Origin of the sequence: Nonomuraea sp. NPDC047529, assembly GCF_040642995.1 — a bacterium.
GTDB lineage: Bacteria > Actinomycetota > Actinomycetes > Streptosporangiales > Streptosporangiaceae > Nonomuraea.
The window spans coordinates 609,172-663,170 of sequence record NZ_JBEYTJ010000001.1 but is presented as its reverse complement, the minus strand read 5'-3'; the positions used below and the strand labels follow the sequence as shown (position 1 = coordinate 663,170).

The following is a 53,999-nucleotide window of genomic DNA, read 5'->3' as shown; positions in this document are numbered from 1 at the left end:
GACATCGGTTACACCTGGCTGGGCGCCTGCGCCCAGGGCACGGGCGTCAACCGGGAGAGCAAGTTCCTCATGCTCTCGCTCGCCTTCGAGACCTGGAACGTCCACCGCATCACACTCAAGGCAGATGTCAGGAACGTCCGATCCCGGGCCGCCATCGAGGCCCTCGGCGCACACTTCGACGGGGTGCGGCGAGCGGATAGCCGAGGCGCCGACAACACGGTCCGAGATACGGCCTTCTACTCGATCCTGAACTCCGAATGGCCGCTCGTCCGAGAACGGCTGGCCATGCGGCTCGGACTGGTAGAGGCAGCGTAGGAACATCGGCAACGGCCCCGCCCATACTTTTCCGGGCGGGGCCTGTATTTTTCTGCGTCCCCATCGGCTCTACATGACACGCCCCCGTGTCGGTGTGTCATGTCCGGCCCACCATCAGCATGCGGAGGCGCGGTCAACACCGGATCAAAGGCGGATCAACGGGTCTTTCGGTGATCAGCCCAGCTCTAGGTGGTTAGTAGTGCTGGATCTATCATTTGGACACAAATCGTTCCATTGCCCAGGAGACAGACGGCATGGCTGGTCAGAGCGTTGAGGGCGGGCTGCGGTTCGCCGTGCTCGGTCCCGTCCGCGCGTGGCGCGAGGGACAGGAACTCGACCTGGGCACCCCGCTGCAACGCTCCATCCTCGGCATGCTCCTCCTGCGGGAGGGCCGGGCGGTCACGCCCGCCGAGATGATCGACGCCGTCTGGGGCGAGGACGCGCCGCCCCGCGCCCTGGGCGCGCTGCGCACCTACGTCTCCCGCCTGCGCACGGTCCTCGAACCCGACAGGCCCGCCCGTTCCCGCCCCGAGCTGCTGACCTCCATCGGCCGCGGCTACGCGCTCCGCCTGCCCAACGACGCCCTCGACCTGACCCGCTTCGAACGCGGCATCGCCGAGGCCGAGTCCGCGCGCAAGTCCGGCCGCCTCTCCGCCGCCGCCGAGGGCATGCGGGCCGCGCTGACCCTGTTCGAGGGCGAGCCGCTGGCCGGAGCCGTCGGCCCGTACGCCGAGCACCAGCGCGACCGCCTGGCCGAACGCCGCGTCAGCGTCATCGAGACCCTCATGGACCTCGACCTGGAGCTGGGCGACCACGCCGCGGTCGTGTCCGAGCTGATCGCGCTCACCGCCGAGCACCCGCTGCGCGAACGGCTGCGCGCCCAGCTCATGCTGGCCTACTACCGGTGCGGACGGCAGGGCGACGCGCTCAACGTGTTCACCGAGACGCGCGAGGCGCTGATCGACGAGCTGGGCATCGAGCCCGGCACCGAGCTGACCACGCTCCACCAGCGCATCCTGGCCGCCGACCCGGCGCTCGCCCTCACCCCTCGCCCGTCCGCCGACGAGCAGGCCGCCGACGAGCACGAGGCCGAGGAGGAGCCGCCCGCGCTCGAACTGCCGCGTCCCGCGCAGCTCCCCGCCGCGGTCAACGACTTCACCGGGCGCAAAGAGGTGGCCGTCCGCGTCCACACCCTGCTGTCCTCGCAGTCGTCGGCGGAGGGCGTGCCGGTGGTGGCGCTGTGCGGCATCGGCGGCGTCGGCAAGACCACGCTGGCCGTCCACGTGGCGCACACGGCCGACGATCTGTTCCCCGACGGCCAGCTCTACGCCGACCTGCGCGGTCACAGCGACGAGGTGACCGCGCCGGAGTCGGCGCTCGGCGGCTTCCTGCGCGCGCTCGGCGTCCCCCCTGACGTCATCCCCGACGGCCTGGCCGAACGTTCGGCGCTCTACCGCTCGCTGCTGTCCGACCGGCGCATCCTCGTGCTGCTGGACAACGCCCGCGACGCCGACCAGGTCAGCCCGCTGCTGCCGGGCTCGCCGGGCTGCGCCACGATCGTCACCAGCCGGGCCAAGCTGGCCGACCTGCCCGCGGCCAGGCTGATCGACCTCGACGTCATGGAGCCGGACGAGGCGCTGTCGCTGTTCTCCACCGTGGCCGGTCCCGAGCGGGTGGCGGCCGAGCACGGCGCCGCCATGGACGTGGTCGCCGCCTGCGGATTCCTGCCGCTGGCCGTCCGGATCGTGGCCGCGCGGCTGGCCGCCCGCCCCTCCTGGACGGTCGCCTCGCTGGTGCCCAGGCTGGCCGACGAGCAGCGCCGCCTCGACGAGCTGCGCGTGGGCAACCTGGCCGTCGAGGCCACGTTCGCGCTCGGTTACGGCCAGCTCGAACCCGCCCAGGCCCGCGCGTTCCGCCTGCTGTCCCTGCCGAAGGGCCCCGACATCTCGATCGGCGCCGCCGCGGCCGTGCTGGCGATGACCATGTACGAGGCCGAGGAGCTGCTGGAGTCACTGGTCGACATGAGCCTCCTGGAGGCCACCGCGCCCGGCCGCTACCGCTTCCACGACCTGCTCAGGCTGTTCGCCAGGCGCGTCCTGGACAAGACCGAGCGTCCCGAGGACAAGTCGCTGGCGTTGCGCCGGCTGCTCGGCTTCTACCTGGCCTCGTCCCGGTCCGCCCATCAGCTGGCCTACGAGGGCAGCATGATCCCCGACAACCTGGCCGTGGTCGGCAGCGGGCTCACCTTCACCTCCGTCGACGAGGCCGTGGCCTGGCTGATCTCCGAGGGCGACTCGCTGTTCGCGGCCATCAACCAGGCCGCGACCGCGTCCCCCACCGGTGAGCAGCTGCTGCCGGCCGCCGACATGCTGGTGGCCATGGAACCGCTGCTGGAGGCCGGCACCCACACCCGCGAGTTCGACCAGGGCACCCGCGCGGTGCTCGCCGCCGCGCTGAGCCTGGACGACGAGGCGAGCGAGCTGCGCTCGCGTTACGTGCTGGGCCGCGTGCTGTTCGCGAGCAACCGGCTCTCGGAGTCCGAGACGCACTTCCGCCGCGTGTACGACCTCTCCGACGCCCGCCACGAGAAGATCGTCACCGGCGAGGTGCTCAACGCGCTGGCCGTCGTCGTCGGCCGGCAGCGCCGCCACACCGAGGCCCTGTCCCTGTTCGACGCCGCCTCCCGCTACTACCGCGAGAACGGCGTGCCCGCCGGCGAGGCCCTGGTGCTCAGCTACTCGGCCCGCGACCACCTCGGCCTCGGCCACGCCGACGACGCCATCGCCGCGGCGGAGAAGGGCCTGGCCATCTTCACCGAGATCGGCAGCGGCGCCGGCACCGCCCGCGCCCGCTACCACCTGGGCATCGTGCTCAGCCGGGTCGGCCGGCTCACCGAGGCGGTGCACCACCACGCCGAGTGCCTGGCCTTCTTCCGTTCCAGCAAGCAGCGCGTCTGGGAGCAGCGCGTGTGCTCCCGGCTGGCCGAGACGTTCATCGCCGCCGGGCGCTACCCCGACGCCGTACGCCACGCCGAGCAGGCCCTCGTGGTCTCGCGCGAGATCGGCCACCCGTACGGCGAGGCGCTCTCGCTCACCGTGCTCGGCCGGGCGCTACGCGGACTTGGCAGCACCGGGCGGAGCCTGGACTGCCTCCGGCAGGCCTACGACGTCTTCACCAGGCTCGGCGCCCCCGAAGCCGGCGACCTGAAACTCCTGCTGGACGGCTTCGCCGTCGAACGGTCCGTCGTCGAGTCCTGAGTACAGCTCGTCGTCCAGACGTGTCATCCACACATGGTTGATCACAGCTGTCCTTCGTCAATGCCGATGGCAGCCCGGCCGGTCATCCTGACCGCCACGCGTCGCCAGGGGGCCCGGTCATCCGGATGCTTCGCGTGACGGCTAGCCGCCTCACATCAGACGACCGGCCGGACTCGACACGGGACCTTTGAACCCCCCAGGCCCGCGTCTCGGTCAAGAGCTTCCACCCGGGGGGTCAACGTCGGATCAACGGTGAATCAAAGCAGGAAATAACCCTCGGCGATGAGCGGCCGGATCGCGTCGGCGTTGGGGATCTCGCCGTCGCCGACCAGCTCGGCGATCACGTTGAGCAGCGGCCCGAGCGCCAGGTCGCCGTCGCACACGCCGGCCAGCGCGGCCTCGACGGTGCCGACCTCCCTGCTGCGCCGCAGCCCCTGCGTCTGGCGCAGCACGATCCGGATCGGGTCCTCGGCGCCGGGCAGGCCGACGCGCTCGTCGAGCACCCCTTCGGCCGTGCGCAGCAGCGCCGCGTCGAGGTCGGCGGCCCGGTGGGCGGCGGCGATCGCGTCGAGCACGTCGTCGACGTAGTCGCCGACCGGGAGGGCCACCTGGTGGGGAAGGTGCTCCACGCGCACGACCGGGTCGAGCGTGCCCGAGTTTCGCATGGTGATCCAGCCGAAGCCGATGCCCTCGACCTTGCGCTCGTCGAACCAGGCCAGCCACCGGTCGTAGTGGTCGGTGTAGCCCTTGGTGCCCTGCTCGGCGGCGTCCTTGAGCCACAGCTCGACGTATTCGGCCGGGTCCTGGACGTCGCGCTGGACGACCCAGGCGTCGCAGCCGGTCTCGCGCAGCCAGCCGCCCACCCGGTCGTGCCAGTCCTCGCCCTCGACGTGCAGCCAGTTGGCCAGGAAGTGGGCCTGCCCGCCGGGCGCCAGGTGGCGCGGGGTGCGGCGGACGAGGTCGCGGCAGAAGTCGTCGGCCTCACCGCCGGACTCGCGGTAGGTCAGCGTGCGCTCGGCCCCGGGGGCGATGACGAACGGCGGGTTGCTGACAACCAGGTCGAACAGCTCGTCCTCGACCGGCTCGAACATCGACCCCACCCGGGCGTCGACGCCCGGCACGCCGGACAGCTCCCAGCTCAGCCGGGCCAGCTCGACGGCGCGCGGGTTGAGGTCGGTCGCCACCACCTGCTCGGCGCGGCCGGCCAGGTGCAGCACCTGGACACCGCAGCCGGTGCCGAGGTCGAGCGCGCGCGGGACGGCACGCCTGGTGACGAGCTGGGCCAGGTTGGCCGAGGCGCCGCCCGCCCCCACGACGTGGTCGGCCCGCAGCGCCGGGTCGCCGGGCCGGACCTTGCGGTCGGAGACCACGTAGCCGCCGGTCTCCCAGGGCTGGAGGTGCACGGTCGCCCTGATCAGGTCGCCGTCGGCCGACACCAGGCCCGACTCCAGGACGGCGGCCGGCACGGCCCTGGCCGGGACCGGCACGCCGAGCCACCAGAGCCTGATCAGGGTGGCCAGGGGGTCGCCGTCGGCGGTCGCCCGCAGAGCCGGGACGAGCTCCTCCCGCGCCAGGGCCGAGGCCGCCATGGCGCCGAGCCGGTCGCGGACGCCGTCGATCGTGTAGCCGGTTTCGAGGAGGTGATGGCGCAGTCGTTCCACGGACACCATCCTTTCACCAGCCACCGACAGTGCTCATACTGTTACTTACACCCCCAAGCGTTCTGCAAGCCATGGACAAGTGGGTGGCGGTATCTCTAAGGGTGCAAGACGCCGCACCGAGGAGCGCGCCACCATGCTGATCCCCTGCCTGGCCTGCGAATCGCGATTCGGGCCCGACGAGTACTTCAACGCCTGCTCCGACTACAACCGTGGCCTGGACCTCGTCTCGTGGACCTGCCCGCGCTGCGGCAACCGCGACGACCTGCGGGTGCTGCCCGGCGAGCTGGGGTTCGGCTATCCCTCGCGCGGCAGGTTCGACGTCCACGACCGGGTGCGCGTGCCCGGCCTGCGCAGGCAGCGCGGCGACCTGCGGCTGGACATCTCCCTCGACCGCTCCCGCTGGCAGGTCAGGACGCGGATCCGGCAACCGGCCTGACCGGCGCGCACGCGTAGGCGGGCGGCTCGCCCCGCAGCAGCCGCGCGATGTCCTCCACCAGCGCCTCCGCCAGCTCCTCCAGGCTCTCCCCGGTGGCCTCGCCCAGTCTCGGCGTGAGCACGACGTTCGGCAGCCTGGTCAGCGGGTGGGCCGGATCGAGCCATTCGCCCTCGAAGTGGTCGAGCCCGGCGCCGCCGACCTGGCCCTGCCGCAAGGCGTCCACCAGGGCGGTCAGGTCGTGCAGGGCTCCGCGCGAGGTGTTGAGGTAGATCGCGCCGTGGCGCATCGCGCCGAACTCGCTGTAGCCGAAGAAGCCCCTCGTGTCCGGGGTCAGCGGCACGTGCAGCGACACCACGTCGGCCTCCGCCAGCAGCGCGGGCAGGGTGTGCGTGGCCTCGGGGACGAACGGGTCGCAGGTGACCACCCGCATGCCCAGCCCCTGGCAGCGCCAGCGCATGGCCCGGCCGATCCGTCCGAGGCCCACGATGCCCAGCGTGCGGCCGGTGAGCCGTCTGCCGCGGTGGCGTTGGGCCGGGGGCACCCTGCCGCGGTGCGCCCGGCCCCTGCGCACCTCACGGTCGGCGGTGACGATGTTCCTGCTGACCGCGAACAGCAGCGCGAGCGTCAGCTCGGCCACCGCCTCCGGGTCGCGGTCGGGGGCGTGCAGGACGGTGACCCCGCGTTCGGCGGCCAGGCGCAGGTCTACGCCCGTGGGAGCGCCCAGGCTGGCCACGATGTCGATGTGAAGTCCGAGTACCGAGGTGCGAACCTGGTCGCCGTCGGTGATGAGCACGTTCGCGCCGGTCTCGATGACCAGGTCGGCGAGCTGCTCGTCGGTGAAGCCGACGCTGGGCCGCGGAGGAGCCTCGGCCACGTCGGCGACCTCGCCCAGGCGGGCGAGCGCGCTCTCCGGCAGGTCGGGCAGTACCAGAGCCCGAGGTCTTCTCACATTTGGACAATAACACCACAGACGGTACTCAGATCATTGCTCCCCGCGCTGGCGGAGACTCTGCCAGGCCGCCTCGCCCAGGCCCTTGATCTCTTCCTCGGTCGGGGTGTGCGCCCCGGCGAACCACAGACGGCACATCTCCTGCGCGGGACCGAGCCACAGGACGTAGCACATGGTGGCGTGGACGGGCTGGAGCCGGCCGTTCTTCATGTGCGGCTTCCACCAGTCGGAGACCTGGCGGAAGAACGCCCGCCTGGCATCGGCGACCTCCGCGCCGCCCGGCTCGTGCTTGCGCGGCGGGCGCTCGCTGACCAGGATCCTGGCCCGCTCGGGGTGCTCGCCGGCCCAGCGCATGTGGAAGGCGACCACGGCCTCGATGCCGGCGCGGGCGTCGTCGTGGCCGACCAGCTCGGCGAGGAACGCCTGCTGGTAGGCGTCGAGGATCTCGGCGTACAGGACGCCGTAGACATGTTCCTTGCTGGCGAAGTGGTGGTAGAAGCTGCCGACGCTTACACCGCTCTCCTCGCGCAGACTGGCCAGCGTGGTGGCCGAGACACCGTCCTGGCTGAAGCGGCGGAGGGCACCCTCGATGATGCGGGTGCGGCCGTCGCGTCCGTTCTTGACACTCTTCACACTGTCAATGGTGTGCTACCAGAACCTTGTTCCGCAAATACTCCGGCCAGATCGATCATAGCGGTCACCTCGACCGTCCCGGACGCGACCTTCATCCTGGCGTCCGGCCACAGCCTGCGGACGAGCCCGAGCACCCGCCGGTTCTCGCCCAGCACGTCCATCCCCACGGTACGCGCGCCCCGCCCGGCGGCCCTGAGCAGCAAGGCGTCGACGAGCCACGGGCCGAGCCCGCACCCCTGCCAGCGGTCGGCCACGACGACGGCGATCTCGACGTCGGCGCAGCCGCCCCGGTAGCTCATGGCGTGCCCGACGATCTCGTCCCCGGCGGTGACGACGAGCGCGTCGCGGCGTTCGTCCAGGGTCAGCAGGGTGCGTACGAGGTGGGCGGCCGGGACGGCCAGGCCGGTGAAGAACCGCAACGTCTGCGTGTGCAGAGACAACCCGGCCAGGAAGCGTCTGATCCGTTCCTCGTCGTCCGGGCGGACCGGGCGGATCTGAGTTCCGTGCATAGACTCAGCCTGCCTTTCAGAGCTGGGTCTGTCAATTGAACTCAGATATGATGGGGAGATGAACGTGCCGTTCCGATTGGGCTTCCGGGTGGACAACTGCTCGATCGAGCGCACCCTGGACATCGTCGGCGAGAAGTGGACATTCCTGGTGCTGCGCGAGGCGTTCCGCGGCGTACGGCGGTTCGCCGACATGCAGGCGATCACCGGCGCCCCCCGCCAGGTGCTCAGCGCCCGCCTGGCCCGGCTGGTCGACGAGGGCCTGCTGCGCAAGGAGCCCTACCGCGAGCCCGGCCAGCGCCAGCGCGACGAATACCGGCTCACCGACAAGGGCCGCGACCTCTATCCGCTGCTGGTCGCGCTCATGCACTGGGGTGACAAGTACCTGGCCGACGACGAGGGCCCGCCGGTGCGGCTCACCCACCGCGACTGCGGCGCCCCCGTCGAGCTGCGCTTCCGCTGCGCAGAGGGCCACGAGGTGGCCGGTCCGCGCGAGGTGACGCCGGTGCCCGGCCCGGGCCCCGGGCTGCGGAGCGTCTAGCCGGACGGCCGCGTGAGGGAGCACCCGCCCCGGTGCCTAACCTTGAAGCGTGTACCGGTTCCTGCTGACGCCCCGGTGGCTGGCGCTCCACGTCGTGGTGCTGCTGGTCATCCCCTCGTTCGTGTTCCTGGGCAGGTGGCAGTTCGGGCGGTTCGAGGAGCGGTCCGACAACAAGGACAGGGTGACCTCCAACATCGAGGCCGCCCCCACCCCGCTCGACCGGCTCACGGCTCCCGGCCGGCAGGTCGGCGAGGCCGACCGCTACCGCACGGTCGTCGCCTCCGGCACGTACGACGCCGCCAACGGCCTGCTCGTACGCCGCCGCCCGCAGGAGGGCCAGAACGGCTTCTACGTCCTGACCCCCCTCGTCACCGGCGACGGCGCCGCGGTGATCGTCAACCGTGGCTGGATCCCGGCCGCCGCCAGCGCCGACGCGGCTCCCCCGGTCCCCGCCCCGCCCACCGGACAGGTAACTGTCACCGGACGGCTACGTCTGAACGAGACCGAAGACTCCACCGGCATCCGCGAACGGTCCGGCCTGCCGGACGGCCAGGTGCTGCTGATCGACGCGGACAAGATCGGGAAGCGGTGGCCGTACCGGCTGGTGGGCGGCTATGTCGAGCTCACCGGGCAGCAGCCGGCGTCCGGCTCGGCACCCGCGCCGGTGCCCGCGCCCGACGTCGGCTCCGGCGGCGGGCTCAACCTGGCCTACGGGGTCCAGTGGTGGTTGTTCATCGGCATCGCCATCGGCGGCTGGATCATGCTGATCCGGCGCGAGGTGGCCGAGCGGAAGGCCGGAAAGGCCTCCGGCGAGCCCGTGGCGTCCCCAGAGGCGGAAACCGCCGCCAACTAAGGTTGAAGGGTGATCCGCCACATTGAGTTCACCAATCTCCGCAACTTTCGTGACGTAGGTGGATATGCCACCGAGGACGGGCGTACCGTCCGGTGGCAGCGGCTCTACCGGGCCGACTCCCTGGGCTGGCTGTCCGGCGACGACCTGGCCGCCTTCCACGCGCTGCGCGTGCGCACTGTCATCGACCTGCGGCATTCCTCCGAGGTCGAGAGGTCCGGCCGGGTGCCGGAGACCGAAGGGCTGACCTACCGGAACCTGCCGATCGAGGGCCGCGCCTGGAACATCGCCGAGTTCAGCGAGGAGCTCGGCGTCGAGCGCTACCTCGCCGACCGGTACCTGGAGATGACCGAGGACGGCGTGGCGAACCTGCGCACCGCCGTGGAGACGATCGCCGTCGACGACAACGCGCCGGTCGTCGTCCACTGCGCGGTGGGCAAGGACCGTACCGGCCTGCTCACCGCGCTGATCCTCTCCCTGGCCGGCGTGGCCGAGGACGACATCGTCGCCGACTACGCCCTGACCGGCCTGGCCACCGAGCGCTTCATCGCCGACCGGCACACCAGGCATCCGGACGCCCTGATGTGGCCGGGGTTCGGCCAGGCCCCCGCCCAGGCCATGCGCCTGTTCCTGGACGACCTGATCGAGCGGCACGGCTCCGTCGAGCGCTACGTCACCGGCGTCCTCCAGGTCGAGCGGTCCACCCTCGCCGAACTTCGCCGAAATCTCCTGACTGATTCGATCTCCCGCGGGTAGAAGCCGCCGGGGTCCGCAAGGGGCAGCATCCTCAAGGACCCCACGGCCCGGGACCGCCGCCATCCCCCTCCAGGCGGTCCCGGGTACGAATGTATGGATACCCAACGGATACGTCGCAGCTTGTTCGACGTTATGCCGTCGTCGTACGGTTACCTGCGTGACTACGCCGCTGCTCCCCGACCCTGATCCCCGGCGGCGCGACTATGTGATCATCTCTGCCGACGATCACCTGATCGAGCCTCCTGACCTCTTCGAGGACAGGCTCCCGGAGAAATACGCCGACGTCGCGCCCAAGGTCGTGGAGACGGACGCCGGTCACCAGGTCTGGCGCTACGGCGGGGCCACGTACCCGTGCGCGGGCATCGACGTGGGCGCCGGGCTGCCGCGCGAGCAGTGGACCCTGGATCCGGTCAGGTTCGAGCAGATGCGTCCCGGCTGCCACGACATCGAGGCCCGCGTCCAGGACATGGACGTCGCCGGCATCTGGGCGGCGCTCTGCTTCCCCGGCATGCTGGCCGGCCAGGCGGGCATGCCGTTCGCCAGGACCCGCGACCAGGAGCTCGGCCTGGCCCTGGTCAAGGCGTGGAACGACTGGCACATCGACGTCTGGGCCGGCACCTACCCCGAGCGGATCATCGGCCTGCAACTGCCCTGGCTGCCCGATCCGGACATCGCCGCCAAGGAGATCAGGGCCAACGCCGCCCGCGGCTTCAAGGCCGTGGTCTTCCCCGAGTTCCCGACCAGGCTCAGGCTGCCGTCGATCCACACCGGCCACTGGGACCCGTTCTTCGCCGCCTGCGAGGAGACCGGCACGGTCGTGGCCCTGCACACCGGCGACTCCTCCTGGTCGCCCGTGCCCTCGCCCGACACGCCCATCGAGGCGATCACCACGCTGATGCCCACCAGCGCCATGTTCGCCTGCGCCGACTGGCTCTGGTCGGGCCTGCCGTTGCGCTTTCCCGGGCTGCGCATCCTCATCGTCGAGGGCGGGGTCGGCTGGCTGCCGATGCTGGCCGAGCGCGCCGACTACGCGCTCGACCACCCGGTCGCCGGCGAGGCCGCCTGGGACGGCGGCCTGAAGCCCAGCGAGGTGCTGCGCCGCAACTTCTTCTTCGGCACGCTCGACGACCACGCGCTGTCCGGCGTGCGCCTCGCGGTCGGGCTCGACCACGTGCTGCAGGAGAGCGGCTATCCGCACTCCGACTCGACGTGGCCCGACACCCAGAAGGCCGTGGCCGGCAACCTCGGCGCGCTCCCGCCCGCCGACATCGCCAGGGTCGCCTACGGCAACGCCGCCCGCCTGTTCGGGCATCCGCTGCCCTCGCGCGCCTGGTTGCGGATGGAGGAGATCTAACCCTCGTCCCCGACCAGCCTGGCCTGGATGACCTTGCGCTCGTGCTCGACGTAGCGACCGCTCTCGCCGAGCAGCGAGGCGATCAGCCACAGGAACACGCCGAAGTCGTCGGCCACCCCGATGAGCACCAGGAAGTCGGGGATGACGTCGATCGGCGACAGGATGTAGACCACGCCGAGCGCCATCAGGGCGAGCCTGCCCTTGCCCATGCCGTCGTAGCGGCCGCGCGTGACCGCGCCGATCATGCGCGGGATCGCCCGCACCCTGGTCATCATTCCCGGCGTGCCAGGCTTGGTCACCTCGCGGTACGTCCGCCACGCCGCCGCTGCCCGTGCTGCCTTCGCCATCATGAGGAACCTCCTACCCCCGGCTTCTCACGACATAACGCGTCAGCCGGGTGAGGGGTTCCTGACGGTCACCGCATGGCGGCATGCACGAACGGGCTGACCTGCTCGATCCGCGCGGCCACCCGGATCAGCAGATCCTCCCGGCCCGCCGCCGCCACGAGCTGCACGCCGACCGGCAGCCCCGCCGCGTTCCTGTGCAGCGGCAGTGAGATCGCCGGCTGGCCGGTCGCGTTGATCGGCGAGGTGTAGGCCACCACCTGCGCGGTCCTGCCGAACGCGGTGCTCAGGTCGGCGGGCGGGATCCAGCCGAGCGGGAACGGCGCCGCCCCCGACGACGGCATCAGCAGCAGGTCGTTGCCCTCGGCCCACCAGGAGGCCATGCGGCGGCGGAAGCCGTCCACCCATTGCGTGGCCAGGATGTGGTCGGCCGCGCTGTTGGCGCGGGCCGCGGCGACCATGGCCGCGTTGCGCGGTTCGAGCTCGTCCGGCTCCACCGGCCTGCCGCGGGCCGCGCCCAGGCTCAGCACGTGCGCGGCGAGGTTGTTGGCGACGATGGCGCCGAAGTGCCGGGCGAACTCCGGTTCGGCGAGCGCCCGCGGGCCGCCGGGGGCCACGTCGTGCCCGAGGCTCTCCAGCAGCGCCGCCGCCCTGGTGACGGCCTCGGCCAGGTCGGGATCGGCGGGCACGTCCTGCCGCGGGTGGGTGGTCAGGAAGCCGATGCGCAGCCGTCCGGGGTCGGCGTCCAGCTCGGCGGTCAGCGGGCCGGGCAGCGCGGGGGCGTCGTAGGGGTCGCCCGGCTCGTAGCCGGAGACCGCGTCGAGCGCGGCCGCCGTGTCGCGGACGGACCTGCTCACGAACCCCGGGCAGGAGAAGCCGCTCCAGCCCTCGCCCGCGGACGGGCCCATGCTCAGCCGGCCGCGCGTCGGCTTGAGCCCGACCAGGCCGCACAGCGAGGCGGGGACGCGGATCGAACCGCCGCCGTCGCTCGCCGTGGCCAGCGCGACCATGCCGGCGGCCACCGCCGCCGCCGAGCCGCCGCTCGACCCGCCCGCCGAGTACGCCGGGTCGTAGGGGTTGCGGGTGGGGCCGAACGCCGCCGGCTCGGTCGTGACCGTGCTGCCGAACTCGGGGGTGTTCGTCCGGCCCAGCAGCACGAATCCCGCCCGGCGCAGGCGGACGACGCCGTGGCCGTCCTGGGCGTCGTCCAGGCCGTCGAGCACCCGCGAGCCCGCGCCGTACGGCTCGCCCGCCTGCCGCCAGCCCAGGTCTTTGAGCAGGATCGGCACGCCGCGGAAGGGCGCGTCCGCCGGAAGGGCGTCGATCTCGGCCAGCGCCCGCTCGAACCGCCGGTGGACGACGGCGTTGAGCTCGCCGTCGTGGGCCTCGATGGCGGCGATGGCGGCCTCTGCCAGCTCGCGGGCCGACACCTGCCCGTCCCTGACCGCCTGGGCCTGGCCGACGGCGTCGAGCCGCAGCACGTCGTCCATCAGCCCTCCCGGATGGGGGCCAGGTCGCGTACGGCCTGCTCGATCGGCACCTCGCCGCCGGGGATGGGTGCGAGCACCGGCGTGTCGAGCCCGTTGTCGACGTACCGGCGGATCCTGGCCCGGCAGGTGGCGGCGTCGCCGTGGACGACGAGGGCGTCGACCACCTCGTCCGGGATGGCCTTGAGCGCGGCCTGGCGGTCGCCCGCCGCCCACGCCTCGTGCATGGGACGCAGCACCTCGCCCCGGCCCAGCCAGTCGTGGAAGGCGGCGTACGCGGGGACGGTCAGGTAGCCGGCCAGCATCCGCCGGGCCATCTCGCGCACCTTGTCGGCGTCCTCGCTCACGCAGACGAACAGGCGGGCGATCAGCTCGGTGTCCGGGCCGATCTCGGCGCGTACCTTGGGCACGTCCTCGGGGGCGAGCCAGTTGGTGATCGCGCCGTCGGCCTCCTCGGCGGCCAGGCGCAACATCCGGGGCCGCAGCGCGGCCAGCACGATCCTGGGGGCGGTCTTCGGTGCCCGTTCCAGCTTGAAGCCCTTGATCTCGAACGTCTCGTACCGCTCGGAGACCTTCTCCCCCGCCAGCGCCCTTCTCAGGAAGCGCAGTGTGTCGCGGGTGCGCGCGTACGGCTTGGCGAACTCCCCGGCGTTCCACCGCTCGACGATCGCCGGCGAGGAGGAGCCGATGCCGAGCACGAACCGGCCGGGCGCCAGGTCGGCCAGGGTGGCCGCGGACATGGCCAGCAATCCCGGCCCCCGCGTGGAGACCGGGACGATCGCGCTCCCGAGCCGCATCCCCGGAGCCCACTGCGTGGCCAGCGCCAGCGGGACGAACCCGTCGTTCCCGTTGACCTCGGCCGACCAGGCGTCGGTGTAGCCGAGGCCCGGCAGCTCCGCGATCAGCTCTTGCGACTTCGCCAGGGAACGGTCGTAGAAGGGGATGGTCATGCCCCAGTTCGGCGTCATTCAGGGCCTCCGGTTCGATGACGGTGAGCCGACCATACCAAGCGGTATGTCGCTACCAGGAGCCCCTCAGGCCCGCAATTCGTGCACCGCCGCGATGAAGTCCTTCGTGATCCCCTGCAACCCGGGCAGATGCGACAACCCCACCAGCCGATCCACCAGCGGCACCGTCACCTCGATCAGCCGGTACGTGCGCACGCACCCCGGCGAGGTGTCGTGCACCCAGAACAGCACCATGCCCATCGACAACAACCACAGCAGCTCGGGCAGCTCGGCCCGCAGCTCGGCGTTCATCCGGTCCTTCGACCCCTCGACCACCTCGCGGTAGATCCCGATGGACGCCTCCCGCGCCGGCGACGACTGGGCGCTGAACGGACTCAGCGGGTTCGTCGGCTCGGCCGCGTGCTTGAAGAACTTCACCGCGAACTCGTGGTACGGCTCCGACACCCGCACCCACTCGCACAGCACCCCGCTCAGCCGCGCGGCGAACGACCTCTCCGTGGCCAGGAACTCCCGGCAGGCCTGCTCGTGCTCGGCCTGCGCGCGGTCGTAATAGGCCTGGATCAGCGCCTCCTTGCTCTCGAAGTAGTAGTAGGCGTTGCCCACTGACACCCCTGCCTCGGCGGCGATGGCGCGCATGGTCGTCGCGTCGAAGCCACGCTCACGGAACAGTCGCAAGGCCGTCGCGACGATGACCTCTCGGGTGCTCTCCGATCCTCTGTTTCGGGCTTCGGACACGTTCGTCACTTTACGTCTTGAAAGCGCGGTGGGTCATGGAGTGGCACGGTGATCGCCGCCACAGGGCAAAGATGGCTATGAGACATGAGTTATCTCCTGGGAATGGTGGGATTGTCGTTTCAGGCGGAAGGGCTCTTTTCCGCGAAAAGGCATCGACATGTGGATACGTGGAACAGCGCGCACCTTCGTGGTGGCGCTCCTCGGCATTCAGATCACCATAATCGCGCTGGCGTCGGCCGCTTCCGCCGCCTCCCACCCATCAGGTGGAGAGCGGGCTCAGGCGCCAACACCGTTCAACCGTCCTGACGAGACCGGAGGGATCGACCTGTCCCTGTGGTTCCCGGAGGGGATCGACGGGCCGTGGACGAACATCCGGCAGGCCGCCGTCGAGGCAGCCATGGCGGAGACATACCAGGTCGGGCACCACCAGGCGGACCCCACGGCCGCCGAGTCGCAGCTGTGGAGGGAGGACTCAGAAGAGGCGGAGGACGCCTGGGCCGACGCCGAGGAGGCGTTCGTCGACCAGACGTACGCCCAGGATCGCGCCGAGCGCTCAGAAGCCGCCACGAGGCCCGCGAGCGTCGAGGAGGCCGTCGTGCCTCAGTTCCGGCCGCAGAGGGCGCAGAAGCGATCTCAGCTTGATCTGGCGCGCACGGTGCCCAGGCAGGCGGCGATGCACATGACCCACGCCCTGGCCGCCCGCTGGCTGAAGAGCTCGGGCCTGCGCACGAAGTCGTCCGGCCACTGTACGAGCCGCCACATGCACCACTGCACCTCGCTCGACTCCGTAAGGGCCGGCACGATCGCCCGGATCATCGACCTCAAGCATGACAGCGGCTGCCCGGTCATGGTGACCGGCGGCACGGAGACGGGCCACGCACCCGGCCAGTACAGCCACGGGAACGGCTACAAGCTCGACATCACGCACAACGCGTGCATCGACCGCTACATCACCAGGAACCACCGCAAGACGGGGGTCCGCGGTGACGGCGCCGCGCTCTACCGTTCCGCCACCGGAACCGTCTTCGCCAACGAGAACAGCCACTGGGACATCCTGTTCCGGTGACAGGCCCCGCCCGCCGTCGCGCCGCCGGAGCTCTCCTTGAGAAGGCGAATCTCCGTGACAGGCGAATCTCCGTGAAAGGCGAAGGACGCCGCGACTGGCACGGCGTCCCCACGGAGTCGGCCGGGCCTACAGCTCGGAGGCCACCAGTTCGGCGATCTCCGCCGCGTTCAGCGCGGCCCCCTTGCGCAGGTTGTCGCCGCAGACGAACAGGTCGAGCGTGTTCGGGAAGTCGATCGCCTGGCGGACGCGGCCCACGTAGGTCGGGTCGTTGCCCACCACGTCGAGCGGCGTCGGGAAGACGCCGTTGGCCGGGTCGTCCATCAGCACCACCGTCGGCGCCGCCGACAGCACTCGGTGCGCGTCCTCGACCGTGATCTCCCGCTCGAAGCGGGCGTGCACGGCCAGCGAGTGCGTGGTGATGACCGGCACGCGGACGCAGGTCGCGGAGACCTTCAGGCCGGGGATGCCGAGGATCTTGCGTGACTCGTTGCGGAGCTTGAGCTCCTCGGACGCCCAGCCGCCGTCCTTGTACGAGCCCGCCCACGGCACCACGTTGAACGCGATGGGCGCCGGGAACGGCGACTCCCCGGGCAGCTTGTCGGCCAGGACGTTGCGCACGTCGCCGGCCGTCTGGCCGACCGAACGGTCGCCGGCCAGCGCCTCGACCTCGTCGTAGAGCCGCGCCGAGCCCGCCACTCCCGCGCCCGACACCGCCTGGTAGGAGGCGACGACGAGCTCCGTGAGCACGTACTCGGCGTGCAGCGCGCCCATGGCCGCCATCATCGACAGCGTGGTGCAGTTGGGGGTCGAGATGATGTTCCTGGGCCGCTCGCGCGCGTCGAGCGGGTTGACCTCCGGCACCACCAGCGGCACGTCGGGCTCCATGCGGAACGTGCCGGACTTGTCGATCGCGATCGCGCCACGCTCGGCCGCGATCGGCACCCACACGGCCGACACCTCGTCGGGCACGTCGAAGATGGCGATGTCGATGCCGTCGAAGACCTCGGGCGCCAGCGCCTGGACCACGACGTCCTCGCCGCGCACGCGCAGCACCTTGCCCGCCGAGCGCGGGGAGGCGACGAGACGGATCTCGCCCCAGATGTCCTCCCGGCTGGACACGATGTCCCGCATGACGGTGCCCACGGCGCCGGTGGCGCCGATCAGTGCGAGATTGGGCCTGCTCATCGTCCGCTACCTCCGTACACCACGGCTTCGACCTGGTCGGCGTCGAGATCGAAGGCACGGTGGGCGGCCGCCACGGCCGCGTCGACACCGTCCTGCTCGACGATCACTGAGATGCGGATCTCCGAGGTGGAGATCATCTCGATGTTGACCCCCGCGTCGGCGAGGGCCGCGAAGAACGTCGCCGTGACGCCGGGGTGCGAGCGCATGCCCGCGCCGATCAGCGACACCTTCCCGATCTGGTCGTCGAAGAGCAGCGACTCGTAGCCGATGCGGCCCTGGATCTTCTTCAGCGCCGTCAGCGCGACCTGGCTGTCGGCCGTGGGCAGCGTGAAGGAGATGTCGGTACGGCCCGTGGCCGCCGCCGAGACGTTCTGGACGATCATGTCGATGTTGATCTCGGCTTCGGCCAGCGTTTTGAAGATCGAGGCAGCCTCGCCGACCTTGTCGGGGACCCCGACAACAGTGATCTTGGCCTCGCTCCGGTCGTGCGCGACGCCGGAGATGATCGGCTGCTCCATCTCGGTTCCTTCGGTGTAAGGGTCGGAGACGACCCACGTGCCTTCCCTGGTGCTGAACGAGCTGCGTACGTGGATCGGCAGGTCGAACCGCCGAGCGTACTCGACGCAGCGAAGATGCAGGATCTTCGCGCCGCAGGCCGCCATCTCCATCATCTCGTCGTACGAGATCCTGGGGATCTTGCGGGCCACGGGGACGATGCGCGGGTCGGCCGTGAAGATGCCGTCGACATCGGTGTAGATCTCGCAGACGTCGGCCTCCAGGGCCGCCGCGAGCGCGACGGCCGTGGTGTCGGAGCCGCCGCGGCCCAGCGTGGTGATGTCCTTGGTGTCCTGCGAGACGCCCTGGAACCCGGCCACGATCGCGATGTGCCCCTGGTCGAGCGCCTCACGGATGCGGCCCGGCGTCACGTCGATGATGCGGGCCTTGCCGTGGGTGGAGTCGGTGATCACGCCGGCCTGCGAGCCGGTGAACGAACGGGCCTCGTGGCCGAGGTTGGCGATCGCCATGGCCAGCAGGGCCATCGAGATGCGCTCTCCGGAGGTCAGCAGCATGTCGAGCTCGCGGCCCGGAGGCAGCGGCGACACCTGCTCGGCCAGGTCGAGCAGCTCGTCCGTCGTGTCGCCCATCGCGGAGACGATCACGACCACGTCGTTGCCGGTTTTTTTCGTCGCGACGATCCGCTGCGCGACCCGCTTGATGCAGGACGCGTCGGCGACGGACGAACCACCGTACTTTTGCACAACGAGCGCCACGAGAGTCTCCCGGTCTGGACTGTGAACTGCCAGTCTACTGGGGGCCTCTCATGGGGCTGATGGTTCATACCACTATGTGGATGATCATCACACGGTGGTGGCTTCCTCCGCCACGTCGAGCCGCGAGTGCGCGGCGAGGGCCTGCAGCGCGCGCATCGCCGCGCCCGCATGGTTGCCCCAGGTGTTGAAGTAGGAGTACTGCCACCACCACAACGCCTCGTGCGGACGGCCGGCGTGGAAGTGACGCAGCCCGTGGATGAGGTCGGCGGCCACCGCGGTCAGATCGTCCGACAGCCGGTACGGCGTGACCGACGTGTCCTTGTACGGGTCGAACACCTCGGCGTAGTCGTCGACCGCCTCCAGCCGCTCGGCCAGCGCCGTGCGCACGCCGTCGATGTCGGGGTCCTCGCTCATCGGCGGCTCGTAGTTGCCCGAGAGGATCACGTCGCGGTTGGCGCCGAGCTTGGCCCCGGCCAGGCTCACCTGCGCGACCTCCACCAGGAGCAGCGACCAGATCGCGTCGCCGCCCTCGCCGCCGGCGACCCTGGTCAGGCCGTCGACGTAGTTCTGCGCGTGCGCGGCGATCTCTTCGGCGAGCACATCCCACATATCAGACATCCAGGAGCCTCCGTCCTTCGAAAGCACGGCCCAGGGTCACCTCGTCGGCGTACTCGAGGTCACCGCCCACCGGCAGGCCGCTGGCGAGTCGTGTCACTTTGATGCCCATCGGCTTGACCAGACGGGCGAGGTAGGTAGCGGTCGCCTCGCCTTCGAGATTGGGGTCGGTGGCGAGGATGAGCTCGGTGACCCGCCCGTCGGCCAGGCGCGTCATGAGCTCGCGGATGCGCAGGTCGTCGGGGCCGACACCGTCGATCGGGCTGATCGCGCCGCCGAGCACGTGGTACGTGCCGCGGTACTCGCGCGTCTTCTCGATCGCCACGACGTCCTTCGACTCCTCGACCACGCAGATGACGTGCGTGTCGCGCCGCGGGTCGCGGCAGATGCGGCACTCCTCCTCGGAGGCCACGTTGCCGCACACCCGGCAGAAGCGCACCTTGTCCTTGACCTCGAGCAGCGCGTGCGCCAACCGCTTGACGTCGGCCGGGTCGGCCGACAGCAGATGGAACGCGATGCGCTGCGCGCTCTTGGGACCGACCCCGGGCAGCATGCCGAGCTCGTCGATCAGGTTCTGGACGACCCCTTCGTACATGCCTAGAACCCTGGCAGCTGTCCGAGTCCGCCGCCGCCCAGACCTTGGGCGAGCGGGCCGAGCTTCTCCTGCTGCAGGTCGGCGGCGGCGCGCACCGCGTCGCGGACGGCCGCGATCACCAGGTCGGCGATCGTGTCGGCGGTGTCCTGCGGGTCGGCCGCGTCGATCACGCTCGGGTCGATCTTGAGTTCGAGCAGCTCACCTGAGCCGTTGACGACGGCCGTGACCATGCCGCCGCCTGACGAGCCCTCGATCTGCGCGTCGTTGAGCTCCTGCTGGGCGCTCACAAGCTGCTGCTGCATGAGCTGAGCCTGCTCCAGCAGCTGCTGCAGGTTGACATCCCCTGGGTTCACCGTCGTGCGCTCCTCGTGGCTCCGGTTCTTGACTGCCACGAGCCTACGGTGTTTGGGCGGCGTCATGTACTGGGAGGGCTCCCCATGTTTCCCTCCAGACACGTCACGGTCCTTGGTCATGGCCGGATCTCGGCCCCCCTCCAGTGTCCGAGACCCGGCCATCACGTCGGACGGAGCGGCCGCACCACGCCGACGCGTGTTTCGGAACGCTAGTGCGACCAACGTTGCACACACGTTGCGTTCATTCAATCACCCTTCGCAATCCCCCTGAACGGCTTGCGCATATCGCCGCCAGGACGGATGCTCTTGTTGACTACTTGGAGTGACCGATGAGTTACGGCCATCTCGATGCGTACTCCCGCCTTCTACGCGGAGCACACGAAGCGGCGACCACGGGACAGAGTTCCCCCGATTCGCCTCGCACTCTGATCACGGCGTCCTGGCGGCGATCGCTCGCGGCGGGGATCGACCCGGATGGCCGGAGTGCTCCTTTGGTCTGCGAGTCCGCCGACATCGACGAGATCCGCGAGGCTCATCCGCTGCAACCGCTGCTGCCGCTGCTCGCCCAGACCCTCTCCGGCCTGGCGGACGAGACCGACCACGTCATGATCGTCACAGACCGTGACGGACGGGTCCTCTGGCGGGAGGGCAAAGGCGGCATCCTGCGCGACGCCGACCAGGTGGGCCTGGCCGACGGTCACCACTGGGGCGAGTGCATGGCCGGCACCAACGGCATCGGCACCGCGCTCGCCACCGGCCGGCCGGTCCACGTCTACTCCGAGGAACACCTGATGCGGGTGCTGCACGTCTGGTCGTGCAGCGCGGCGCCGATCAGCGACCCGGAGTCGGGCGACGTCATCGGCTGCGTCGACGTCAGCGGCATCGCGCGTTCCCTGCATCCGGCGACGGTCGCCCTGGTCAGCGCGACGGCCAAGCTCGCCGAGTCGCAGCTCGCCGTACGGATGCACGAGCGCGACGAACGCCTGCGCCGCCGCTACGAGTCCCTGCGCAACCGGGGAGGCATCCTGCTGTCCCCCACGGGCCGGGTCATCTCGGGCGATCCCATGGGCCGGCTCGGCACCCGCCTGTCCCTGTCCGGCCAGCGCATGATCCTGCGCGACGGGAGCGTCGCCTTCCTTGAGCCCTTCTGCGACGGCTACCTCCTGCGCGACACCCCGTCCGCGACGCCGCCCACCCTCCGCCTGACCTGCCTCGGCGAGGGCACCCCGACGGCCGACCTCGGCGACCGCGCGCACCCGCTCTCACTGCGCCACGCCGAGATCCTCGCCCTTCTCGCCCTGCACCCCCAGGGCCTGTCGGCCGACCAGCTCTCGTTCCACCTGTACGGCGACGACGGCAACCCCGTGACGATCCGGGCCGAGATCCATCGGCTGCGCAGCCAGCTCGGGGAGGTGCTGGCGGCGAAGCCGTACCGGCTGGTGTGCCCGGTCGAGGCCGACTTCCTCGGCCTTCGCCGGCTGCTGGCGTCGGGCGACACCGCCGCCCTGGCCCGCTCCTACCCCGGCCCGCTCCTGCCGCGCTCGGAGTCGCCGGACATCCGGCGCGAACGCGAGGAGCTCGAAGCCCAGGTACGCGCGTGCCTCCTGCGCCACGGCTCCCCTGAGGACCTGTGGACGTACGCCCAGACTCCCAACGGCCGCGACGACTACCAGGTGCTCGAACGCCTGTCGGCCCTTCCGCCGACGGACCCGCGCTCGGCCGCCGCCCGCGCCCGTCTCTTCCCCTGACCGCGCCGGTCCCTGGCGGCCGTCAGGTGTGGTCGATCTCGCCGATGACCTGGGCGCCGAGTTCGCGTTGCAGCAGGGCCATGCCGGAGACGGCGTCCACGTCGGCGTCGGCGTCGTTCAGCGGGTCGACTTCGTCGGCGTCGGCGGCCTTGTCACGGCCAGGGATGGCACTCGGCCACGCCGCCGCGCCGCCCGCGCGCGAGGCGGGGGCACGTGGCCCCGCCTGGGCGGCCGCCTTGGCAGCCGACCGCGCGGCGGCCAGGCCCGCTCCGACCGGCGCACCGGCGGGCTGCCGGGCGGTCACGGTCTGGGTGGGGTCGGGGCTCGGCGGGGAACCGGGGCTGAGGTCGTCGGGCGCGTCGGGCCAGGACTCGTCGGTGGTCGGGGGCGCGGACGCGGCGGCCGGAGGTTGGCCCGGGTCCGGGGATGCCTGGTCGTCCTGGGAGCCGCTATGGGAGCCGGATCGCCCCTGGGAGGTCGCCTGGACGCCGGCCCCGCCTTGCGGACTGGTCGTCGCCTGACCGGCGGCCGGGGCCGCCTGCGGCGCGGGGGCGGCGTGGCCGCCGGACGGCGGCTGCTGGCGTACGGGGCCGCGGGTGGCCTGGGGCGCCGGTGAGCCGCCGACCACCGCCTCGACCCGCCAGGTGCCGCCGAGCACGTCGCCGAGCGCGGTCGCCACGACGGCGTCCTTGCCGCCGCCCGTGAAGTTCTTCATCGCGCCGACCTGGCTGAACCCGAGCGTGACCAGGTTGCCTTCGACGCCTACGACCTGGGCGTTCGTGCTGACGTTGGCCCAGACCACGATGCTGCGCTGCTTGAGCGCGGCCAGCACGGCGGGCCACTGCTGCTGCATGCCGCCCGCCCCGCCCGCGACCGGGCCGGACGCGACCGGAGCCGCAGCCGGAGCGGTGGGGGCCGGTGCGGGCGCGCCGGAGACCTGAGCCGCCGCCGAGCCGGGACGTACGGGCTCGGGCCAGTCGTCGGCCCCTCCGCTCACAGGCGCGGGACCGTCGACGGGCGTCGCGGGCTCCTGAGCCACCGCGTCGTGACCGGCGGCCACGGGCGCGGCGACCGGGACGGCCGGAGGAGCGACGGCGGGAACGGGCACGTCATGGCCGCCTGAAGCCGCCGGACGCGGGATCGTCACCGCGCCCGCCCTGGAGGCCATCTGGGCGACCGTGCCGCCGCGCTCCAGGCGTTCGAGCCGGGCGAGCAGGGACGCCTCACCCTGCGAGGCGCCCGGCAGCAGGACGCGCGCGCACATGAGTTCGAGCAGCAGGCGCGGCGAGGTGGCGCCACGCATCTCGGTGAGCCCCGCGTTGAAGATCTCGGCCGCGCGGGTGAGCTCGGCGGGTCCCATCGAGGACGCCTGCCGCACCAGCCGCTCCAGCTCGTCGGCGGGACGGTCGAGCAGCCCGCTCGACGCCGCCTCGGGCACATTGGCCAGGATCACCAGGTCGCGGAAGCGCTCCAGCAGGTCGGAGGCGAAGCGGCGCGGGTCGTGGCCGCCCTCGATCACCCGGTTGACCGCCTGGAACACCTGGCCGCCGTCACGCGCGGCGAACGCGTTGACGACCTCGTCGAGCAGGTCGCCGTCGGTGTAGCCGAGCAGGGAGACGGCCTTGGCGTAGGTGATGCCGTCCTCCTCGGCCCCGGCGAGGAGCTGGTCGAGGATGGAGAGCGAGTCACGTGCCGAGCCGGCGCCCGCGCGTACGACCAGCGGCAGGGCGGGCGGCTCGAAGGGCACGCCCTCGGAGGTGAGGATCTCCTCCATCAAAACCTTGAGCGTCGCCGGCGGCATCAGCCTGAACGGATAGTGGTGCGTACGCGACTTGATGGTGCCGATGACCTTTTCCGGCTCGGTCGTCGCGAAGATGAACTTCAGGTGCGGCGGAGGCTCCTCGACGAGCTTGAGCAGCGCGTTGAAACCCTCGCGGGTCACCATGTGCGCCTCGTCGATGATGTAGATCTTGTAGCGCGCCGACACGGGCGCGAAGAAGGCGCGTTCGCGCAGGTCACGGGCGTCGTCGACGCCACCGTGGGAGGCCGCGTCGATCTCGATGACGTCGAGGTGGCCGGGGCCGGTCGGGGCGAGCGCGACACACGACTCGCAGGTGCCGCAGGGGTCGGGCGTCGGGCCCTGCTCGCAGTTGAGAGAGCGGGCGAGAATCCGCGCGCTGGAGGTCTTGCCGCATCCACGGGGGCCGCTGAACAGGTAAGCGTGGTTGATGCGGCCCGTACGCAACGCCTGCCGCAGCGGATCTGTGACGTGTTCCTGACCCTTGACCTCGGCGAAGGTCCCGGGTCGATACCTGCGGTAAAGCGCAAGGCTCATGCGACCATCCCGCCTGCGAGGGGGCTCTCAACGAAGAGACCCCCCGCACACCCGCCAGAGCCCGCTTATCCTTGCTGCCTTCCGGCCCTGGGGAGGTTCACAGGATGACGCCGCGCGAGGGGTCCCTGGACAGTCTAACCGGCCTCAGCAGTGCTCGCTCCACGGTTCGGGCCAAGAGCGTCCCGGAAAAATCGCGGTCACCACAGTGCTGGAAGTCCGGTAAGCTCGTCGGCGGAGGATTCGCCTAGTGGCCGAGGGCGCACGCTTGGAAAGCGTGTAAAGGGCAACCTTTCAGGGGTTCAAATCCCCTATCCTCCGCCAGTTCGGAAGGGGTGTGCCGTGATCACGGCACACCCCTTCCGACTTTCCGGCCCCGGTTGGGGGGGGCGGCTTCGAGGTTCTGGTGTTCTTCTATGGTTCCGTTCATGGAGGACCTGTTCGGAAGCGCTGCGCCGTACTACGCCAGATACCGCCCGGACCACGGCCCGGCGACGACGGAGCACCTGGCGACAACGCTCGGGACGGACGGGCGCGTCCTGGATCTCGGCTGTGGCCCCGGGACCATCGCGATCCCCTTGGCCCGCCGGATGAAGGCGGTAGTCGCCGTGGACCCGTCGCTGGAAATGCTCGCGGAGGGCAGACGGCGGGCCAAGGGGGTCACCAATATCACCTGGCTGCACGGCGATTCGACCGTACTGCGCGCGTTGCCGCCGTTCGAGCACGTGGTGATGGGCCGGTCGTTCCATTGGATGGACCGCAGGTCCGTACTGGTGGACCTGGACGAGCTGCTGCCGCCCGGCGGCGCGGTGGCGCTTGTCGGCCCGGCGCGGCGACCGGGAGGGCCGTGGCAGCCGGACGCGCAACCGTGGCAGCCGGTCGAGAGGCGGGTCTGCGAGGAGTTCGGGCTCGACATCCACACCGCCGCCAACTCCTTCCACGCCACCGGCGAGCACCACGACGACGTCCTGGCCGACTCCCCCTTCAGCATCCTGGGATCCCAGGTGTTCACCCGAAGGCTGACCTGGGATGTGGACGGACTGATCGGCCTCCAGCTCTCCTACTCCTACAGCTCGCCCGCCCGCCTCGGCGACCGTCTGCCCGCCTTCGTCAAGGCACTGCGACAAGCGCTCCTCGACGACAATCCCACAGGCCGGTGGGAGCAGCGACTGACCACCGAGGTGCTGGTCGCCAGGCGGCCCGGGCGCTGACTCAGGTGGCCAGGACGTTGTGCAGGGCTTCGAGGCCGTCGCGGAAGATGGTGGTGAACAGGCCGACCGCCTCGCCCTCGCTCACCCCCACCGGCGTGAAGCATCCCGACCACTGCACCTCGGAGGCGTCCTCGCGCCCGGGAACGGCGTGGACGCGCAGGGTGGAGAGGTAGCCGGTGACGGGGAAGGGCGCTTCGACGATGGCGTAGGTGTAGTGGCGCTCCGCCTCGCTGAAGTCCATGAGGCGTTCGACGATCACTTCGCCGTCCGGGTTGGTCAGCCGGCGGACGCGGCCGCCTTCGAGCATGGTGCTCTCGGGGATGTACGGAAGCCAGTCGGGCAGGGCGTGGAACCCTCCGATGAGATCCCATACCCGCTCCGGGGAGGCGGGCAGGACGCGGCTGACCGAGGTCGTTGCCATGGTCGTTCTCCTGGTGGTCGTTCTCCTGGTGGTCGTGGCGGCACGGGCGAGGTCAGGCGCCGCCGGGGAGCGGGGCGGCCGGGCTGACCAGGCCGAGGGCGCGCAGTTCCTCCCAGAACGCGGCGGGCACGGTCTCGTTCAGCGCGGCGACGTCCTCGGCGATCCGGCTGGGACGGGTGGCCCCTGGTACCGCGGCCACGGCCACCGGATGGGCGAGGGAGAACTGCAGGGCGGCCGCCTTGATGCTGACGCCGTACCGCTCGGCGAGGGCCTTGATCTGGCCGACGCGCTCGACGATCTCCGGTGGCGCCTGCTGGTACTCGAAATGGGTGCCGCCGGCGAGGACGCCGGAGCTGTAGGGCCCGCCGACGACCATGCTGACGTCCTGCTCCTCGGCCATGGGCAGCAGCCGTTGCAGGGCGTGCTGGTGGTCGAGGAGCGTGTAGCGGCCGGCGAGCAGGAAGCCGTCGGGCTGGGGCTCGTCCAGGGCGAGGGTCAGCTCGATCGGCTCGGTGCGGTTGACGCCCAGGCCCCAGCCCCGGATCACGCCTTCGTCGCGCAGCCGGGCCAGCACCCGGAACGCCCCGGTACGGGCCTCCTCGAACTTCTGCAGCCACACGTCGCCGTGGAAGTCCTGGGCGATGTCGTGCACCCAGACGATGTCCAGCCGGTCGACGCCCAGGCGCTTGAGGCTGTCCTCGATCGAACGTTCGGTGGCGGGAGCGGTCCATTCGTCGAGCATCCGGTTCGGGCGGCCGTGCTCGAACAGCCGCCCTTCTCGCCCAGTTCCCGGTCGCCGCTCTCCACCTCGTCGAGGATGACGCGGCCCACCTTCGTCGACAGGACGTAGGAGTCGCGGGGCTTGCCGGACAGCAGCGTGCCGAGCCGGGACTCGGCCAGGCCGGCCCCGTAGAAGGGGGCGGTGTCGTAGTAGCGGATGCCGTGGTCCCAGGCGGCCTCCAAGGTGGCGTGCACCTCTTCCTCGGGGATCGCGCGGAACATGTTGCCGAGGGGAGCCGTGCCGAACCCGAGTCGGCCGGGAAGGATTCCCGCGAGTGACATGACATTTCTTCCTTCCCTGTGCTGGCACTGCGGCCAGGTGGCGGGCTTGCCTCGCGCGACGGCCCGCGACAAGTGTCTGGAGTCCAATCCCCTGCAGGCCGGAGGTCGCACTTCGCGTGGGTAAAGAGCGGTCCCCCAAGCCGGACGGCCTTCTTTACGCTGATCCAGCCCGGCGTGATCAAGCGCTCCGGCATCCCCGACCCGAAGGACACACCCGTGGCCCGCATGCTTCGCCACCTCGATGAAGAGCTCCGCCTGTTCTACGGAAGGCTCTGCCTGTACGGCGGCACCGAGATCCCGGAGTTCAGCGACGACGAGTCGGAGGCCACCCACGAGACGGTGACCGTCCGCCTGGAGGCATGGGACGTCGAGCCGCCGGAGCCGGGGCCCGACTGGAGAGCGATCGAGCAGACGGGCTTCACGGCCGCGACCGGAGTCGTTCAGATGGGGGTGTTGGACGGCAATGGCGGTGATTTCCTGATCGGTCCGCCCTGGTTCGAGTACGGCCTGACCGTGCACGTCCACAGCGTGAACATGCTGCGCTGGGTGTTCCGGTTCTGGCCGATCCGGGATGTCTTCGACCCGCTCGTGCACATGAGGCCGAAGGAACCGGCCGGAGCCGCGCTGGAGCACCGCCGGGTGCCCGTTCCCGTCACGGAGGCCGGGCAGTGGGCGGCGATGCGGCAGGACAGGTTCAGGTCCCCGCAGGAAAGCGTGTCGTGGACGGCCCCGGCGCAGGATCATCTCGGCGCCGATCCGATCGCCCGCAAGTTCAGCCTGCTTCAGCAGGATCCGGTCTCACGTGCGCTGAACCCCGATCACGTGCCCGCCTTCCCGGCTTCCGTGGATTCGGACCGGAACCCGGGCGAGACCTACCGGATGTGGCGCTGGGAGACGTGGACCGCCGACGGCCGCCCGCCGGACGGACACCTTCGGACGGGCAGGATCGTGCACCTGCGTGACGTCCACGAGGGCCGGGTGCTGGCCTCGGGCATCGTGACGGTGCTCCACACCGAGGACGGGCGTCGCCACGTCCGGGACGCCGAACCCCACGAGGCCGCCCGGGTCGTCCGCGCCGAGGAAACCTGGACGGAATGACGCGATCCTCGGAACGGGTGGCAAGAACGGAATTCGTCAGGATATCTTGACGGTCATGACCTTGAGCATCGCCGATCTTCCCGGCCACGAGGGCTTCGCCGCGCCCGTCCTGCCCGACGGGGAGCTGGCCTCGACGTCCAGCGCCTTCACCAGGACGTACGTCGGATACCAGGCCGCATGTTCGTGCGGGTGGGCCGATCGGCGGCGGTATCCGGCGACGCCCGAGGGGGCCAAGGAGGCGGAGTACCGGTGGTGGAGCAGGCACACGCCGCCGCTGCTCGCCGCCGCCCCGCCCGCCTGGCTGGTGACCAAGTCGAACCTGCTGTGCGAGCAGGTCGTGAAGCTCTCCGCCGATCGTCCGCTGGCCGCGCTCACCCTGCTGTCCCAGGTGGAGAGCTGGCAGCGCACGCTGCTCGACCAGGCCGTCGCCGGAGCGCGCGAGAACGGCGCCTCCTGGACGGAGATCGGCGAGGCCATGGGCATCTCCAAGCAGGCGGCCCACGAACGCTTCAGGGCCCAGGTGAGCCGGTAGAGCCCGTCAGGCCGGCACGAGGGCCTTCGAGCGGTCGGCGACCATGCGTACGGCGAAGACGCCGAGCACCGTGCCCATCGCGTACCGCTGCACCCGCAGCCACACCGGACGACGGGCGAGGAAGGCGGCGAGGCCGCCGGCCGAAACCGCGATCAGCGCGTTGACGAGCGTGCCGATCGCGATCTGCACCGAGCCGAGCGCGAGGCTCTGCAGCAGCACGTGACCCAAGGCCGGGTCGATGAACTGTGGGAGCAGCGACAGGTACAGGATCGCGATCTTGGGATTCAGCAGGCAGGTGAGCAAGCCCATGGCGAACAGCTTCCGCGGCCGCTCGACCTCCAGCTCCCGTGGCTGGAAGACCGACGCGCCGCCCGGCCTGATCGCGTTCCAGGCCATCCAGAGCAGGTACGCGGCCCCGGCCAGCTTCAGCGCCGTGTAGGCCACCGGCACGTACGCGAACACGGCCGTCAGTCCGAGGCACGTCGCCGTCAGGTACGTCATGAACCCCAGCGCGACGCCGACGAGCGAGATCAGCCCGGCGCGGGGCCCCTGGCTGATCGAGCGGGACACCAGATAGATCATGTTCGGCCCCGGCGTCAGAACCATGCCCAGGGACACCAGCGCGATCCCGATCAACCCACCCGTCATGACGGCAGATTAACCGACAAATGCGGAAAAATCATGCTCGCACATATTGCTCTGCGTAATCACCTGACTACGGGGGATGAAGCAGGGTATGCAGTTCGACGATGACACCCCACTCGACCCCTCACAGGTCGAGGACGTCCGGGCCTCCGGCTCCCAGCCCGGCCGCGGCGGCGGCGGTGGCTGGGGCGGGATGCCGGGCGGCGGCTGCATGTTGCCCATCGGCGGCCGTGGCGGCGGCTGCCTGCTGCTGGTCCTGGCCGTGGCCGGGCTGTTCCTGTTCAAGCTCGCCCCCTCGCCCTTCCGCGGCGACGAGGGCGGCGAGCAGGGCGGCGGACGCTACCCGAGCGCCCCCGGCCAGCTCTCCCCCAGCGGCAACCTCGCCGAACGCTGCCGTACGGGCGCCGACGCCGACCAGGCGGAGGACTGCCGGATCGTCGGCACGGTGAACAGCATCCAGTCCTACTGGCGGCAGGCGTTCAAGGAGCGCGACAAGGAGTACACGCCGGCCAAGACCGTGCTGTTCTCGCGGGCCGTGAACACCGGCTGCGGCCCGGCCGACTCGGCCGTGGGCCCGTTCTACTGCCCGAGCGACCGCAAGGTCTACCTGGACCTGGCCTTCTTCGACACCCTCCAGCGCGACTTCGGCGCCGAGGGCGGCCCGTTCGCCCAGGCGTACGTGGTCGCCCACGAGTACGGCCACCACGTCCAGAACCTGCTCGGCACCATGGACAAGGTCGGCAACAACAGCAGGCCGGGCGCCAACAGCGCGTCCGTGCGCCTGGAACTTCAGGCCGACTGCTATGCCGGCGTCTGGGCGCACAACGCGGTCAAGACCGGCTTCTACCGCGAACCTTTCACCCAGGCCGACATCAACCAGGCCCTCGACGCCGCCGCGGCGGTCGGCGACGACAGCATCCAGCGCCGCTCCCAGGGCAGAGTCACCCCCGACGCCTTCACCCACGGCACCTCGCAGCAACGCGAGAAGTGGTTCGGCGTCGGGTACGACACCGGCGTCCCGGAGAGATGTGACACCTTCTCGAATGGCATCTAGGCGGCCAGTTGGGGAAGCTCTGTAGCGGGCAGCACCCCAGAAGGGACGTCAGATATGGATTTCAAGGACGACGTCAACCTCGATTCGTCGCAGGTCGAGGACGTCGGTGGTCGCGGTGGCGGTGGGTTCTCGGGCGGCGGCTTCCCCGGCGGCATGGTCCTCGGGGGCGGCGGGATCGTCGGCCTGATCGCCTTAGTGCTGGTGTTCGTGCTCAACAACCTGGGCGGCGGCGGTGGCGACGGCGAGCCCGCGCAGAAGCAGCCTCCGGCCAAGCTCTCCCAGGAGTGCAAGACGGGCAAGGACGCCGACCAGTCGGAGAAGTGCCGCGTCGTGGGCGTGGTCAACAGCATCCAGGACTACTGGAAGCAGGAGATCTCCGGCTACCGGACGTCGAAGACGGTCCTGTACTCCGGCAGCCTCCGTACCGGCTGCGGCGCGGCCAGCTCCGCCGTCGGCCCGTTCTACTGCCCCAGTGACCAGCGCGTCTACCTCGACCTGAGCTTCTTCGACCAGCTCCACAGCCAGTTCGGCGCCAAGGGCGGCCCCTTCGCCCAGGCTTACGTGATCGCCCACGAATACGGCCACCACGTCCAGGACCTGCGCGGCGCCCTCCAGTCCGACACCGGCAGTTCGGTCCCCGTCGAGCTCCAGGCCGACTGCTACGCCGGCGTCTGGGCGCAGAACGCGGTCAAGACGGGCTTCTACGAAAAGCCCTTCACCCAGTCGGAAATCGCCGAGGCCCTGGACGCCGCGGCCGCCGTGGGCGACGACAGAATCCAGCAACGCACGAGCGGCAGAATCGATCCCGAATCGTTTACGCACGGCTCGTCCGAGCAACGCGTCAACGCCTTCCAGCGCGGCTACCAAAACGGTCGGCCCGGCGACTGTGAACAGTCTGAGCTGGGCCGATAGCCCCGGAGAACGCACGGGGTCGAATTCTCTCCTAAAATGAGGTGGGTGATCTTCAAGCTCGTCGGCGACGGACGCCCTTATCCCGAACACGGTCTGACGAACCGAGAGTGGGCGCAGATCCCTCCCAGGCAGGTCCGACTCGACTCGTTGATCACCACGAAGGCCATGCTGGACCTGCATTCGCTGCTCGCCGCCGACTCCACCTTCTACGGCGACCTGTTCCCGCACGTGGTGCAGTGGAAGGGCGAGCTCTATCTGGAGGACGGCCTCCACCGGGCCCTGCGCGCGGCCCTGCACCAACGGTCGATCCTGCACGCCAGAGTCCTGGATCTGCCCAGCTGAAACGCGCCGGAAAAGGGAGCCGTCATTCGCGGCTCCCTTTTTCATGTGTCAACCTGATCGACGTGCCGTGCGTCACGCCCGCGTCTTTCGACATCCTTTGGAGAATGCCGTGTCGTATCCACCGCCACATGGGCCGTGGCCGCCACCCGGATACGGCCCGCCGCACTACTCCCACCAGCCGGTCCAGGAGTACTTCGAGGAGCCGGGGCCCATCGACAATCGCAACCTGATCGTGTTGCTGGCGATCGGGCTGCCGCTGTTGCTCCTCAGCGCCTGCGGCGCCCTGTTCTTCGTCCTGACCGACGACGGCCGCCCGGAGTCCCGCGCCGGCGAGACGGTCCAGACGCAGGTCGTCGAGGACAGCCCGCCCGACATCCAGCTCAACCTGAACCCGCCGTCCGACGGGCCCACCCAGCAACCCTGAGGGCAAAAGAAAAGGGCCTCCGAGGTCGTCGGAGGCCCGATGGCGGTGGTGGTGGGATTTGAACCCACGGATGAGTTGCCCCATCACACGCTTTCGAGGCGTGCGCCCTCGGCCACTAGGCGACACCACCGCGGACGAGCTTACCGGATTCTGCGAGTGGCGAAGAACTCCTTAAGGACAGCGGAGCACTCTTCGGCCAAGACACCCATGACGACCTCGGGCCGGTGGTTGAGTCTCCGGTCACGTACGACGTCCCAGAGCGAGCCCACGGCGCCGCCCTTCTCGTCCACGGCGCCGTACACGATCCGGTCGACCCGGGCGAGCACGGCCGCGCCCGCGCACATCGTGCAGGGCTCCAGGGTGACCACCAGCGTGCAGCCGGCCAGCCGCCACTGCCCGCGCAGCGCGGCGGCCCGCCTGAGCGCGAGCACCTCGGCGTGCGCGGTGGGATCGGCGGCGGACTCGCGATCGTTGCCCGCCGCGGCCAGCACCTCGCCGAGCGGCCCGAGCACGACGGCGCCGACGGGGATCTCGCCCCTGCCCCCGGCCGCGACGGCCTCGGCCAGGGCCAGGCGCATCGCTTCCTCGTGGGCCGCTTCCTCGTGGGTCACTTTCTCGTGGGTCAACGCAACCGGTCGAGCTCGTCGGCGAACGACAGCCGTTCGGCGATCACCGAGAGGACGTCGGCGGGCAGCAGGCCCTCCTCCATGCTCAGCTCCAGCAGCTCCTCCGAGCTCACGCCGAGATCGCTGAGCAGCTCGAAGTCACCGGCGGGACGGATGCCGAGGCCGTTGCCCTCCTTGTCGGGGGCCACGCCGGCGAACTCGGCGAACAGCTCCCCCATGCCGTTGGAGGTGATCGCGTGCACGTCCGACAGGAACACCCGGGGCTCGTCCTCGCCGCGGTAGCGGGCGATGGCGAACCATTCGTCCTCGACCTCGACGCAGAGCAGGGCCAGCTCGTCGCCCGTCAGGCCCAGGGCCTCGATGACGGCGTCGCCGAAGTCGTCGACGATCTCCGCGTGGCGCAGGTCGACCTCTGCACCGGTCCAGCCGTCGGAAGTCCTGACAAAAGCCGCAGAGAAGGTGTTGGACGCCATGCCCGCACTCCAGGGGGGTCAGCCGAAGACCGTTTCGATGGCACGCTCGAACGGCTCGGAGAAGCCGAGCCGCGCGGCGATGCTGGACAGCACATCTTCGGGGAGGAGATCGATGTCGCCGGAGAGGATGCCCAGCTCCATCTCGTCCAACCCGAGATCGGCGAAGATCGACAGATCTCCCGCCGGCAGCACGGTCTCCTCGTCCTGGAGGATCTCGTCGAGCTCCTCCTCGTCGGGGACCGGCACGTCGAGGTAGTGCAGCACCTGGCGGGCGAGCGGGAAGTCCCAGGAGGCGGCGATGTCGGACAGGAAGACGTCGACCCGGTCACCGAGGACGCGCAGCGCCACGAAGAACTCGTCGCCGACCGCGACCAGGCCGATCGTGCCGCTCTCGCTCGGCTGCTGCCTGAGGGCCTGGATCAGGCCCTGGAGGTCGGACGTGAGCGTGACGGGCAACAACTCCGCGTGCCACCGCTCGTCCTCGCGATAAATCACGATGGCGAAGTCGAGCGCATCTTCGTCTGTCATCGCCATCCCCACCCGAGCCTCTGACACGACAGGTTCGCACCAGACCCCAATCGTTCCAGAACAGGCCACGCGGCGTGTGCCTCTCCGACCAAATTGTGATCAAAACCAAAGGCCCGAGGTGCCACCACTCCGTCCACCGGATACCGTTGGCCTCTATGGAAACCCTCGTCGTCGACCATCCGCTCGTGGCCCACAAGCTCACCACGCTGCGCGATGTCCGCACCGACTCGCCGACCTTCCGCAGGCTCGCGGACGAGCTGGTGACGCTGCTGGCGTACGAGGCGACGCGCGACGTACGGGTCACCGACGTCACCGTCCAGACCCCGGTCTCCCCCGCCCACGGCGTGCGCCTGGCCAAGCCGCAGCCGCTGGTCGTGCCCATCCTGCGCGCCGGGCTCGGCATGCTCGACGGCATGACGCGGCTGCTGCCCACCGCCGAGGTCGGCTTCCTCGGGATGATCCGCAACGAGTCCACCCTCCAGGCCGAGACGTACGCCACCCGCCTGCCCGACGACCTGTCCGGGCGTCAGTGCTTCGTCGTCGACCCGATGCTCGCCACCGGCGGCACGCTCGCCGCGGCCGTGCAGTTCCTGTTCGACCGGGGCGCGGTCGACGTCACCGCCATCTGCCTGCTGGCCGCCCCCGAGGGCCTGGCGTACATGGACAAGGTGTTCGCCAACTCCGGCAAGCCCATCCGCGTGGTCACCGCCGCCCTCGACGAGCGGCTCAACGAGAACGGCTACATCGTCCCCGGGCTCGGCGACGCCGGCGACCGCCTCTACGGCGTGGTCTGACCCTTCCATCGGCTCCCCTTCTCCTTACGCTGGGTCGTCACTTCGTTACATACTGTGGTTGGGTGGGTACGAAGAGACAGGAAGGGAACTTCCGCATGCGCGTGGGGGAAGCACGATGAGCGACATGCCCGGTGCCAAGGGGTCCTCGTGAATGAGCGAGCACCCGGCAACAGCAGTGCCCCGTCTCATGCGACCGGCACAGGAGGGCGCATGAGCGAGCACACCGAGGCGGACCCGACTCCGTACGCGGAGGTGGAGGCCGCACTTCGCGACGAGTTCGCCGGCGTGCATTCCTCGACCACCGTAACGCGCTGTGTGGAAGCAGCGCACTACGGCGCGCTGGAAGTCACCGGTTATGCGCATCCGAGCCTTGTGGAACGCATCGCCCGGAAGCACCTTCACGTCCTGGCGCTGGTCGCCAGCGAACGTGGCTAAGCAAGATCAAAACTAACCCGCCAAGTTACCTTTACCCCGGCTAGCGGGTGGGTAATGTATACGGCGGGTGGAGTGGGTTAGTGGCACGGAGGCGACAGTGCAGGTCAAAAAAGTCCTCACATACGGTGGTATCGCGTTTGTGGCGTACTACCTGTTCGCGCGACCAGCTGATGCCGCAGACGCGGTGAAGGGAGCGTTCGACACGGTGTTCAACGCGGCCGACTCTCTGGCCCAATTTGTGAACAATCTCGCATGAGACTGGTGACCCACGGGGACTCTGCTCCGTCGTCGGTCAACCGCTACCTCCTCCCCAACGAACAACAGGTCATCATGGTGCGGCGTCATCCCGCCGTACTTCTGCGTCCGGTCGCCGAGGTCTTCGGCGGCCTGGTCGTCGCCGGGCTCCTCAGCAAGTTCTTCGGTGGTGGGGAGTCCGGCGGCACCGCGCTCGTCGTGGTGTGGTGGCTGTGGCTGCTGCTGCTCGTCCGCTTCGTATGGAAAGTCGCGGAGTGGTCGGTCGATTACTTTGTGGTGACGTCCAAGCGCATGTTGCTCACCACAGGGTTGATCACGCGCAAGGTCGCGATGATGCCGCTCGGCAAGGTCACCGACATGAGCTTCCAGCGATCTCTCCTGGGGCGCATGCTCGGTTACGGCGAGTTCATCCTCGAGTCCGCTGGTCAGGACCAGGCTCTGTCAACGGTCGAGTACATTCCGTATCCGGAGACCCTCTACCTGGAGGTCTGCCAGATGCTTTTTCCCAGCAAGGACGAGAGCGACGATTAATCTCGACGTGGCAAATTCTTCACGCGGGGATACCAGATTCGGCCACTTCATGCAATCATTGCGTGTTGTTGACCCTTCCCCGCCTTGAGAGATGAGATGCCGAGTCAGGGAACCATCGGTGACCGCGTCCGTGGACTGCGGCTGAACAGGCGGATGTCCCAGGCCCAGTTGGCCGGACCCGACCTGTCTGACAGTTATGTCTCGCTCATCGAGTCGGGCAAGCGTACGCCGACTCCTGTCGTGGCCCGCCTCCTCGCCGAGCGGCTGGGATGCACCACCGAGTTCCTCCTGCACGGCATCGAGCCGAGGCAGCGCATCGACACCGAGCTGGGTCTCCGCCATGCCGAGCTGGAGCTGCAGCACGGCGACCCCGCGGTTGCGGCCGACCGTTTCACGGAGATCGTGAAGGCCGCCGACGAGGAGAACGCCATGCTCACCGCGCACGCCCGGTTCGGCCGGGCCCGTGCGCTGGAGGTGCAGGGGCGTCTCGGGCAGGCCGTCGAGGCGTTCGAGCGGCTGCGCAGGGAGGCCGCCGCGCATCCCGAGCGCCTGGCCGACCTGCCGCTCACGATCGCGCTGAGCCGCTGCTACCAGCGGGCCGGCGACCGGTTGAGGGCCCGTGACCTTGCCGCGTCCGCGCTGGAGCAGGCCGAGCGGCTGTCCATCTCGCAGGGCGAGATCGCGGTCGACCTGGCCACCGCTCTGGTCGAGGCGCGCAGCGAGCGTCAGGGCGACTCCCCCGAGCTCGAGTACGTCAAGAGGGTGCTGGACAACAGCGGCGTTCCTGAAGTTATGGACCGTTCCGAGGAAATCCACGCGCTGTGGCAGGCGAGTTCCGCCGCCGCCGCCGGGGAGGACTCCGCGCTGGCCGTGCGCCTGGCCGACGACGCCATCATGGCGGGCCGTCAGGCCCGGCTCGCGCTTCAGCTCGCGCGGGCGGCCATGCACTGGTCCAGGCTGGTCACCGCGCCCCTCGACGAGGCCGAGCGGCTGGCCGCCGCCGCGTCGCGCGCCTTCGCCGCCTCTCCCGGCAGCGTCCGTGAGCACGGCGAGAGCCTGATCGCGCACGCGCGGGTCCGGCTGCGGGCGGGCGACCAGACGGGCGCCGCCGAGCTGGCCACCACGGCGCTGGGGCTGGCCCACGACGGTTCGGGCACCACGCCGGCCGAGGCTAACCTTCTGCTCGCCACCGTCGCGCTCGACCTCGACGGCAGTGCCACGACGCAGCTCCGCACCGCGCACGAGATGCTCGACTCGCTCGACCGTCCGGTGTTCGGGTCCGACAGGCAGGCCGCCCGCTGCTGGCGCGAGCTGGGTGACCTCTACGGCAGGGTCGGGGCGAGAGCACAGCAGACCGCGGCATATCGTAAAGCCCTTGAAGCTGCCGGAGTTCGCTCGGCATTGGCAGGGGTGACGGTAGACGCCACGGTCGCGCACTGAACCTCCGGGAGCTCCAGATTTGGACTTTTGAGTCTGGAATAATTAGGGTCTACCAGTCATTGACTCATAGGATGATTGGTTTCCCCGGAGGAGGCGGACTGTGAGTCTGCGTACGGCGCAGCGGGCTTCGCTCGTCGACCAGGTGATCGATCAGCTCAAGGAGCAGATCACCTCAGGGTCGTGGCAGATGAACGGCAAGATCCCCACCGAGACGGTGCTCGCCGAGCAGCTCGGGGTGGGGCGCAACACCGTTCGCGAGGCCGTACGTGCGTTGACGCACGCCGGGCTGCTGGAGTGCCGTCAGGGGGACGGCACTTACGTCCGGGCGACCAGTGAGCTGTCGGGGGCGATGCTGCGCCGGCTGCGCCAGGCCGAGCAGCTGGAGATCCTTGAGGTGCGGCGCGCGCTGGAGGTCGAGTCCGCCCGGCTGGCCGCGACCCGCCGCACCGACGAGGACATCCGCCGCATCGAGGCCGCGCTGGCCGAACGCGACCGCGCCTGGGAGCTGGACGACCCCGACTTCTTCGTCGAGGCCGACCTCGCCTTCCACATGGCGGTCGCGCACGCCACCCACAACCTCGTGCTCATCGACCTCTACGAGGACTTCTCGGCTGCCCTGCGGGCCAGCATCACGGCCGCGGGCACGTCGTTCAACAAGAGCTACATCCCGCACGACGCCATCGCCCGTGCCATCGCCGCCGGGGACGCCACCGCGGCCGAGCGGGCCGGGCACGCGTGCATGGAGCACATCCTCATCGCCCTCACCGACGCCTGACCGGCTGTCAGGCGGCGGGACGCAGCTCGGCCGCATGGTCCTTCGCGAACTCGGTGAAGGACCGGCCCGGGCGTCCCGTCACGTCGGTGAAGGCCGTCGTCGTGAGGTCGCCCCAGTTCCCGGAGTACGCGTTGAGGTACTCCCTGGTGACGGCCGCGTCCCACTCGCGCAGGCCGGCGTCGAGCATCGAGCGGTAGGCGTCGTCGGGCGTCACGGGCTGGTAGGCGATCGGCGTGCCGTAGACCTCGGTCAGGGCGGTGGCCGCCTCCCCCAGCGAGATGCTGGCCGGGCCCGTGAGCGTGTAGGTGCGGCCCTTGTGCGACGCCGGGTCGCGCAGCACCGCGGCGGCGAAGTCGCCGATGTCGCGGACGTCGATCAACCCGATCCTGCCCTCCCCCGTGCCGCCGTAGAGGGTGTCGCCGTTGACCGAGCCCAGCAGGTTCTGCATGAAGAAGGCCGGGCGGATGACGGTCCAGTCGAGGCCCGAGGCGGCCAGCTCGACGTCGGACAGGGCGTGCAGGCGGCCGTTGCGGGTGGGGGCGTCGTGGGCGGCCCCGATGGCCGACAGGCGCACGACGTGACGCACCCCTGCCTTCCTGGCCGCCCAGAGGGCGTTCATGCTCGCGTGGGGCGCCTGGGGGCCCATGGCGGTCAACAGCCACAAGGTGTCGACGCCCGCGAAGGCCGCGTCGAGCGTGGCGGGATCGTCGAGGTCGCCGACGGCCACTTCGACGCCCGCGGGAGCCTTGGCCGCGTCGCGCACCAGGACGCGCACGTCGGTCAGGTCGCCGAGGGACCTCAGCACGGCGCCGGAGACGGTGCCGGTGGCACCGGTGATCAGGATGGTCATCGCAATGTCCCCTCTTCTGCGGAGCTCAACTCGTCGATCAGGTCGAAGAACTTCTGGATGCCCGGCAGGTTCGCCCCCTTGGCGCGGGAGGCGGCGAAATCGTCGCCCGAGCGCCAGTCGACGATGTCCAGCCATTCGTCGTCGGACAGGCGGACGAGCCTGGCGCCGAGGAAGCCGGCGCGGTCGGCCGCGAAGTCGGCGAGCATGTCCGGGCGGGCCGCCAGCAACTGGTCGGCACGCTCCGGGGACACTCTGAATCTGGTGAGTTCAACCGTCGTCGTCATGCCACGACAATATAGTAAGAATCAGTGACAGTCAAAATCAGTGACTAAATGGAGGGCCGACACGTGCGCAGGAGTCATCGCAAGCAGGACGAACCAGACCTCGGTGTCCTGGCGGGGCGCACGCTCTTCGCCCTGCAGGGCGAGCTCTTCGCCAAGCTGGCCGAGCAGGGGCATCCGGGTCTGCGGCCGCGGCACGGGGCGGTGCTGGCCTACCTGGACGAGGAGGGCAGCAGGGCGACCGACCTGGCGGCGCAGTCGGGGCAGCACAAGCAGGTGATCGGCACGCTGGTGGACGAGCTGGTCGCGCTCGGCTACGTGGAACGGCAGCCCGACCCGGCCGACCGCCGGGCCAAGCTGATCGTGCCCACGGAGAAGGCGCTGGACCACATGACCAGGTCGGACGCCATCATCGCCGAGATGGAGGCCGCGCACGCACAGGCCGTGGGCGAGCAGGCGTACGCGGAGTTCAAGAGGGTCTTCAAGCTGGTCGCCGAGCGGCAGACGGGCGCGGCGGGATGACGGCTCAGGTCAGGCGCAGCGACATGACCAGGTAGCGGAAGGCGGGCTGGGCGTCGCCCGGGACGTCCTGGATGAGGGCGGGCCTGGTCGGTGACTCCATGTTGATCCTGGCCAGCTCGGTCTCGATGCCGGTCAGGCCGTCGAGCAGGAACTGCGACTGGAAGGCGATCTGGATGTCGTCGCCGCGCAGGTCGCATCCGACCACCTCGGTGCCGCGCCCGATGTCGCCGCCGCCCGCCTGGATCAGCACCTGGCCCTGCGAGAACGACAGCCGGATCGCGGTGTTGCGCTCGGCCACCAGGGCCACTCGCTTGATCGCGTTGACGAACGGCGTCACCGCGACGTCGGCCCTGATCGACCAATCGGAGGTCAGCCTGGCCCGGTAGTCGATGAACTGCTCGTCGAGCAGGCGCACGGTGGTGCTGCGGCCGACGCTCTCGAACCCGGCCACGCCGTCGCCCATCGCGACCGACACCTCGCCGCCGCGCAGCGACTTGGCCACCTCCACCAGCACCTTCGCCGGCACCATGGCCGAGACGGCGACGCCCGGCGCGGCCGGACGCCAGACGAAGTCGTGGGCGGCGATGCGGTAGCGGTCGGTGGCGGCCATCGCCACGGACTCGCCGTCGATGTCGACCCGGACGCCGGTGAGCATCGGCAGCGTGTCGTCGCGGCTGGCCGCGGGCGCGACCTGGCTGACCGCGGTGGCGAACACGCCGCCGCCGATCGCGCCGATGCTCGGAGGCATCGTCGGCAGGGCCGGGAAGTCCTCGACGGGCATCGTGATCAGCCCGAACTCGGCGCTCCCGCAGGTCAGCACGGCCTCGGCACCCTCGGTGACGATCTCGACGTCTTCGGCCGGCAGGCTGCGGCTGATCTCGGCGAGCAGCTTGCCGGGGATGAGCACGCTGCCGGGCTCGGCCACGTCGGCGTCGACCCGGGCGCGCGCGGAGACGTCGTAGTCGAAGGCGGACAGGGTCAGCTCGTCGCCCGCCTCCAGGAGCAACCCGGAAAGTACGGGCACCACCGGGCGGCTGGGCAGGACCCTGGCGGCCCATGCCACCGCATCTGCCAGTACATCGCGGTTAACCCGGATCTTCACGAGGATCCACCCTTTCGTCGCGCCGTGCCTCTATGAAAATAGCCGCTCCCACCGACAACTCCGGCTTAGCCCGGGCACGACTGGGCGGCCAGTGACCATTGAGCCTGGTGGGGCCGGAAGGGCGTCAGGCCCGGCTGTTCAGGTACGCGAGCACGGCGAGGACGCGGCGGTTGTCGTCGTCGGAGGGGGCCAGGCCGAGCTTGGCGAAGATGCCGGCCGTGTGCTTGGCGACGGCGCTCTCGCTCAGGTAGAGCCGCTGGGAGATCGCGGCGTTGGAGCGGCCCTCGGCCATGGCCTCCAGCACCTCGCGCTCGCGCGGCGTGAGCGCGGCCAGCGGCTCGTTCCTGGCGTTGCTGGCCAGCAGCTTGGCGATCACCTCGGGGTCCATCGCGGTGCCGCCCTCGGCCACCCTGCGCACGGCGTCGATGAACTGCTCCGCGTTGAACACCCGGTCCTTCAGCAGGTAGCCGATGCCGCCCGAACCGTCGGCCAGCAGCTCGCGGGCGTAGAGCTGCTCGACGTGCTGCGACAGCACGAGGACGGGCAACCCCGGCACCTGCGCGCGGGCGGTCAGCGCGGCCTGAAGGCCCTCGTCGGTGAACGTGGGCGGCAGCCGTACGTCGACGACCGAGACGTCGGGACGCAGCTCCAGCAGCGCCTTCAGCAGCTCGGGGCCGCTCTCGACCGCGGCGACGACCGTGAAGCCGTGCGCCTGCAACAGGTGGACCAGGCCGTCTCTGAGCAGGTAGAGGTCTTCGGCGACCAGCACCCGCTTCATCAGCAGGACCCCAGACCACCGACACGGCCGAGTACGAGGCTTCTGTTGTGGACGAGCCGGATACGCATGGCCGCAATGTACATGATGGTGCCAATGGCGATGTTGAACACGATCAGCGGCCATTGCAGGGGTTCGGGCAGGTATAGGGCGAGGAACCAGCTCCGCTCGTCGATGTGGGCCGCCTTGAAGACGGCCGTGACGAGGCCCTGGGGGAACAGCGGGCACCAGGCCGTGGCGTACAGGACGGCGATCGTGGCGGCCTTCCTGGGGGGCAGCTTGGTCTGCTCGGCCTGGTCGGGGAGCACGTGCGGGATGTCCAGGGTGACGACGGTGGGGCCGCCGGGCGGGCTGTGCAGGGCCAGCACGCCGTCGAAGGCGGCCAAGCGGCGTTCGATGCCGGTCAGGCCGCTGCCCGCGGCCGGGTCGGCGCCGCCCATGCCGTCGTCGCGGACGGTGATGCGCAGGGCCGCGCCGTTGACGCTGATGTCGATGGCCGCCGACTCGGCCCCGCTGTGCCGGGCGGCGTTGGCGAGCAGCTCGCTGATCGCGAAGTAGGCCGCCGCCTCCACCGGGGGCTCCAGGCGTTGGGGCAGCTCGACGTCCACCGTGACGCGCAGCGGGCTGTCCATGGCCAGGGCGCGTACGGCGTCGGCCAGGCCGCGCTCGGCCAGCACCGGCGGGTGGATGCCGCGGATGACGGTACGCAGCTCGGTCAGGGTCTCGGCCGAGGCGTCCCTGGTCTTGGCCAGCAGGGCCTTGGCGGCGGCCGGGTTGTCGTCGATGAGCTGCTCGACCGCGCCCAGCGTCATGCCGATGGCCACCAGGCGGGCCTGGGTGCCGTCGTGCAGGTCGCGTTCGATCCTGCGCATCTCGGCGGCCTGGGAGTCGGCGGCGAGGTTGCGTACCTGCCTGAGGTGGATGAGCTGGCCGGACAGGCGGCTGGCGGAGGTGGCGCCGAGCAGGAGGCGGACCATGAGGGCGTACAGCCGCAGGCCGCGCCCCGGGAACACGACGAACAGCGGCAGCAGCCCGACCTTGACGATCGGGTCGAGCACCAGCCAGAGCGTGTCGCGCCAGGTCGCCGGGTCGGTGAGCAGCCACTTGAACCGGTCGTTCCAGGCCGGCATGCGCGGCGACTTGTACAGCGTCCGGTCGACGCGGTAGAGGCCGTCGGACATGGGGACCGGCGGCGGCGGCTCGGGGAGGTAGGGCGGCTCGATCTCGATGCCGGTCCACGCGCGCAGCAGGCCGCGGTGCTTCTCGGCCGTGCGCCGGACCATCCGGGCCTGCCACGGGAAGAAGAAGACCATCCCGAGCGCGAACGACAGCGTGATCATGGCGCCGGCCAAGGGGATCAGCACGATCTCGACCAGCAGCAGCGCGTACAGGGCCGCGACCTGCCCGAACCTCTGAAGCATGCTCCCAGTCTGCGCCAACATCCGCGCCGGGAACACTGCACCTAGATACACCCTTGCCCGGCATCTACCGCGATTCCGCGAAAAAGCCGGGACTCCTAGCGTCGATGCCATGAAGGTGATCGAAGTGAGGAACCTGCGCAAGCAGTATCCGAACCACCTCGCGGTGGACGACGTGTCTTTCGAGGTCGCCGAGGGTGAGATCTTCGGCATCCTCGGCCCCAACGGCGCCGGCAAGACCACGACCGTGGAGTGCGTGGCGGGCATGCGCTCATCGGACGGCGGCACCGTACGCGTGACGGGCCTGGACCCACGCCGCGACCGGGACGAGCTGCGCCAGGTGCTCGGCATGCAACTGCAGAGCGCCGCGCTGCCGGAGAAGATCAAGGTGTGGGAGGCCCTGGACCTGTACGCCTCCTTCTACCCCGACCCCGCCGACTGGAGGGAACTGCTCGAACACGTCGGTCTCGGGCACAAGCGCGACGCCACGTTCAAGAACCTCTCCGGGGGCCAGCGGCAGCGGCTGTCGGTCGCGCTGGCGCTGGTGGGCCGGCCGCGGGTGGCGGTGCTCGACGAGCTGACCACCGGCCTCGACCCGCAGGCCCGCAGGGACACGTGGGAGCTGATCGAGCAGGTACGCGACTCGGGCGTGACGATCGTGCTGGTCACGCACTTCATGGAGGAGGCCGAGCGGCTCTGCGACCGGCTCGCGCTCATCGACGCGGGCAAGGTGGTGGCCACCGACACGCCCGCGGGGCTGATCGCCCAGGTGGGGGCCGAGCAGCACGTACGGTTCCGCCCCTCGGGCCCGCTGGACGACGCCGTGCTGCTGGCGCTGCCCGAGGTGCGCGAGGTCGTCAGGCACGGCGGGCAGGTCTCGGTGTCGGGCACCGGCAACCTCGCCCATGTGGTCACGCTGGCCCTGGCCCAGCACCAGATCATCCCCGCCGACCTGCGCATCGAGCAGGCGACCCTGGACGACGCGTTCCTCGCGCTCACCGGAAGGAAGTTGTCATGACGAAGATCCTGCTCGTGGAGGCCAAGCTGCACCTGCGCGACTGGCCGTTCATGATCTTCACCATCGGGTTGCCGGTCGGCCTGCTGCTGGTGCTGGGGCTCAGCGTGCCGGACATGACCAAGCCCGACGCATCCGGGCTGCGGTCGGTGGATGCGCAAATGCCGGCCCTGATGACCCTGCTCGCGCTGCTGACGCTGGCCCTCAGCGTGCTGCCCACCGTGCTGGCCGGCTACCGGGAGCAGGGCGTGCTCAGGCGCATGTCCACCACGCCGGTGCATCCGGGACGGCTGCTGACCGTCCAGCTCCTGATCAACCTGACCGTCGGGGCCGTGTCCACGGTCGTGCTGATCGTGGCCGGGATGGCGGCGTTCGGGACGTCGGCGCCCAGGCAGTGGCTCGGGTTCGTGCTGGTCTTCCTGCTCGGCACCGCCGCGCTGATGGCCATCGGCCTGGTGATCGCGGCGCTGGCGCCCAACGGGAAGGCGGCCTCGGGGATCGGGTCGGCGGTGATGTTCCCGCTGATGTTCGTCGGGGGCATGTGGCTGCCGCGCGAGATGATGCCGGACGCGCTGCGCAAGGTCAGCGACTTCTCCGTGGCCGGGCCCTTCGCCCAGGCGCTCAAGGACACCTGGGCCGGACAGGCCCCCCAACTCCTGCACGTGGTGGTGATGGCCGCAGGGCTGGCGGTGTTCGGGGGCCTGGCCGTGCGGCTGTTCCGGTGGGAGTAGGGACGTCAGCGGCGGGCCCAGACCGGGCGGGCACCGGTGACGTTGGTCATCAGGGAGTAGAGCGAAGAGGAGGAGGCGATGAACAGCCTGTTCCTCTTCTGTCCGCCGAACACCAGGTTCGCCGTGTTCTCCGGCAGCCTGAGCCGGCCGATCAGGGTGCCGTCGGGGTCGTGGCAGAGCAGCGCCTTGCCGGCCGCGGCCCAGACGCGGCCGGTGTCGTCGAGGCGCAGGCCGTCGAAGTTGTCGGCCGGGGTGCCCTCGGCGAAGACCTTGCCGCCCGACAGCGTGCCGTCCTCGCCGACCTCGAAGACGCGCAGGTGCCTGGCCCTGGTGTCGGCGACGTACAGGAGCTTCTCGTCGAGGGAGAAGGCCAGGCCGTTGGGACGGACGAAGTCGCCGGCCACCATGCGCACCTCGCCGGTCACCGGGTCGGCGCGGTAGACGTGGCAGCCGTCGATCTCCTGCTCGGCCACGACGCCCTCGTAGTTGCTGGTGATGCCGTACGGGGGGTCGGTGAACCAGACGGAGCCGTCGGAGCGCACGACGGCGTCGTTGGGGCTGTTGAGGCGCCTGCCCTGCCAGCGGTCGGCGATGACGGTGATCGAGCCGTCGTGCTCGGTGCGGGTGACGCGGCGGTTGCCCTGCTCGCAGGAGATCAGCCGGCCCTCGCGGTCGATGGTGTTGCCGTTGGTGTAGCCGGACGGCTGCCGGAACGTGCCGACCGTGCCGGTCGTCTCGTCCCAGCGGAGCATGCGCTCGTTGGGGATGTCGCTCCAGACCAGGTAACGGCCGGCCGGGAAGTAGACCGGGCCCTCGGCCCATCGGGTGCCCGTGTGGAGGCGTTCGAGCCGGTCGTCGCCGCCGATGCCGGCGAAACGCTCGTCGAGGGCTTCGAACTCGGTGGGGATCGTGTCCATGACGACCACCATACGACATTCGGTCATATCGACATTTCACCGTATAGGATTCAGCAATGGACGAGATCGACAGGACGCTGATCGGGTTGTTGCTGGAGGACGCGACGCAGTCGTACGCGGCGCTCGGCAAGGCGGTGGGGCTGTCCAGCGGGGCGGCGCACGAACGCGTACGGAAGCTGCGCGAGCGCGGCGTGATCAGACGGACCACGATCGAGGTGGACCAGGACGCCCTGGGCCGCACGGTGACCGCCTACGTCCTGGTGGACGGCGCGGCCTGGATGGGCGAGACCGCCGGTCCGCTGGCCGCGATCCCCGCCGTGGAGGAGGCCCACGTCATCGCGGGGCCGGCGTCGCTGCTGGTCAAGGTGCGCACGTCCAGCACCAAGGAGCTCCAGGACGTCCTGCGCCAGATCTTCGAGGTGGACGGCGTGACCGGCACCCAGACCATCGTCGTGCTGGAGACGTTCTTCGAGCGAACCCTCAAGTAAGCTTCAGGTATGGTCGCCTGGAACAGCAAAGAACTGACGGTCGGACAGCTCGCCGAACGCAGCGGCGTGGCCGTCTCCGCGCTGCACTTCTACGAGACCAAGGGTCTCATCGCCAGCCGCCGCACCGCCGGCAACCAGCGCCGCTACCACCGCGACACCCTGCGCAGGGTCGCCTTCATCCGGCTCTCGCAACGGCTCGGCATCCCCCTCGCGACCATCGGGGACGCGCTGTCCGAACTGCCCGACGGGCGCACCCCCAACCGGGAGGACTGGGCCAGGCTGTCGGCCGCCTGGCGCGGCGAGCTGGACGACCGCATCGAGCAGCTCCAGCGGCTGCGCGACGACCTGACCGACTGCATCGGCTGCGGCTGCCTGTCACTCGACCGATGCCCGGTCGCCAACCCGTACGACCGGCTCGGCGACGAAGGGCCGGGCGCCCGCCGCATGGACACCCGGCTGTCCCCGCCCAAGGTCTGCTGCGTCAGCCCTTCGGCGCCGCAACCGGCGGAACGATGAGCGTCGGCCGGTGGGCGTGGTGGAGCACATGGTTGGACACGCTGCCGAGCAGCACCGACCTGACCCCGGCCAGGCCCCGCGAGCCGGTCACGATGAGCGAGGCGTCGATCTCGTCGGCCACGTCGACGACCGTCTTCCAGATGGACTCGTTGTCGGCGACCGCGCGGTAGGTCACCTCGGGCAGACCGGCGGCGACAGCCAGCTCGGCGCCTTCCTTGGCGTAGTACTCGGCCTGGGCCTGCGCCTCGGTCTCGGTCTCCGGCGAGATCGCCCCCGCCGCCAGCGGGTACTTCCTCATCTGCACGAGCAGCGGCTCCCACACGGTGACGACGACGGTCGGCTGAGCGGCCAGATTCTTGGCGGCGAACTCGATGGCGCTGCGCGAATCCGCCGAGCCGTCGTAGGCGATCAGGATGGTCATGGCGTTCTCCCCTTTGCTTACGTCATCGGGTAGAGCGCCCTGATGATCGATCCCCATCCCTTCCGCGGCTGTCTGGTTTGTCACACCTTGACCGTCGTTTTGCGTCAGTGCTGAGCCATGTCCACAAAGCGGCTGTAGTGCCCCTGGAAGGCCACGGTCACCGTGGCGGTCGGGCCGTTACGGTGCTTGGCCACGATCAGGTCGGCCTCACCGGCCCGGGGCGACTCCCGCTCGTAGGCGTCCTCGCGATGCAACAGGATGACCATGTCGGCGTCCTGCTCGATGCTGTTGTGCACCGCGATGCCATTGGCGACGAAGTTGTGCGTGCCGAGGACCGTGGCGTCGAACACCGGCTGATCGCCCAGGCTCTCGATCGACTCGACCTCGTCCCAGAACACGTCGTTCGTCGCCAGCATCTCCATGTCGGCGTCGTCGAGGATCGAAGCCACTTTCCCCAGACGTTCCCGGCTCGGAGCGTGCTTCCACAACGTGCTGCCACAGGACTGGGTGCCGAGCCGGGCGGAGAACTCCCGGTGGGTCATGCCGCGCTCCGACAGGACGCCGCGCACACGGTCCCAGATCTCGGAGGGAATCGTGTCCAGGTTGGTGTTGCCCTTGATCTCCCGCAGCCGGCCCGCGGACGCGGCAGCCTGCGCCGACCGCTCACCGTGGACGCCCACCTCGTCCAGGAACCGGAGCTGGTTCTCGGCGCCGTAGACGACCAGCTGATACCCGGGCCTGTAGCCGGCCTTGCGCACCTCCTTCACGCGCGTCATCACGTTGAAGCGGAGAAGCAACCGAGCCACGTCGTCCACCAGCCGGCGACTCGTCGAGGCGTAGTAGATGCGCGACTGGCCGCTCTTCGCGTCCCACCACACGCATCCATCGGTCGCCCAGAGGTGCCGCAGGAACAAGGCAATCTGCTTCTTCGTCAGGGAGAAGACCCCATCGGGGACGAACTTCTCATGACTCCGCAGCCCGAAGAGCCCCAAGGAGTCCAGCCAGGCGGCGACGGGGTTGCGCCTGCCGTGAGTCAGCCGGTAGGGAGCCGGCAGCCTCAGAGTGGTGACCCGCGCGGCGGCGTACTCGTCACGAACGGCGCTGATGCCGAAGTGCTCCGCCGCCCGTGCCACCGACGTCAGGCATGCCTCGTCCGTGCTCGCATAGCGGATCGGCTGACGCTTGACGAAGGAGCCGTCACCGATCATGTGGGCGAGCAGCACGACCTCCGCCTCCGGCCACTCCTGGAGGCCTTCGGGGGCCGGAACGTGCCGCGGGACCGCCAGCCGGGACCCCGTGGCCAACTCTCCTAGAGGCCGCCAGCCGTCATAGGTCAGGAAGGGGTGGTTCGCGGTGGCCTCGATCTCACGCCCCGAGCGCAGGCGTAGACGGAAGACCTCCTTGACCCCGCTCGGGAAGGCGTGTGTCAACGTGCGTGGCACGAGCCGCAGCCGTTCGTCGAGCGACCACACCGGGACGTTCCGCGCACCGCTCTCCAGCAACTCGCCGATCGACACCTCGGCCCCGGTGTCGGCACGCATGATTCGGGTGGCGGCGGTCAGGCAGCCCGATTCGCGAAGGTCGCTAACTGCGGGGCGTTTGTCCGTACGCTGCTCGGGGCCACGGTTGAGCTGGGAGATGGCGATGACCGGCACCTCAAGCTCCTTGGCCAGCAGCTTGATCGCACGCGAGATCTCCGAGACCTCGTTCTGGCGGCTCTCGGTCTTCTTCGGCGAGCTCATGAGCTGGAGATAGTCGATGACCACGAACCGCAGGTCGTTGCGTTGCTTGAGCCGCCGGCACTTGGCCCGGATCTCCATCATCGACATGTTGGGCGAGTCGTCGATGAACAGCGGCGCCTCGGCCACCTCGCTCATCCTGCGCGCGAGGCGGGTCCAGTCGTCGTCGCCCATCATGCCCGAGCGCATCGCGTGCAGGGCGACCCTGGCCTCGGCGGACAGCAGACGCATGGTGATCTCGTTGCGGGACATTTCCAGCGAGAAGATGACAGTGGTCATTCCATGCTTAATCGCAGCAGAACGCGCAAAATCCAGACCCAGCGTGCTTTTGCCGATGGCCGGGCGGGCGGCCACGACGATCATCTGGCCCGGGTGGAGGCCGTTGGTGAGTTGGTCGAGGTCCTGGAAGCCGGTCGGGACGCCGACCATCTGGCCGCCGCGGCTGCCGATGGCCTCCAGCTCGTCGAGGGCGCCCGGCATGATGTCGGCCAGCGGCGCGTAGTCTTCCGACGTGCGGCGTTCGGTGACCTTGTAGATCTCCGCCTGGGCGCGGTCGACGAGGTCGTCGACCTCTTCGTTCTGGCCGCCGTAGCCGAAGGAGACGATGCGGGTGCCGGCCTCGATCAGGCGGCGCAGGATCGCCTGCTCGCGCACGATCTTGGCGTAGTAGCCGGCGTTGGCGGCCGTGGGGACGACCGCCGTCAGCGTGTGGAGGTAGGCGGCGCCGCCCACCCTGGCCATCTCGCCGCGTTTCTGCAGCTCGTCGAAGACGGTGACGGCGTCGGCGGGCTCGCCTCGGCCGTAGAGGTCGGTGATGACCTCGTAGACCATCTGGTGGGCGGGCCGGTAGAAGTCGTCGGAGCGCAGGATCTCCACGACGTCGGCGATGGCGTCCTTCGACAGCAGCATGCCGCCGAGCACGGACTGCTCCGCCTCGATGTTGTGCGGCGGGGTGCGATCGAAACCGGGGCCTCCGCCGCCCTCTTCGTCAATGCTCACCGCGCCCCCTCGAACAACCTTGCAGGCGGTCGCACCACCCCCACTTGTAGTCGACCGGTGTGACAGTTTCGCTGGTTCGGCGCGTGAGGGCAACGCGGCCTGTGGACAACGCTGTGGGTGAGCTGTGCACCAGCGCGCCCAGGGTGTGAAAGCTCTGTGGACGAGCCTGGGGATAACTCTTTCGGATATGCACCGATCATCGTCTGACCTGGGCAAACAGTGTCCACCGGCTGTGGAGGAAAGAAAGTTGGCCCGACACGCCGTGTAATGGCCATAATAGACAAATGCCCATTACACCCCAGGATCGGGAGATTTTGCGGCTCGCGCTGCCCGCGTTCGGCGCGCTGGTCGCCGAGCCGCTCTTCCTGCTCGCCGACTACGCCATCGTCGGCCACGGCCTCGGCACCACGGCCGTGGGCGCGCTGGGCGTGGCGGGGGCGGTCCTGGCGACGCTGGTGAACCTCTGCGTCTTCCTCGCCTACGGCACCACGGCGTCCGTGGCGCGGCAGAGCGGCGCCGGCAACCACGCGCGGGCCATGCGCAACGGCGTGGACGGCATCTGGCTGGCCCTGTCCATCGGCGTGGTGCTCATCGCCCTGGGCTGGCCGCTCGCGCCGGCCATGGTCGACCTGTTCGGAGCCGCTCCCGACCAGGCCGAGCTGGCCGTGACGTACCTGCGGATCAGCCTGCTCGGCGCGCCCGGGATGCTGGTCGTGCTGGCGGGCACCGGGGTGCTGCGCGGCCTGCAGGACACGGTCACGCCGCTGGTGGTGGCCGTGGGCTCGTTCGCGCTCAACGCGGCGCTGAACGCCTGGTTCGTGCTCGGGCTGCATTGGGGCATCGCCGGGTCGGCGTGGGGCACCACACTGGCCCAGACGCTCGGAGCCGTCGTCTACCTGGTCGTGGTGGTCAGGGGCGCCCGGCGGCTCGGCACGCCGCTCACGCCCGACCTCGCGGGCGTCCGGCAGGCCGGTACGGCCGGTCTCGCCCTGCTCATCCGTACGGTGTGCCTGCGGATCGTGCTGATCGTGGGCACGGTGGTCGCCACCCGGATGGGCCAGGCCCAACTGGCCGCGTACGCCATCGCCGGCCAGGTGTGGAACCTGATGGCCTTCGCCCTCGACGCGATCGCGATCGCCGGCCAGGCCATCACCGGACGCTCGCTCGGCGCCGGGGACACGGTCGTCACCAGGGCCGCGACCAGGCGGATGATGCAGTGGGGCCTGTGGTCGGGCCTGGCGCTCGGCGTGGCGGTCGTGGCGGCCAGGCCGCTGCTGCCCGGCCTGTTCGGCGCCGACCCGGCGGTGACCGACGAGCTTCTGGCCGTGTTGTGGCCGGTCGCGCTGTTCCAGCCGATCTGCGGGGTGGTGTTCGTGCTCGACGGCGTGCTGATCGGCGCGGGCGACCAGCGCTACCTGGCCTGGGCCGGGGTGTGGACGACGCTGGCGTACCTGCCCGCGGCCTTCCTGGCCGCCGAGTTCGGCCTGGTCGCGCTCTGGTGCGCGCTCGGGGTGTGGATGATCGCCCGGCTGGTCACCCTCACCCGGCGGGCGGCCGGCACGGCCTGGCTGGTGACCGGCGCGTAGCCGATCCGACCTGCCGCGTCACCCCGGCGGACGGCCGGAGTCCGGGTCACCGTAATCGTCTTGTGCTTGCCGTTGTCCAACTGGTGAGACAGCATGGGCGAGTTCCCTGAGCGGGGTGTTCCGTGTCCACGATTCTGCGACGACTGCCGCCGTCAGAGGCGACCGGGTTACGCACCGGCGCCCGCCACAGCCTGTCCGAGGTCTATCGCCCGGCCGACCTCGTGGTTCTCGGGCTCGGCGTGATCATCGGAGCCGGCATCTTCAGCGTCGCCGGCGAGCAGGCCCAGACCACCGCGGGGCCCGGCGTGATCCTCTCGTTCATGATCGCCGGGATCGCGTGCCTGCTGGCGTGCCTGTGCTACGCCGAGCTGTCGTCCACGATGCCGACCTCGGGCAGCGCCTACACCTTCACGTACGTCATCTTCGGCGAGGTCTGGGCGTGGATCATCGGCTGGGCGTTGATCCTGGAGCTGCAGTTCGCCGCCGCGGTGGTGGCCAGGGCTTGGGCGTCCATCGCGGTCAAGGCGGTCGCCGACTTCGGCGTACGGGTGCCGCAGTCCGTGGACGACGTGCTCGTCCTGGTCATCCTGGTGCTGCTGACGGGCATCGTGGCCCTCGGCGCGCGGGTCGGGCTGCGGGCGCTGTGGATCATGGTGTCGGCCAAGCTGCTGGCCATCGGGGCGGTCATCGTCGTGGGCCTGGCCCACATCGACGTGGCCAACTACGGCGACTTCTACGTCGAGCCCAAGGTGTTGCCCGTGCGTCCGCGGACCGTCATCGAGCTCTTCGCCGGGCACGGCATGGCCTTCGGCTGGTTCGGCGTCTTCGCGGCGGCCTCGGCGATCGCGTTCGCCTACATCGGCTTCGACATCGTCGCCACCTCGGCCGAGGAGAGCGTCAACGCGCCGAAGGCCGTGCCCAAGGGCATGATCCGCAGCCTGGTGATCGCCACGGTCATCTACCTCGCGGTCGCGCTCGTCATGGTGGGCATGGTCTCGTACACGAAGATCAGCGGGGACGCGCCGCTGTCGAGCGCGTTCCGTGCCGTGGGCGTGGACTGGATGGTGCACGTCATCGACGCGGGGGCGGTGCTCGGGCTGACGACGGTGATCCTGGTGCTGATCGTGGGCCAGACGCGCGTGCTGTTCTCGATGGCCCGCGACGGGCTGATCCCGCGTGGCCTGGCCACGGTCAGCCGCAGGTACCACACGCCGACGCGGGTGACGCTGCTGATCGGGTTCATCGCGATCGTGCTGGCCGAGTTCGTGCCGGTGCTGACCATGCAGGAGCTGGTGGTGATCGGGACGCTGTTCGCGTTCCTGTTCGTGGCGGCGGGGGTGATCGTGATGCGGCGGCGCATGCCGCACCTGGAGCGCGGCTTCCGCGTGCCGCTCTCGCCGCTGCTGCCCGCGCTCTCGCTGGTCGCCACGCTCTGGCTCATGCTCAACCTGCGCGTGCTCACCTGGGCGTGGTTCGTCCTGTGGATGGCCTTCGGGCTGCTGGTCTACCTTCTGTACGGCCGCCGCCACAGCCTGCTCGCCACCCCGCGCGACGCCCCGGCCGAACCCGGCCGGGGCCGCCACCGCCGCTAGAGGCGTCCGGATTCGAGCACGCTGCGCAGGAACTCCCTGGTCCGCGGCTGCTCCGGCGAGGCGAAGATCTTCTCCGGCGGGCCCTTCTCCACCAGTACGCCGTCGTCGAGGAAGCACACGGTGTCGGAGATGTCGCGGCAGAAGCTCATCTCGTGGGTCGTGAGGATCATGGTCATCCCCGACTCCTTGAGCTCCCTGACGATCCCCAGCACCTCGACCACCAGCTGGGGGTCGAGCGCCGAGGTGACCTCGTCGAGCAGCATCAGCCTGGGCTGCATGGCCAGCGCCCTGATGACCGCCACCCGCTGCTGCTGGCCGCCCGAGAGCTGGTCGGGGTAGGCGCCGGCCTTGGCCGCCAGCCCGAACCTGGCCAGCAGCTCATGTGCCTCCTCCTCGGCCTGCTTCCTGGGCGTCTTGAGCACCTGGCGCGGCGCGAGCGTGACGTTGTCGAGCACGGTCATGTGCGGGAACAGGTTGAACGCCTGGAACACGATGCCGAGCCGCTTGCGCACGTCGTCGACGTCCACGCGGGGGTCGGTGATCTCCTGGCCGTCGAGGTGGATGGCGCCGTCGTCGACGGTCTCCAGCAGGTTCACGCAGCGCAGGAGGGTGGACTTGCCCGACCCGGACGCGCCGATCAGGCTGACGACCTCGTGCGCGCGCACCTCCAGGTCGATGCCGCGCAGCACGCTGTGACCGTGGAAGTTCTTCCACACCCCTTCGATGGTCAGCAGGCTCATGCGCCACGCCTCCTGCGCGTTCGGGCGGCCAGGTGGTCGGTGAGCCTGGCCATCGGGATCGTGAGCAGGATGAACAGCAGCGACGCGACCAGGTAGGGCGTGTAGTTGAACTTGCTGGAGGCGATGATCTGGGCCTGCCTGAGCGCCTCCAGCGGCCCGATGGTGGCCACCAGCGCGGTGTCCTTCTGCAGCGAGACGAAGTCGTTGAGCAGCGGCGGCACGACCCGGCGGGTGGCCTGCGGGAGCACGACGAACCGCATGGTCTTGACGTGGCTCAGGCCCAGCGAGCGGGCGGCCGCGACCTGGCTGGGGTGCACCGACTCGATGCCGGAGCGGAACACCTCGGCCACGTACGCGCCGTACGAGAGCGTCAGCCCGATCACGCCGAGCGTGGCCAGGTCCGTGGGGATGCCCTGCAGCCGCAGCGCGGGCAGCCCGAAGCCGACGAGGTAAATGACCAGGATCGTCGGCACGCCGCGGAAGACGTCGGTGTAGAGCGTGGCCAGGGCCCTGATCGGGAAGAACGCGGGCGTGGTGATGCCCCTGGCCAGCGCCACCAGCAGCCCGACGATCAGGATCAGCGGCTCGGCGATCAGGAACATCTTGATGTTGAGCAGGAACCCGTCCAGCACGTGGGGCAGCGCCTTGACGAACCACTCGGGGGCGAAGAACGCCTCCTGGACCCGGGGCCAGCCGGGCGAGTTCGTGACCAGGACCACGACCAGGACGATGAAGACGATCGTCGAGGCCGTGGCGATCGAGCCCGAGCGGCGCGCCCGCGACCTGCGGACG

The 53,999-nt window shown here is 70.1% G+C and carries 59 protein-coding genes, 2 tRNA genes, 1 other RNA gene and 1 pseudogene (2 of these 63 only partly in view); 30 read left to right on the top strand and 33 right to left on the bottom strand.

The features are described 5' to 3' along the window. Both ABZ815_RS03495 and ABZ815_RS03490 read left to right on the top strand, forming a co-directional pair. Positions 1-315, top strand: partial view of a GNAT family protein gene (locus ABZ815_RS03495; protein WP_352318377.1) — the final stretch only. Its footprint begins 330 nt before the window's first position; only the last 315 of its 645 coding nucleotides appear in the window; the start codon falls outside the window, past its left edge; it ends in the stop codon at positions 313-315. Between the two features lie 254 nt (positions 316-569). After that, a complete protein-coding gene (locus ABZ815_RS03490) occupies positions 570-3,572 on the top strand; it encodes a BTAD domain-containing putative transcriptional regulator (protein ID WP_357693469.1) in 3,003 nt (1,000 codons plus the stop codon). Between the two features lie 257 nt (positions 3,573-3,829). Here ABZ815_RS03490 and ABZ815_RS03485 read toward each other — a convergent pair whose 3' ends face one another. After that, positions 3,830-5,242 carry a methyltransferase gene (locus ABZ815_RS03485; protein ID WP_357693467.1) on the bottom strand — a complete coding sequence of 471 codons (1,413 nt, stop codon included), beginning with the start codon at positions 5,240-5,242 and terminating at the stop codon, positions 3,830-3,832. Between the two features lie 124 nt (positions 5,243-5,366). Here ABZ815_RS03485 and ABZ815_RS03480 point away from each other — a divergent pair, with 124 nt between their 5' ends. After that, the gene (locus ABZ815_RS03480; protein ID WP_357693465.1) at positions 5,367-5,669 is read left to right on the top strand and encodes a hypothetical protein; all 303 of its coding nucleotides are present in this window, start codon (positions 5,367-5,369) and stop codon (positions 5,667-5,669) included. Here the strand turns inward: ABZ815_RS03480 and ABZ815_RS03475 are convergent. The 3 genes from ABZ815_RS03475 to ABZ815_RS03465 are packed head-to-tail and all read right to left on the bottom strand — an operon-like array spanning position 5,641 to position 7,760. Next, the gene (locus tag ABZ815_RS03475; RefSeq protein WP_357693463.1) at positions 5,641-6,618 is read right to left on the bottom strand and encodes an NAD(P)-dependent oxidoreductase; all 978 of its coding nucleotides are present in this window, start codon (positions 6,616-6,618) and stop codon (positions 5,641-5,643) included. The two genes, ABZ815_RS03480 and ABZ815_RS03475, sit on opposite strands and share 29 nt — an antisense overlap. A gap of 33 nt (positions 6,619-6,651) precedes the next feature. Further along, positions 6,652-7,251, bottom strand: a complete 600-nt coding sequence (locus ABZ815_RS03470; RefSeq protein ID WP_357693461.1) for a TetR/AcrR family transcriptional regulator — start codon at positions 7,249-7,251, stop codon at positions 6,652-6,654. Next, complete coding sequence (locus ABZ815_RS03465; protein ID WP_357693459.1) at positions 7,248-7,760, bottom strand: GNAT family N-acetyltransferase; 513 nt, start codon at positions 7,758-7,760, stop codon at positions 7,248-7,250. Before ABZ815_RS03465 ends, ABZ815_RS03470 begins: the two co-directional genes overlap by 4 nt. Positions 7,761-7,818: 58 nt before the next feature. Between ABZ815_RS03465 and ABZ815_RS03460 the strand changes: the two genes are divergently transcribed. From ABZ815_RS03460 to ABZ815_RS03445, 4 genes are all read left to right on the top strand, one after another. After that, on the top strand, positions 7,819-8,298 hold the full coding sequence (locus tag ABZ815_RS03460; RefSeq protein ID WP_357693457.1) for a helix-turn-helix domain-containing protein: 480 nt from the start codon (positions 7,819-7,821) through the stop codon (positions 8,296-8,298). A gap of 49 nt (positions 8,299-8,347) precedes the next feature. Beyond that, positions 8,348-9,151: an SURF1 family protein gene (locus ABZ815_RS03455; RefSeq protein WP_357693456.1), complete on the top strand. Its 804-nt coding sequence runs from the start codon at positions 8,348-8,350 to the stop codon at positions 9,149-9,151. A 9-nt stretch (positions 9,152-9,160) separates the two neighbouring features. Next, the gene (locus tag ABZ815_RS03450) at positions 9,161-9,904 is read left to right on the top strand and encodes a tyrosine-protein phosphatase (protein ID WP_357693454.1); all 744 of its coding nucleotides are present in this window, start codon (positions 9,161-9,163) and stop codon (positions 9,902-9,904) included. Between the two features lie 157 nt (positions 9,905-10,061). Continuing rightward, on the top strand, positions 10,062-11,258 hold the full coding sequence (locus ABZ815_RS03445) for an amidohydrolase family protein (RefSeq protein WP_357693452.1): 1,197 nt from the start codon (positions 10,062-10,064) through the stop codon (positions 11,256-11,258). Here ABZ815_RS03445 and ABZ815_RS03440 read toward each other — a convergent pair. From ABZ815_RS03440 to ABZ815_RS03425, 4 genes are all read right to left on the bottom strand, one after another. Continuing rightward, entirely contained in the window at positions 11,255-11,608 is a 354-nt protein-coding gene (locus ABZ815_RS03440) for a YkvA family protein (RefSeq protein WP_357693450.1), read from the bottom strand. The two genes, ABZ815_RS03445 and ABZ815_RS03440, sit on opposite strands and share 4 nt — an antisense overlap. Before the next feature lie 65 nt (positions 11,609-11,673). Next, positions 11,674-13,092 (bottom strand): amidase, encoded by a 1,419-nt coding sequence (locus ABZ815_RS03435; RefSeq protein ID WP_357693448.1) that lies wholly within the window; start codon positions 13,090-13,092, stop codon positions 11,674-11,676. Beyond that, positions 13,092-14,057, bottom strand: coding sequence for an LLM class F420-dependent oxidoreductase (locus tag ABZ815_RS03430; protein WP_357693446.1), 966 nt, complete (start codon positions 14,055-14,057; stop codon positions 13,092-13,094). The genes ABZ815_RS03435 and ABZ815_RS03430 overlap by 1 nt, the downstream gene beginning before the upstream one ends. Positions 14,058-14,123: 66 nt before the next feature. Continuing rightward, positions 14,124-14,792 (bottom strand): TetR family transcriptional regulator, encoded by a 669-nt coding sequence (locus ABZ815_RS03425; RefSeq protein WP_357693444.1) that lies wholly within the window; start codon positions 14,790-14,792, stop codon positions 14,124-14,126. Between the two features lie 157 nt (positions 14,793-14,949). Here ABZ815_RS03425 and ABZ815_RS03420 point away from each other — a divergent pair, with 157 nt between their 5' ends. Beyond that, on the top strand, positions 14,950-15,858 hold the full coding sequence (locus tag ABZ815_RS03420) for a hypothetical protein (RefSeq protein ID WP_357693442.1): 909 nt from the start codon (positions 14,950-14,952) through the stop codon (positions 15,856-15,858). Between the two features lie 126 nt (positions 15,859-15,984). On the opposite strand, the gene ABZ815_RS03415 is transcribed toward ABZ815_RS03420, so the two are convergent. The 5 genes from ABZ815_RS03415 to ABZ815_RS03395 all read right to left on the bottom strand — a co-directional run bounded on the left by ABZ815_RS03415 (position 15,985) and on the right by ABZ815_RS03395 (position 19,877). Beyond that, a complete protein-coding gene (locus tag ABZ815_RS03415) occupies positions 15,985-17,043 on the bottom strand; it encodes an aspartate-semialdehyde dehydrogenase (RefSeq protein ID WP_357693440.1) in 1,059 nt (352 codons plus the stop codon). After that, the gene (locus tag ABZ815_RS03410; protein WP_357693438.1) at positions 17,040-18,314 is read right to left on the bottom strand and encodes an aspartate kinase; all 1,275 of its coding nucleotides are present in this window, start codon (positions 18,312-18,314) and stop codon (positions 17,040-17,042) included. Before ABZ815_RS03410 ends, ABZ815_RS03415 begins: the two co-directional genes overlap by 4 nt. A gap of 87 nt (positions 18,315-18,401) precedes the next feature. Next, positions 18,402-18,932 (bottom strand): DUF5063 domain-containing protein, encoded by a 531-nt coding sequence (locus tag ABZ815_RS03405; protein WP_352362187.1) that lies wholly within the window; start codon positions 18,930-18,932, stop codon positions 18,402-18,404. Continuing rightward, the gene (recR, locus tag ABZ815_RS03400; protein WP_357693436.1) at positions 18,925-19,524 is read right to left on the bottom strand and encodes a recombination mediator RecR; all 600 of its coding nucleotides are present in this window, start codon (positions 19,522-19,524) and stop codon (positions 18,925-18,927) included. The genes ABZ815_RS03405 and recR overlap by 8 nt, the downstream gene beginning before the upstream one ends. Before the next feature lie 2 nt (positions 19,525-19,526). After that, a complete protein-coding gene (locus ABZ815_RS03395) occupies positions 19,527-19,877 on the bottom strand; it encodes a YbaB/EbfC family nucleoid-associated protein (RefSeq protein ID WP_125640519.1) in 351 nt (116 codons plus the stop codon). Between the two features lie 491 nt (positions 19,878-20,368). Here ABZ815_RS03395 and ABZ815_RS03390 point away from each other — a divergent pair, with 491 nt between their 5' ends. Further along, a complete protein-coding gene (locus tag ABZ815_RS03390) occupies positions 20,369-21,625 on the top strand; it encodes a GAF domain-containing protein (protein ID WP_357693434.1) in 1,257 nt (418 codons plus the stop codon). 22 nt (positions 21,626-21,647) lie between these two features. Here ABZ815_RS03390 and ABZ815_RS03385 read toward each other — a convergent pair whose 3' ends face one another. Together ABZ815_RS03385 and ffs are read right to left on the bottom strand one after the other, a co-directional pair. Continuing rightward, the gene (locus ABZ815_RS03385) at positions 21,648-23,960 is read right to left on the bottom strand and encodes a DNA polymerase III subunit gamma and tau (RefSeq protein WP_357693432.1); all 2,313 of its coding nucleotides are present in this window, start codon (positions 23,958-23,960) and stop codon (positions 21,648-21,650) included. Between the two features lie 31 nt (positions 23,961-23,991). Further along, positions 23,992-24,087, bottom strand: an RNA gene (gene ffs / locus ABZ815_RS03380) — signal recognition particle sRNA small type. Between the two features lie 106 nt (positions 24,088-24,193). On the opposite strand from ffs, the gene ABZ815_RS03375 reads away from it, so the two are divergent. Both ABZ815_RS03375 and ABZ815_RS03370 read left to right on the top strand, forming a co-directional pair. Then, a tRNA-Ser gene (locus tag ABZ815_RS03375) sits at positions 24,194-24,281 on the top strand. Between the two features lie 104 nt (positions 24,282-24,385). Then, a complete protein-coding gene (locus tag ABZ815_RS03370) occupies positions 24,386-25,168 on the top strand; it encodes a class I SAM-dependent methyltransferase (RefSeq protein WP_357693430.1) in 783 nt (260 codons plus the stop codon). Position 25,169: 1 nt separating this feature from the next. On the opposite strand, the gene ABZ815_RS03365 is transcribed toward ABZ815_RS03370, so the two are convergent. The 3 genes and pseudogenes from ABZ815_RS03365 to ABZ815_RS03355 all read right to left on the bottom strand — a co-directional run. Continuing rightward, a complete protein-coding gene (locus ABZ815_RS03365; protein ID WP_357693428.1) occupies positions 25,170-25,589 on the bottom strand; it encodes an SRPBCC family protein in 420 nt (139 codons plus the stop codon). Between the two features lie 52 nt (positions 25,590-25,641). After that, complete coding sequence (locus ABZ815_RS03360; RefSeq protein ID WP_357693426.1) at positions 25,642-26,331, bottom strand: aldo/keto reductase; 690 nt, start codon at positions 26,329-26,331, stop codon at positions 25,642-25,644. Between the two features lie 80 nt (positions 26,332-26,411). Next, positions 26,412-26,651: pseudogene (locus tag ABZ815_RS03355) on the bottom strand (aldo/keto reductase); the annotation flags it as partial. Positions 26,652-26,825: 174 nt separating this feature from the next. On the opposite strand from ABZ815_RS03355, the gene ABZ815_RS03350 reads away from it, so the two are divergent. Then, entirely contained in the window at positions 26,826-27,749 is a 924-nt protein-coding gene (locus ABZ815_RS03350) for a hypothetical protein (protein WP_357693424.1), read from the top strand. Between the two features lie 55 nt (positions 27,750-27,804). Further along, complete coding sequence (locus ABZ815_RS03345; RefSeq protein ID WP_357693422.1) at positions 27,805-28,281, top strand: hypothetical protein; 477 nt, start codon at positions 27,805-27,807, stop codon at positions 28,279-28,281. Between the two features lie 6 nt (positions 28,282-28,287). Here the strand turns inward: ABZ815_RS03345 and ABZ815_RS03340 are convergent, their stop codons facing one another. Further along, positions 28,288-28,929 carry a LysE family translocator gene (locus ABZ815_RS03340; protein ID WP_357693420.1) on the bottom strand — a complete coding sequence of 214 codons (642 nt, stop codon included), beginning with the start codon at positions 28,927-28,929 and terminating at the stop codon, positions 28,288-28,290. 88 nt (positions 28,930-29,017) lie between these two features. On the opposite strand from ABZ815_RS03340, the gene ABZ815_RS03335 reads away from it, so the two are divergent. The 4 genes from ABZ815_RS03335 (at position 29,018) to ABZ815_RS03320 (ending at position 31,658) form a co-directional block, all read left to right on the top strand. Next, positions 29,018-29,980, top strand: coding sequence for a neutral zinc metallopeptidase (locus ABZ815_RS03335; protein WP_357693418.1), 963 nt, complete (start codon positions 29,018-29,020; stop codon positions 29,978-29,980). Positions 29,981-30,034: 54 nt separating this feature from the next. After that, complete coding sequence (locus tag ABZ815_RS03330; RefSeq protein ID WP_357693416.1) at positions 30,035-30,892, top strand: neutral zinc metallopeptidase; 858 nt, start codon at positions 30,035-30,037, stop codon at positions 30,890-30,892. 45 nt (positions 30,893-30,937) lie between these two features. Then, positions 30,938-31,234 (top strand): type II toxin-antitoxin system VapB family antitoxin, encoded by a 297-nt coding sequence (locus ABZ815_RS03325; protein ID WP_357693414.1) that lies wholly within the window; start codon positions 30,938-30,940, stop codon positions 31,232-31,234. A gap of 109 nt (positions 31,235-31,343) precedes the next feature. Then, positions 31,344-31,658: a hypothetical protein gene (locus ABZ815_RS03320; protein ID WP_357693412.1), complete on the top strand. Its 315-nt coding sequence runs from the start codon at positions 31,344-31,346 to the stop codon at positions 31,656-31,658. A gap of 40 nt (positions 31,659-31,698) precedes the next feature. Here the strand turns inward: ABZ815_RS03320 and ABZ815_RS03315 are convergent. From ABZ815_RS03315 to ABZ815_RS03300, 4 genes are all read right to left on the bottom strand, one after another. After that, positions 31,699-31,788, bottom strand: a tRNA-Ser gene (locus ABZ815_RS03315). A 10-nt stretch (positions 31,789-31,798) separates the two neighbouring features. Next, positions 31,799-32,269 carry a tRNA adenosine(34) deaminase TadA gene (gene tadA / locus ABZ815_RS03310; RefSeq protein WP_357693410.1) on the bottom strand — a complete coding sequence of 157 codons (471 nt, stop codon included), beginning with the start codon at positions 32,267-32,269 and terminating at the stop codon, positions 31,799-31,801. An 11-nt stretch (positions 32,270-32,280) separates the two neighbouring features. Beyond that, entirely contained in the window at positions 32,281-32,757 is a 477-nt protein-coding gene (locus ABZ815_RS03305) for a tRNA adenosine deaminase-associated protein (protein ID WP_357693408.1), read from the bottom strand. Positions 32,758-32,775: 18 nt separating this feature from the next. Then, entirely contained in the window at positions 32,776-33,285 is a 510-nt protein-coding gene (locus ABZ815_RS03300) for a tRNA adenosine deaminase-associated protein (RefSeq protein ID WP_357693406.1), read from the bottom strand. 155 nt (positions 33,286-33,440) lie between these two features. Between ABZ815_RS03300 and upp the strand changes: the two genes are divergently transcribed. The 6 genes from upp (at position 33,441) to ABZ815_RS03270 (ending at position 37,515) form a co-directional block, all read left to right on the top strand. After that, complete coding sequence (upp, locus tag ABZ815_RS03295) at positions 33,441-34,079, top strand: uracil phosphoribosyltransferase (protein WP_357693404.1); 639 nt, start codon at positions 33,441-33,443, stop codon at positions 34,077-34,079. Positions 34,080-34,289: 210 nt separating this feature from the next. After that, positions 34,290-34,514 (top strand): hypothetical protein, encoded by a 225-nt coding sequence (locus tag ABZ815_RS03290; RefSeq protein ID WP_352318442.1) that lies wholly within the window; start codon positions 34,290-34,292, stop codon positions 34,512-34,514. 97 nt (positions 34,515-34,611) lie between these two features. Next, positions 34,612-34,770, top strand: coding sequence for a hypothetical protein (locus tag ABZ815_RS03285; protein WP_352318444.1), 159 nt, complete (start codon positions 34,612-34,614; stop codon positions 34,768-34,770). After that, complete coding sequence (locus ABZ815_RS03280) at positions 34,767-35,300, top strand: PH domain-containing protein (RefSeq protein WP_125640563.1); 534 nt, start codon at positions 34,767-34,769, stop codon at positions 35,298-35,300. Before ABZ815_RS03285 ends, ABZ815_RS03280 begins: the two co-directional genes overlap by 4 nt. Positions 35,301-35,396: 96 nt before the next feature. Then, a complete protein-coding gene (locus ABZ815_RS03275; RefSeq protein WP_357693401.1) occupies positions 35,397-36,740 on the top strand; it encodes a helix-turn-helix transcriptional regulator in 1,344 nt (447 codons plus the stop codon). 100 nt (positions 36,741-36,840) lie between these two features. Next, positions 36,841-37,515, top strand: a complete 675-nt coding sequence (locus ABZ815_RS03270; RefSeq protein WP_357693399.1) for a FadR/GntR family transcriptional regulator — start codon at positions 36,841-36,843, stop codon at positions 37,513-37,515. A gap of 7 nt (positions 37,516-37,522) precedes the next feature. On the opposite strand, the gene ABZ815_RS03265 is transcribed toward ABZ815_RS03270, so the two are convergent. Further along, on the bottom strand, positions 37,523-38,365 hold the full coding sequence (locus ABZ815_RS03265; RefSeq protein ID WP_357693398.1) for an SDR family oxidoreductase: 843 nt from the start codon (positions 38,363-38,365) through the stop codon (positions 37,523-37,525). Next, the gene (locus ABZ815_RS03260; RefSeq protein ID WP_357693396.1) at positions 38,362-38,649 is read right to left on the bottom strand and encodes an antibiotic biosynthesis monooxygenase; all 288 of its coding nucleotides are present in this window, start codon (positions 38,647-38,649) and stop codon (positions 38,362-38,364) included. Before ABZ815_RS03260 ends, ABZ815_RS03265 begins: the two co-directional genes overlap by 4 nt. Before the next feature lie 63 nt (positions 38,650-38,712). On the opposite strand from ABZ815_RS03260, the gene ABZ815_RS03255 reads away from it, so the two are divergent. After that, entirely contained in the window at positions 38,713-39,168 is a 456-nt protein-coding gene (locus ABZ815_RS03255; RefSeq protein WP_357693395.1) for a helix-turn-helix domain-containing protein, read from the top strand. Between the two features lie 4 nt (positions 39,169-39,172). Here the strand turns inward: ABZ815_RS03255 and dnaN are convergent, their stop codons facing one another. From dnaN to ABZ815_RS03240, 3 genes are all read right to left on the bottom strand, one after another. Beyond that, complete coding sequence (dnaN, locus tag ABZ815_RS03250) at positions 39,173-40,270, bottom strand: DNA polymerase III subunit beta (protein ID WP_357693394.1); 1,098 nt, start codon at positions 40,268-40,270, stop codon at positions 39,173-39,175. 124 nt (positions 40,271-40,394) lie between these two features. Then, a complete protein-coding gene (locus ABZ815_RS03245; RefSeq protein WP_357693392.1) occupies positions 40,395-41,048 on the bottom strand; it encodes a response regulator transcription factor in 654 nt (217 codons plus the stop codon). Next, positions 41,048-42,466, bottom strand: a complete 1,419-nt coding sequence (locus ABZ815_RS03240; RefSeq protein WP_357693390.1) for a histidine kinase — start codon at positions 42,464-42,466, stop codon at positions 41,048-41,050. The genes ABZ815_RS03245 and ABZ815_RS03240 overlap by 1 nt, the downstream gene beginning before the upstream one ends. 109 nt (positions 42,467-42,575) lie before the next feature. Here ABZ815_RS03240 and ABZ815_RS03235 point away from each other — a divergent pair, with 109 nt between their 5' ends. Together ABZ815_RS03235 and ABZ815_RS03230 are read left to right on the top strand one after the other, a co-directional pair. Continuing rightward, positions 42,576-43,481: an ABC transporter ATP-binding protein gene (locus ABZ815_RS03235; protein WP_357693388.1), complete on the top strand. Its 906-nt coding sequence runs from the start codon at positions 42,576-42,578 to the stop codon at positions 43,479-43,481. Then, positions 43,478-44,209 carry an ABC transporter permease gene (locus tag ABZ815_RS03230; RefSeq protein ID WP_357693386.1) on the top strand — a complete coding sequence of 244 codons (732 nt, stop codon included), beginning with the start codon at positions 43,478-43,480 and terminating at the stop codon, positions 44,207-44,209. Before ABZ815_RS03235 ends, ABZ815_RS03230 begins: the two co-directional genes overlap by 4 nt. Positions 44,210-44,214: 5 nt before the next feature. Here ABZ815_RS03230 and ABZ815_RS03225 read toward each other — a convergent pair whose 3' ends face one another. Further along, on the bottom strand, positions 44,215-45,126 hold the full coding sequence (locus ABZ815_RS03225; RefSeq protein ID WP_357693384.1) for an SMP-30/gluconolactonase/LRE family protein: 912 nt from the start codon (positions 45,124-45,126) through the stop codon (positions 44,215-44,217). 56 nt (positions 45,127-45,182) lie between these two features. Between ABZ815_RS03225 and ABZ815_RS03220 the strand changes: the two genes are divergently transcribed. Together ABZ815_RS03220 and soxR are read left to right on the top strand one after the other, a co-directional pair. Next, a complete protein-coding gene (locus tag ABZ815_RS03220; RefSeq protein ID WP_357693382.1) occupies positions 45,183-45,614 on the top strand; it encodes an Lrp/AsnC family transcriptional regulator in 432 nt (143 codons plus the stop codon). 9 nt (positions 45,615-45,623) lie between these two features. After that, positions 45,624-46,130: a redox-sensitive transcriptional activator SoxR gene (soxR, locus tag ABZ815_RS03215; protein ID WP_357693380.1), complete on the top strand. Its 507-nt coding sequence runs from the start codon at positions 45,624-45,626 to the stop codon at positions 46,128-46,130. Here the strand turns inward: soxR and ABZ815_RS03210 are convergent. Both ABZ815_RS03210 and ABZ815_RS03205 read right to left on the bottom strand, forming a co-directional pair. Further along, positions 46,096-46,551 carry a universal stress protein gene (locus ABZ815_RS03210; protein WP_357693378.1) on the bottom strand — a complete coding sequence of 152 codons (456 nt, stop codon included), beginning with the start codon at positions 46,549-46,551 and terminating at the stop codon, positions 46,096-46,098. The two genes, soxR and ABZ815_RS03210, sit on opposite strands and share 35 nt — an antisense overlap. A gap of 104 nt (positions 46,552-46,655) precedes the next feature. Beyond that, on the bottom strand, positions 46,656-49,289 hold the full coding sequence (locus tag ABZ815_RS03205; protein WP_357693376.1) for a replicative DNA helicase: 2,634 nt from the start codon (positions 49,287-49,289) through the stop codon (positions 46,656-46,658). Between the two features lie 284 nt (positions 49,290-49,573). Here ABZ815_RS03205 and ABZ815_RS03200 point away from each other — a divergent pair, with 284 nt between their 5' ends. Continuing rightward, positions 49,574-50,875: an MATE family efflux transporter gene (locus tag ABZ815_RS03200; RefSeq protein ID WP_357693374.1), complete on the top strand. Its 1,302-nt coding sequence runs from the start codon at positions 49,574-49,576 to the stop codon at positions 50,873-50,875. 122 nt (positions 50,876-50,997) lie between these two features. Continuing rightward, a complete protein-coding gene (locus ABZ815_RS03195) occupies positions 50,998-52,467 on the top strand; it encodes an amino acid permease (RefSeq protein ID WP_357693372.1) in 1,470 nt (489 codons plus the stop codon). On the opposite strand, the gene ABZ815_RS03190 is transcribed toward ABZ815_RS03195, so the two are convergent. After that, a complete protein-coding gene (locus ABZ815_RS03190) occupies positions 52,464-53,207 on the bottom strand; it encodes an amino acid ABC transporter ATP-binding protein (protein ID WP_357693370.1) in 744 nt (247 codons plus the stop codon). The two genes, ABZ815_RS03195 and ABZ815_RS03190, sit on opposite strands and share 4 nt — an antisense overlap. Further along, positions 53,204-53,999, bottom strand: partial view of an amino acid ABC transporter permease gene (locus ABZ815_RS03185; RefSeq protein ID WP_357693368.1) — the 3' portion only. 65 nt of this gene lie beyond the right edge of the window; the window shows 796 of its 861 coding nt (coding positions 66-861); its start codon lies off the right edge, out of view — the gene reads right to left on this strand; the stop codon is at positions 53,204-53,206. The genes ABZ815_RS03190 and ABZ815_RS03185 overlap by 4 nt, the downstream gene beginning before the upstream one ends.

Coding starts and splice junctions, on each gene's coding strand:
- ABZ815_RS03490 (WP_357693469.1), top strand. CDS start 570: ATGGCTGGTCAGAGCGTTGAGGGCGGGCTGCGGTTCGCCGTGCTCGGT.
- ABZ815_RS03485 (WP_357693467.1), bottom strand. CDS start 5,242: ATGGTGTCCGTGGAACGACTGCGCCATCACCTCCTCGAAACCGGCTAC.
- ABZ815_RS03480 (WP_357693465.1), top strand. CDS start 5,367: ATGCTGATCCCCTGCCTGGCCTGCGAATCGCGATTCGGGCCCGACGAG.
- ABZ815_RS03465 (WP_357693459.1), bottom strand. CDS start 7,760: ATGCACGGAACTCAGATCCGCCCGGTCCGCCCGGACGACGAGGAACGG.
- ABZ815_RS03460 (WP_357693457.1), top strand. CDS start 7,819: ATGAACGTGCCGTTCCGATTGGGCTTCCGGGTGGACAACTGCTCGATC.
- ABZ815_RS03440 (WP_357693450.1), bottom strand. CDS start 11,608: ATGATGGCGAAGGCAGCACGGGCAGCGGCGGCGTGGCGGACGTACCGC.
- ABZ815_RS03435 (WP_357693448.1), bottom strand. CDS start 13,092: ATGGACGACGTGCTGCGGCTCGACGCCGTCGGCCAGGCCCAGGCGGTC.
- ABZ815_RS03430 (WP_357693446.1), bottom strand. CDS start 14,057: ATGACGCCGAACTGGGGCATGACCATCCCCTTCTACGACCGTTCCCTG.
- ABZ815_RS03420 (WP_357693442.1), top strand. CDS start 14,950: ATGTGGATACGTGGAACAGCGCGCACCTTCGTGGTGGCGCTCCTCGGC.
- ABZ815_RS03415 (WP_357693440.1), bottom strand. CDS start 17,043: ATGAGCAGGCCCAATCTCGCACTGATCGGCGCCACCGGCGCCGTGGGC.
- ABZ815_RS03405 (WP_352362187.1), bottom strand. CDS start 18,932: ATGTCTGATATGTGGGATGTGCTCGCCGAAGAGATCGCCGCGCACGCG.
- recR (WP_357693436.1), bottom strand. CDS start 19,524: ATGTACGAAGGGGTCGTCCAGAACCTGATCGACGAGCTCGGCATGCTG.
- ABZ815_RS03385 (WP_357693432.1), bottom strand. CDS start 23,960: ATGAGCCTTGCGCTTTACCGCAGGTATCGACCCGGGACCTTCGCCGAG.
- ABZ815_RS03370 (WP_357693430.1), top strand. CDS start 24,386: ATGGAGGACCTGTTCGGAAGCGCTGCGCCGTACTACGCCAGATACCGC.
- ABZ815_RS03365 (WP_357693428.1), bottom strand. CDS start 25,589: ATGGCAACGACCTCGGTCAGCCGCGTCCTGCCCGCCTCCCCGGAGCGG.
- ABZ815_RS03360 (WP_357693426.1), bottom strand. CDS start 26,331: ATGCTCGACGAATGGACCGCTCCCGCCACCGAACGTTCGATCGAGGAC.
- ABZ815_RS03345 (WP_357693422.1), top strand. CDS start 27,805: ATGACCTTGAGCATCGCCGATCTTCCCGGCCACGAGGGCTTCGCCGCG.
- ABZ815_RS03340 (WP_357693420.1), bottom strand. CDS start 28,929: ATGACGGGTGGGTTGATCGGGATCGCGCTGGTGTCCCTGGGCATGGTT.
- ABZ815_RS03335 (WP_357693418.1), top strand. CDS start 29,018: ATGCAGTTCGACGATGACACCCCACTCGACCCCTCACAGGTCGAGGAC.
- ABZ815_RS03330 (WP_357693416.1), top strand. CDS start 30,035: ATGGATTTCAAGGACGACGTCAACCTCGATTCGTCGCAGGTCGAGGAC.
- ABZ815_RS03305 (WP_357693408.1), bottom strand. CDS start 32,757: ATGGCGTCCAACACCTTCTCTGCGGCTTTTGTCAGGACTTCCGACGGC.
- ABZ815_RS03300 (WP_357693406.1), bottom strand. CDS start 33,285: ATGACAGACGAAGATGCGCTCGACTTCGCCATCGTGATTTATCGCGAG.
- upp (WP_357693404.1), top strand. CDS start 33,441: ATGGAAACCCTCGTCGTCGACCATCCGCTCGTGGCCCACAAGCTCACC.
- ABZ815_RS03290 (WP_352318442.1), top strand. CDS start 34,290: ATGAGCGAGCACACCGAGGCGGACCCGACTCCGTACGCGGAGGTGGAG.
- ABZ815_RS03280 (WP_125640563.1), top strand. CDS start 34,767: ATGAGACTGGTGACCCACGGGGACTCTGCTCCGTCGTCGGTCAACCGC.
- ABZ815_RS03275 (WP_357693401.1), top strand. CDS start 35,397: ATGCCGAGTCAGGGAACCATCGGTGACCGCGTCCGTGGACTGCGGCTG.
- ABZ815_RS03265 (WP_357693398.1), bottom strand. CDS start 38,365: ATGACCATCCTGATCACCGGTGCCACCGGCACCGTCTCCGGCGCCGTG.
- ABZ815_RS03260 (WP_357693396.1), bottom strand. CDS start 38,649: ATGACGACGACGGTTGAACTCACCAGATTCAGAGTGTCCCCGGAGCGT.
- ABZ815_RS03245 (WP_357693392.1), bottom strand. CDS start 41,048: ATGAAGCGGGTGCTGGTCGCCGAAGACCTCTACCTGCTCAGAGACGGC.
- ABZ815_RS03240 (WP_357693390.1), bottom strand. CDS start 42,466: ATGCTTCAGAGGTTCGGGCAGGTCGCGGCCCTGTACGCGCTGCTGCTG.
- ABZ815_RS03235 (WP_357693388.1), top strand. CDS start 42,576: ATGAAGGTGATCGAAGTGAGGAACCTGCGCAAGCAGTATCCGAACCAC.
- ABZ815_RS03230 (WP_357693386.1), top strand. CDS start 43,478: ATGACGAAGATCCTGCTCGTGGAGGCCAAGCTGCACCTGCGCGACTGG.
- ABZ815_RS03225 (WP_357693384.1), bottom strand. CDS start 45,126: ATGGACACGATCCCCACCGAGTTCGAAGCCCTCGACGAGCGTTTCGCC.
- ABZ815_RS03220 (WP_357693382.1), top strand. CDS start 45,183: ATGGACGAGATCGACAGGACGCTGATCGGGTTGTTGCTGGAGGACGCG.
- soxR (WP_357693380.1), top strand. CDS start 45,624: ATGGTCGCCTGGAACAGCAAAGAACTGACGGTCGGACAGCTCGCCGAA.
- ABZ815_RS03210 (WP_357693378.1), bottom strand. CDS start 46,551: ATGACCATCCTGATCGCCTACGACGGCTCGGCGGATTCGCGCAGCGCC.
- ABZ815_RS03200 (WP_357693374.1), top strand. CDS start 49,574: ATGCCCATTACACCCCAGGATCGGGAGATTTTGCGGCTCGCGCTGCCC.
- ABZ815_RS03190 (WP_357693370.1), bottom strand. CDS start 53,207: ATGAGCCTGCTGACCATCGAAGGGGTGTGGAAGAACTTCCACGGTCAC.